Origin of the sequence: Nocardia lasii, assembly GCF_042658545.1 — a bacterium.
Lineage (GTDB): Bacteria > Actinomycetota > Actinomycetes > Mycobacteriales > Mycobacteriaceae > Nocardia > Nocardia lasii.
Genome location: NZ_JBHSQN010000006.1, coordinates 22,001 through 68,573 on the forward strand (window position 1 = coordinate 22,001; position 46,573 = coordinate 68,573).

General features: G+C 68.9%; 38 protein-coding genes and 3 tRNA genes. 24 read left to right on the top strand and 17 right to left on the bottom strand.

From position 1 onward, the window contains the following. Positions 1-125: 125 nt before the first annotated feature. The gene (locus ACFP3H_RS11495) at positions 126-1,025 is read left to right on the top strand and encodes a cutinase family protein (RefSeq protein ID WP_378603808.1); all 900 of its coding nucleotides are present in this window, start codon (positions 126-128) and stop codon (positions 1,023-1,025) included. A 76-nt stretch (positions 1,026-1,101) separates the two neighbouring features. On the opposite strand, the gene ACFP3H_RS11500 is transcribed toward ACFP3H_RS11495, so the two are convergent. The 3 genes from ACFP3H_RS11500 to gltB form a co-directional block, all read right to left on the bottom strand. Then, positions 1,102-1,377 carry an RpnC/YadD family protein gene (locus ACFP3H_RS11500; protein WP_378603810.1) on the bottom strand — a complete coding sequence of 92 codons (276 nt, stop codon included), beginning with the start codon at positions 1,375-1,377 and terminating at the stop codon, positions 1,102-1,104. Positions 1,378-1,605: 228 nt separating this feature from the next. Then, positions 1,606-3,078, bottom strand: a complete 1,473-nt coding sequence (locus tag ACFP3H_RS11505; protein ID WP_378603812.1) for a glutamate synthase subunit beta — start codon at positions 3,076-3,078, stop codon at positions 1,606-1,608. Further along, positions 3,071-7,738, bottom strand: a complete 4,668-nt coding sequence (gene gltB / locus ACFP3H_RS11510; RefSeq protein WP_378603815.1) for a glutamate synthase large subunit — start codon at positions 7,736-7,738, stop codon at positions 3,071-3,073. Before gltB ends, ACFP3H_RS11505 begins: the two co-directional genes overlap by 8 nt. Positions 7,739-8,649: 911 nt before the next feature. Between gltB and ACFP3H_RS11515 the strand changes: the two genes are divergently transcribed. The 6 genes from ACFP3H_RS11515 to ACFP3H_RS11540 all read left to right on the top strand — a co-directional run bounded on the left by ACFP3H_RS11515 (position 8,650) and on the right by ACFP3H_RS11540 (position 16,500). Beyond that, complete coding sequence (locus ACFP3H_RS11515; RefSeq protein WP_378603818.1) at positions 8,650-10,485, top strand: DUF4407 domain-containing protein; 1,836 nt, start codon at positions 8,650-8,652, stop codon at positions 10,483-10,485. Positions 10,486-10,664: 179 nt separating this feature from the next. Next, positions 10,665-12,272 (top strand): adenylate/guanylate cyclase domain-containing protein, encoded by a 1,608-nt coding sequence (locus ACFP3H_RS11520; protein ID WP_378603821.1) that lies wholly within the window; start codon positions 10,665-10,667, stop codon positions 12,270-12,272. Positions 12,273-12,418: 146 nt separating this feature from the next. Beyond that, complete coding sequence (locus tag ACFP3H_RS11525; protein WP_378603824.1) at positions 12,419-13,198, top strand: hypothetical protein; 780 nt, start codon at positions 12,419-12,421, stop codon at positions 13,196-13,198. After that, complete coding sequence (locus tag ACFP3H_RS11530; RefSeq protein ID WP_378603827.1) at positions 13,195-14,226, top strand: DUF4129 domain-containing protein; 1,032 nt, start codon at positions 13,195-13,197, stop codon at positions 14,224-14,226. The genes ACFP3H_RS11525 and ACFP3H_RS11530 overlap by 4 nt, the downstream gene beginning before the upstream one ends. Further along, positions 14,223-15,209, top strand: a complete 987-nt coding sequence (locus tag ACFP3H_RS11535) for an AAA family ATPase (protein WP_378603830.1) — start codon at positions 14,223-14,225, stop codon at positions 15,207-15,209. Before ACFP3H_RS11530 ends, ACFP3H_RS11535 begins: the two co-directional genes overlap by 4 nt. Positions 15,210-15,213: 4 nt before the next feature. Beyond that, complete coding sequence (locus tag ACFP3H_RS11540; protein WP_378603833.1) at positions 15,214-16,500, top strand: DUF58 domain-containing protein; 1,287 nt, start codon at positions 15,214-15,216, stop codon at positions 16,498-16,500. A gap of 583 nt (positions 16,501-17,083) precedes the next feature. Here ACFP3H_RS11540 and ACFP3H_RS11545 read toward each other — a convergent pair. Beyond that, complete coding sequence (locus tag ACFP3H_RS11545; RefSeq protein ID WP_378603836.1) at positions 17,084-17,854, bottom strand: RDD family protein; 771 nt, start codon at positions 17,852-17,854, stop codon at positions 17,084-17,086. 80 nt (positions 17,855-17,934) lie between these two features. Between ACFP3H_RS11545 and ACFP3H_RS11550 the strand changes: the two genes are divergently transcribed. Next, a complete protein-coding gene (locus ACFP3H_RS11550; protein WP_378603838.1) occupies positions 17,935-18,969 on the top strand; it encodes a stage II sporulation protein M in 1,035 nt (344 codons plus the stop codon). A gap of 708 nt (positions 18,970-19,677) precedes the next feature. Here ACFP3H_RS11550 and ACFP3H_RS11555 read toward each other — a convergent pair. Then, complete coding sequence (locus ACFP3H_RS11555; RefSeq protein WP_378603841.1) at positions 19,678-21,021, bottom strand: hypothetical protein; 1,344 nt, start codon at positions 21,019-21,021, stop codon at positions 19,678-19,680. 273 nt (positions 21,022-21,294) lie between these two features. Here ACFP3H_RS11555 and ACFP3H_RS11560 point away from each other — a divergent pair, with 273 nt between their 5' ends. The 5 genes from ACFP3H_RS11560 (at position 21,295) to ACFP3H_RS11580 (ending at position 26,145) form a co-directional block, all read left to right on the top strand. After that, positions 21,295-21,873, top strand: coding sequence for a hypothetical protein (locus ACFP3H_RS11560; RefSeq protein ID WP_378603843.1), 579 nt, complete (start codon positions 21,295-21,297; stop codon positions 21,871-21,873). Further along, positions 21,870-22,403, top strand: coding sequence for a hypothetical protein (locus ACFP3H_RS11565; RefSeq protein ID WP_378603845.1), 534 nt, complete (start codon positions 21,870-21,872; stop codon positions 22,401-22,403). Before ACFP3H_RS11560 ends, ACFP3H_RS11565 begins: the two co-directional genes overlap by 4 nt. A gap of 446 nt (positions 22,404-22,849) precedes the next feature. Continuing rightward, the gene (locus ACFP3H_RS11570; RefSeq protein WP_378603848.1) at positions 22,850-23,683 is read left to right on the top strand and encodes an FHA domain-containing protein; all 834 of its coding nucleotides are present in this window, start codon (positions 22,850-22,852) and stop codon (positions 23,681-23,683) included. Continuing rightward, entirely contained in the window at positions 23,683-25,449 is a 1,767-nt protein-coding gene (locus tag ACFP3H_RS11575; protein ID WP_378603851.1) for an FtsW/RodA/SpoVE family cell cycle protein, read from the top strand. The genes ACFP3H_RS11570 and ACFP3H_RS11575 overlap by 1 nt, the downstream gene beginning before the upstream one ends. Before the next feature lie 60 nt (positions 25,450-25,509). After that, entirely contained in the window at positions 25,510-26,145 is a 636-nt protein-coding gene (locus tag ACFP3H_RS11580) for a class I SAM-dependent methyltransferase (protein ID WP_378603854.1), read from the top strand. 58 nt (positions 26,146-26,203) lie between these two features. On the opposite strand, the gene ACFP3H_RS11585 is transcribed toward ACFP3H_RS11580, so the two are convergent. After that, a tRNA-Leu gene (locus ACFP3H_RS11585) sits at positions 26,204-26,286 on the bottom strand. 219 nt (positions 26,287-26,505) lie between these two features. Here ACFP3H_RS11585 and ACFP3H_RS11590 point away from each other — a divergent pair. From ACFP3H_RS11590 to pknB, 7 genes are all read left to right on the top strand, one after another. Continuing rightward, positions 26,506-27,903, top strand: a complete 1,398-nt coding sequence (locus ACFP3H_RS11590; RefSeq protein ID WP_378603857.1) for a DUF3662 and FHA domain-containing protein — start codon at positions 26,506-26,508, stop codon at positions 27,901-27,903. Between the two features lie 168 nt (positions 27,904-28,071). After that, positions 28,072-28,548 carry an FHA domain-containing protein FhaB/FipA gene (locus ACFP3H_RS11595; protein ID WP_378603860.1) on the top strand — a complete coding sequence of 159 codons (477 nt, stop codon included), beginning with the start codon at positions 28,072-28,074 and terminating at the stop codon, positions 28,546-28,548. Continuing rightward, a complete protein-coding gene (locus tag ACFP3H_RS11600) occupies positions 28,545-30,008 on the top strand; it encodes a PP2C family protein-serine/threonine phosphatase (protein WP_378603863.1) in 1,464 nt (487 codons plus the stop codon). Before ACFP3H_RS11595 ends, ACFP3H_RS11600 begins: the two co-directional genes overlap by 4 nt. Then, a complete protein-coding gene (locus tag ACFP3H_RS11605) occupies positions 30,008-31,480 on the top strand; it encodes an FtsW/RodA/SpoVE family cell cycle protein (RefSeq protein WP_378603866.1) in 1,473 nt (490 codons plus the stop codon). The genes ACFP3H_RS11600 and ACFP3H_RS11605 overlap by 1 nt, the downstream gene beginning before the upstream one ends. Further along, complete coding sequence (locus ACFP3H_RS11610; protein ID WP_378603869.1) at positions 31,477-32,949, top strand: peptidoglycan D,D-transpeptidase FtsI family protein; 1,473 nt, start codon at positions 31,477-31,479, stop codon at positions 32,947-32,949. Before ACFP3H_RS11605 ends, ACFP3H_RS11610 begins: the two co-directional genes overlap by 4 nt. Before the next feature lie 37 nt (positions 32,950-32,986). Next, complete coding sequence (locus ACFP3H_RS11615) at positions 32,987-34,513, top strand: protein kinase domain-containing protein (protein WP_378603872.1); 1,527 nt, start codon at positions 32,987-32,989, stop codon at positions 34,511-34,513. Then, positions 34,510-36,411: a Stk1 family PASTA domain-containing Ser/Thr kinase gene (gene pknB, locus ACFP3H_RS11620; RefSeq protein WP_378603875.1), complete on the top strand. Its 1,902-nt coding sequence runs from the start codon at positions 34,510-34,512 to the stop codon at positions 36,409-36,411. Before ACFP3H_RS11615 ends, pknB begins: the two co-directional genes overlap by 4 nt. Before the next feature lie 3 nt (positions 36,412-36,414). Here pknB and ACFP3H_RS11625 read toward each other — a convergent pair whose 3' ends face one another. The 3 genes from ACFP3H_RS11625 to ACFP3H_RS11635 all read right to left on the bottom strand — a co-directional run bounded on the left by ACFP3H_RS11625 (position 36,415) and on the right by ACFP3H_RS11635 (position 38,370). After that, positions 36,415-36,873 carry a deaminase gene (locus ACFP3H_RS11625; protein ID WP_378603878.1) on the bottom strand — a complete coding sequence of 153 codons (459 nt, stop codon included), beginning with the start codon at positions 36,871-36,873 and terminating at the stop codon, positions 36,415-36,417. A gap of 145 nt (positions 36,874-37,018) precedes the next feature. Continuing rightward, positions 37,019-37,711: a RibD family protein gene (locus ACFP3H_RS11630; RefSeq protein WP_378603880.1), complete on the bottom strand. Its 693-nt coding sequence runs from the start codon at positions 37,709-37,711 to the stop codon at positions 37,019-37,021. Next, the gene (locus ACFP3H_RS11635) at positions 37,708-38,370 is read right to left on the bottom strand and encodes an aminodeoxychorismate/anthranilate synthase component II (protein ID WP_378603883.1); all 663 of its coding nucleotides are present in this window, start codon (positions 38,368-38,370) and stop codon (positions 37,708-37,710) included. The genes ACFP3H_RS11630 and ACFP3H_RS11635 overlap by 4 nt, the downstream gene beginning before the upstream one ends. A gap of 631 nt (positions 38,371-39,001) precedes the next feature. On the opposite strand from ACFP3H_RS11635, the gene crgA reads away from it, so the two are divergent. After that, positions 39,002-39,265: a cell division protein CrgA gene (gene crgA, locus ACFP3H_RS11640; protein ID WP_378603886.1), complete on the top strand. Its 264-nt coding sequence runs from the start codon at positions 39,002-39,004 to the stop codon at positions 39,263-39,265. An 85-nt stretch (positions 39,266-39,350) separates the two neighbouring features. Next, positions 39,351-39,794 carry a PH domain-containing protein gene (locus ACFP3H_RS11645; RefSeq protein WP_378603889.1) on the top strand — a complete coding sequence of 148 codons (444 nt, stop codon included), beginning with the start codon at positions 39,351-39,353 and terminating at the stop codon, positions 39,792-39,794. Between the two features lie 282 nt (positions 39,795-40,076). Here the strand turns inward: ACFP3H_RS11645 and ACFP3H_RS11650 are convergent, their stop codons facing one another. After that, positions 40,077-40,604 carry a peptidylprolyl isomerase gene (locus ACFP3H_RS11650; RefSeq protein WP_378603892.1) on the bottom strand — a complete coding sequence of 176 codons (528 nt, stop codon included), beginning with the start codon at positions 40,602-40,604 and terminating at the stop codon, positions 40,077-40,079. A 53-nt stretch (positions 40,605-40,657) separates the two neighbouring features. On the opposite strand from ACFP3H_RS11650, the gene ACFP3H_RS11655 reads away from it, so the two are divergent. Then, on the top strand, positions 40,658-40,807 hold the full coding sequence (locus tag ACFP3H_RS11655) for a hypothetical protein (RefSeq protein ID WP_378603895.1): 150 nt from the start codon (positions 40,658-40,660) through the stop codon (positions 40,805-40,807). A gap of 10 nt (positions 40,808-40,817) precedes the next feature. Here the strand turns inward: ACFP3H_RS11655 and ACFP3H_RS11660 are convergent, their stop codons facing one another. Next, positions 40,818-41,612: an ABC transporter permease gene (locus ACFP3H_RS11660; RefSeq protein ID WP_378603914.1), complete on the bottom strand. Its 795-nt coding sequence runs from the start codon at positions 41,610-41,612 to the stop codon at positions 40,818-40,820. A 56-nt stretch (positions 41,613-41,668) separates the two neighbouring features. Next, positions 41,669-42,655: an ATP-binding cassette domain-containing protein gene (locus ACFP3H_RS11665; protein WP_378603898.1), complete on the bottom strand. Its 987-nt coding sequence runs from the start codon at positions 42,653-42,655 to the stop codon at positions 41,669-41,671. A gap of 610 nt (positions 42,656-43,265) precedes the next feature. Here ACFP3H_RS11665 and ACFP3H_RS11670 point away from each other — a divergent pair. Continuing rightward, the gene (locus ACFP3H_RS11670) at positions 43,266-44,828 is read left to right on the top strand and encodes a serine hydrolase (protein WP_378603900.1); all 1,563 of its coding nucleotides are present in this window, start codon (positions 43,266-43,268) and stop codon (positions 44,826-44,828) included. Here the strand turns inward: ACFP3H_RS11670 and ACFP3H_RS11675 are convergent. The 5 genes from ACFP3H_RS11675 to ACFP3H_RS11695 all read right to left on the bottom strand — a co-directional run. Further along, on the bottom strand, positions 44,789-45,712 hold the full coding sequence (locus tag ACFP3H_RS11675; protein WP_378603903.1) for an acyl-CoA dehydrogenase middle domain-containing protein: 924 nt from the start codon (positions 45,710-45,712) through the stop codon (positions 44,789-44,791). The two genes, ACFP3H_RS11670 and ACFP3H_RS11675, sit on opposite strands and share 40 nt — an antisense overlap. A 5-nt stretch (positions 45,713-45,717) precedes the next feature. Beyond that, a tRNA-Ala gene (locus ACFP3H_RS11680) sits at positions 45,718-45,790 on the bottom strand. A gap of 32 nt (positions 45,791-45,822) precedes the next feature. Beyond that, on the bottom strand, positions 45,823-45,930 hold the full coding sequence (locus ACFP3H_RS11685) for a DLW-39 family protein (RefSeq protein ID WP_378603905.1): 108 nt from the start codon (positions 45,928-45,930) through the stop codon (positions 45,823-45,825). Positions 45,931-45,958: 28 nt separating this feature from the next. Beyond that, positions 45,959-46,032: transfer RNA gene (locus ACFP3H_RS11690), tRNA-Ile, on the bottom strand. Positions 46,033-46,165: 133 nt separating this feature from the next. Further along, positions 46,166-46,573: DUF3566 domain-containing protein (locus tag ACFP3H_RS11695; RefSeq protein ID WP_378603908.1), on the bottom strand; the 408-nt coding region annotated here is incomplete at its 5' end.

Below are 46,573 nucleotides of genomic sequence, written 5' to 3' on the forward strand. Positions count from 1 at the left end.
ACATCCCGCCCCGGCATCGGTGCGTCCAGTCACAAGATCGACATGTCATGTGGCACCGAAGAGCCCTTGCGCCTATTGTGATTCGCGGCGAGGTCTGGGGAAAGCAAACGTTGAACTGGAGCGGTATGCAGGTGAAGAAGGTCGTCGCGGCTCTGGGAGCGACCGCGGCGATGATGACCGGAATTGTTGTCGGCAGCTCGAGCGCGCACGCGGCGCCCGCCTGCCCGGATCTGTATGTGGTTGCGATTCCCGGTACTTGGGAAACCGGCCAGAACAAGCCTCCCGGGCCCGGCATGCTGTCCGGGGTCACCAACGGTCTACCCGGCAACACCGACGTCGACTACGTCACCTACGCCGCCACCGCGTTCCCGTGGGAAGGCGATGTGTACGGCAACTCCAAGAAGCAGGCCGTCGCCGCCGCCCGCGGACTGATCAGCGCGAAGCTGGCCGCCTGCGGTAACACCAAGGCCGCGCTCGTCGGCTACAGCCAGGGTGCCGACGCGGCAGGCGATCTCGCCGCCGAGATCGGCACCGGCATCAGCGTCATCCCGCAGGACCGGATCGCGGTCGTCGGCCTGATCTCCGATCCGCGGCGCTCGCCCACCGACATCCAGGTCGGCCCGTACGCGGCAGGCGCGGGCGCCGGTGGCGCCCGACCCGGCGGTTTCGGTTGGTTGCAGGATCGCACCCGCACGATCTGCGCGGTCGACGATCTCTACTGCGCCACCGCCACCGACGATTTCGTCACCCGCTTCGCCGGGTTCCTGGCCCAGAGCTCCGACGCCAACCCCGCCAACCTGTGGCGCTACCAGCTCGAAGCCGCGGCGATCATGAACGACCTGATGGCCCACGGCGGCGTCCCCACCCTCCAGTCCCAACTCACCGACGCGGCCAACCAGAAGCGCGCCAAGGACCTGGAGAACTTCTACCGCTCCCAGGCCCACACCCTCTACGGCAGCTACTCCGTAGGCGGCGGCCACACCGCCATCACCTGGATGCACAACTGGATAGCCCAACACGCCTGATTTCCCCCGAAGAGCCCGGTACCACACCTCGGTACCGGGCTCTTCTCGGAAGGGACGACCGAATTGAAGGCGCGGGTCAGTCGAAGAGGTCGGCGGCGCAGGTGACGGTGAGTGCCTGGACCAGCCAGTTGTCGAGTTGGTCGAGGTCGGTGGTGGCGGTGAGTTCGGCTCGCTGGGACGCGGACAGTTCGATGCCCCGACCGGTGAGGACCACCAGGATCGAGTGGGCGGCCTGTTCCGCGCGGCCTTGCTCCAGGCCTAGTTCCAGCCCCTGCTCGACGCCTTGCGCGCGGCCCTGGGCCCGCAGCCGCTGGGCGGATTCGGATCGGAAGAACGACAGGTCGGTGGCCATTTTATCCCTCCAGAGCTTGGCGGCTTCGGTGTGTGAGATGCCCTGTTCGACGAGTTGGGAACGAGCTCTGTTCTACCGCAACAGTATCGGGGAACGGGACCTGGAGAATACGGACGGCGTGGGTGACGGCGACCGCGTCATGAGCTGACCATGCGCAGAAGCTATCAGTTCTGGACAGTAAAACGCCCGCGGACTCGAGAGTCCGCGGGCGCCTTGGTTGTTCAGCGGTCAGCGCTGGGCTACTGCTGTCGGGGGGATCGGCGCCGGGAGGGCGGTTTCGCCCTCGAGGTACTTGTCTACCGCGGAGGCGGCGGCTCGGCCTTCGGCGATGGCCCAGACGATGAGGGACTGGCCTCGGCCCATGTCGCCCGCGACGAAGACGCCGGGGATGTTGGTCGCCCAGTTCTTGTCGCGCTGGACGTTGCCGCGGCCGTCGTAGCCGACGCCGAGGTCGGTGAGCAGGCCGGGCTTCTGGGGGCCGACGAAGCCCATGGAGAGCAGGACCAGGTCGGCCTCGAGGGTGAAATCGGTGCCTTCGACCTTTTCGAAACGGCCGTTGGACATCTTGACCTCGTGGGCCTCGAGCCCGGTGACCTTGCCGTCCTTGCCGACGAAACGCTCGGTGTTCACCGAGAACAGCCGTTCGCCGCCCTCCTCGTGTGCCGAGGCGACCCGGTACATGAGCGGGTAGGTCGGCCACGGGGTCGAACCGGCGCGCTCCTCGGGGGGACGCGGCATGATCTCGAACTGGTGGACCGACTCGGCGCCGTGGCGGTGCGAGGTGCCCAGGCAGTCGGCGCCGGTGTCGCCGCCGCCGATGATGACGACCTTCTTGCCGCGCGCGTGGATCGGCGGCAGGCCGTCTTCGTCGGTGATGTCGTCACCGAGCTGGACCCGGTTGGACAGCGGCAGGAACTCCATCGCCTGGTGGATGCCGTCGAGCTCGCGCCCGGGGATCGGCAGGTCGCGGGCGATGGTGGCGCCGCCGGCGAGCACGATCGCGTCGAAACGCTCCCGCAGCTGCTCGGCGGTGATGTCGACACCGACGTTGACGCTGGTCTTGAAGATGGTGCCTTCGGCTTCCATCTGGGCCAGGCGCCGGTCGATGACCGACTTCTCCATCTTGAATTCCGGGATGCCGTAGCGCATCAGGCCGCCGATGCGGTCGTCACGCTCGAACACGGTCACGGTGTGACCGGCGCGAGTGAGCTGCTGGGCGGCGGCCAGACCGGCCGGACCCGAACCGACGACGGCGATCTTCTTGCCGGTCAGGCGGGTCGGGTACACGGGGGTGACCCAGCCTTCGTCGAAGGCGTTCTCGATGAGCTCGACCTCGACCTGCTTGATGGTCACCGGCTGCTGGTTGATGCCGAGCACGCACGACGCCTCACACGGGGCGGGGCACAACCGACCGGTGAACTCCGGGAAGTTGTTGGTGGCGTGCAGGCGGTCGATGCCCTCGCGCCAGGCGCCCTTGTAGACCAGGTCGTTCCATTCGGGGATCAGGTTCCCGAGCGGACAACCGTTGTGACAGAACGGAATACCGCAGTCCATGCAGCGGCTGGCCTGCTTCTGGAGGGTCTCCTTGGTGAAGGAGTCCTCCTCATAGACCTCTTTCCAGTCCATCAGTCGCAGGTCGACCGGGCGACGGGTCGGGGTTTCCCGAACGGTGTGCTTCAAAAATCCCTGTGGGTCAGCCACGAGCCGCCTCCATAATCGCCGCGTCGACATCCTTGCCGGCCTTTTCGGCTTCGGAGATGGCGAGCAAAACCTTCTTGTATTCGCGGGGCATGACCTTCACGAAATGGTTCACCTGCTGGGACCAATCGCTCAGGATGCGTTCGGCCACAGCCGAACCCGTCTCATCACGGTGGGTGGTGATGATGTCGCGCAGCCAGGTGAAGTCGTCACCGGAGAGCTGCTCGATGGCATCGGCCTGATCCGGGTTGACCCGCTCGGGCAGTGTGGCATCGGGGTCGTAGATGTAGGCCACACCGCCGGACATACCGGCGCCGAGGTTGCGCCCGGTGTCGCCGAGGATGACCACGCGACCACCGGTCATGTACTCGAGCGCGTGGTCGCCCACACCCTCCACGACCGCGGTGGCGCCGGAGTTGCGGACCGCGAAGCGCTCACCGACGACACCGTTGATCAGGATCCGACCGCTGGTGGCGCCGAACATGATCACGTTGCCCGCGATGATGTTGTCCTGGGCGACAAAGCTTTCCGGTGCGTCGAGCGACGGCCGGACCACGATGTGGCCACCGGACAGACCCTTGCCGACGTAGTCGTTGGCGTCACCGTGGACCCGCAGCGTGATGCCCGCCGGGACGAACGCGCCGAAGCTGTTGCCCGCCGAACCGGTGAAGGTGATGTCGATGGTGTTGTCGGGCAGGCCCGCGCCACCGTAGAGCTTGGTCACCTCGTGGCCGAGCATGGTGCCGACCGTGCGGTTGACGTTGGTGATCTTGGATTCGATCTTGATCGCCTGGCCACGCTCGAGCGCGGGGGCGCTCTGGGCGATCAGCTCGTTGTCGAGCGCCTTGTCCAGCCCGTGGTCCTGGGTGGTGGTGCACCGGGTGTTCTGGTTCATGAACGCCGTTTCCGGCATGTCCAGGATCGGCGACAGGTCCAGCTTGGCGGCCTTGTAGTGCGCCTTGGCCTTGGCGGTGTCGAGCAGATCGACCCGGCCGACGGCCTCGTCGAGCGTGCGGAAACCGAGCTCGGCGAGCAGTTCGCGGACCTCTTCGGCGATGAACATCATGAAGTTCTCGACGAATTCCGGCTTGCCGGTGAAACGCTCACGCAGCACGGGGTTCTGGGTGGCGATACCGACGGGGCAGGTGTCGAGGTGGCACACGCGCATCATGACGCAGCCCGAGACGACCAGGGGCGCGGTCGCGAAACCGAACTCCTCGGCGCCGAGCAGCGCGGCGATCATCACGTCGCGGCCGGTCTTCATCTGACCGTCGACCTGGACCACGATGCGGTCGCGCAGGCCGTTGAGCAGCAGCGTCTGCTGGGTCTCGGCCAGGCCGAGCTCCCAGGGTCCACCCGCGTGCTTCAACGACGTCAGCGGCGAGGCACCGGTGCCGCCGTCGTGGCCCGAGATGAGCACCACGTCGGCGTGCGCCTTGGACACACCGGTGGCGACCGTGCCGACACCCGGCTCGGCGACAAGTTTCACGTGAATCCGAGCCTGCGGGTTCGCGTTCTTCAGGTCGTGGATCAGCTGTGCCAGATCCTCGATCGAGTAGATGTCGTGGTGCGGCGGCGGGGAAATGAGACCCACGCCCGGCGTGGAGTGGCGCACCTCGGCGACCCACGGGTACACCTTGTGCGCGGGCAGCTGGCCGCCCTCGCCCGGCTTGGCGCCCTGGGCCATCTTGATCTGGATGTCGGTGGCGTTGGTCAGGTAGTGCGCGGTGACGCCGAAGCGACCCGACGCGACCTGCTTGATCGCCGACCGACGCCAGTCGCCGTTGTCCTCGACCTCGAAGCGAGCGGGGCTCTCGCCGCCCTCGCCGGAGTTCGAGCGGGCGCCGATGCGGTTCATCGCGATGGCGAGGGTCTCGTGCGCCTCGGCCGAGATGGAGCCGTAGCTCATCGCGCCGGTCGAGAAACGCTTCACGATCTCGCTGGCGGGCTCGACCTCGTCGATGGAGATCGACGCGCGCTGGCCGGTCTTGAACTTGAACAGACCACGCAGCGCGGCGAGGCGCTCGGACTGATCGTCGACCAGCTTGGTGTACTCCTTGAAGATCGAGTACTGGCCGGTGCGGGTGGCGTGCTGGAGCTTGAACACCGTGTCCGGGTTGAACAGGTGGTACTCGCCCTCGCGACGCCACTGGTACTCGCCGCCGACCTCGAGCTCGCGGTGCGCGCGCTCGTTGCGGTTCTCCAGGAACGCGACGCGGTGGCGGATGGCCACCTCCTCGGCGATCTCGTCGAGACCGATGCCGCCCAGCGGAGAACGCAGGCCGGTGAAGTACTCGTCGACCAGGTCCTGGGCCAGGCCGATGACCTGGTACAGCTGGGCGCCGTTGTAGGAGGCCAGCGTGGAGATGCCCATCTTCGACATCACCTTGAGCACGCCGTTGCTGGCCGCGGTGCAGTAGTTCGCGACGGCCTTGCGGTAGTCGGCGGGCAGGTCGCCGGTGCTGCCGGGGATCTGCAGCGAACCGCGCTCGAGCATGTCCTCGATGGTCTCGAAGGCCATGTACGGGTTGATCGCGGCGGCGCCGAAACCGATCAGCAGGGCCATGTGGTGCACCTCGCGGGCGTCACCGGCCTCCACGACCAGGCCGACCATGGTGCGGGTGCGCTCGCGCACCAGGTGGTGGTGCACCGAGGAGGTGAGCAGCAGCGACGGGATCGGCGCCAGCTTCTCGTTGGACTCGCGGTCCGAGAGCACGATGATGCGCGCGCCGCCGTCGATCGCGGCCGAGACCTGGGTGTTGATGGCCGCCAGCGCCTTGCGCAGACCCTCGCCGCCCTCGGCGACCGGGTACAGACCGCGCACGACCACCGAGCGCAGGCCCGGCTGGCTGCCGTCGTCGTTGATGTGGACGAGCTTGGCCAGCTCGTCGTTGTCGAGAATGGGCTGTTCGAGCGCGATCTGCCGACAGGAGTCCGGGCCCGGGTGCAGCAGGTCGGCCTCGGGGCCGAGGTTGCGCTTGAGGCTGGTGACGACCTTCTCGCGGATGGCGTCGAGCGGCGGGTTGGTGACCTGCGCGAACAACTGCGAGAAGTAGTCGAACAGCAGACGCGACCGGTTCGACAGCACCGCGATCGGGGTGTCGGTACCCATCGAGCCCAGTGCCTCGCCGCCGGTCTTGGCCATCGGCGTGATCAGCAGGTTCAGGTCCTCGGTGGTGTAACCGAAGATCTGCTGACGGATCAGCACGCGGTCGTGCGACATGTGCACGTGCGGGCGATCGGGCAGGTCGGCCAGGCGGCTGACGCCCTCGTCGAGCCACTGCTGGTACGGCTCGGCCGTGGCCAGCTCGGTCTTGACCTCGGAGTCGGTGAGGATGCGGCCCTGCTCGGTGTCGACCAGGAACATCTTGCCCGGCTGCAGGCGGATCTTCTGGACCACGGTGGCGGGGTCGATGTCGAGCACGCCGACCTCGGAGGCGAGCACGACCAGGCCGTCCTCGGTGACCCAGATGCGACCCGGGCGCAGACCGTTGCGGTCGAGCACGGCGCCGATCTTGGTGCCGTCGGAGAAGCACACCGCGGCCGGGCCGTCCCAGGGCTCCATCAGCATCGAGTGGTACTCGTAGAACGCGCGACGGGTGGGGTCGAGGTTCTCGTTACGCTCCCACGCCTCGGGGATCATCATCATGATGGCGTGGTGCAGTTCGCGACCGCCAAGGTGCAGCAGTTCGAGCACCTCGTCGAAACGCGCGGTGTCGGAGGCGCCGGGGGTGCAGACCGGGAAGATCTTCTGCAGGCGGTTCTTGCCCGCCTCGTCCTTGCCGAACACGTCGCTGCGCAGCAGGGCCTCGCGGGCGCGCATCCAGTTCTCGTTGCCGGTGACGGTGTTGATCTCACCGTTGTGGGCGACCCGACGGAACGGGTGCGCCAGCGGCCACGAGGGGAAGGTGTTGGTGGAGAAGCGCGAGTGCACGATGCCGATGGCCGACTCGACGCGCTCGTCCTGCAGGTCCAGGTAGAAGGCGCGCAGCTGGGGCGTGGTGAACATGCCCTTGTAGATGAAGGTCTGGCCGGACAGGCTCGGGAAGTACACCGATTCCTTGCCGACGGTGCCCTCACCGGGACCGGCCTGGCCGAGCTCGTGCTCGATCCGCTTGCGGATCACGTAGGCGCGACGCTCGAGGTCCATGCCGGAGAGCTGCTCGGCGGAGTTCTTCGGCGAGCCGATGAAGATCTGCCGGAAGGTCGGCATCGCGTCGCGGGCCAGTGCGCCCAGCGAGGACTCGTCGATCGGGACCTCACGCCAGCCGAGCACGGCGAGGCCTTCTTCGACGACGATCTTCTCGACGCCGTAGGCGGCGCGCGCGGCTTCGCGACGGGCCTGCGGCAGGAAGGCGATGCCGGTGGCGTAGGAGCCCGCCGGCGGCAACTCGAAGGGTGCGGCGCTCTCGGCGATGATCTCGCGGAAGAACCGGTCCGGGAGCTGGATCAGGATGCCCGCGCCGTCACCGGAGTTCGGCTCGGCGCCCGCGGCACCGCGGTGCTCCAGGTTCAGCAGGGCCGTGATGGCCTTGTCGACGATGTCTCGACTGCGTCGTCCGTGCATGTCGGCGACGAACGCGACGCCGCAGGCGTCGTGCTCGAATGCCGGATCGTAGAGCCCGGTGACTCCGGGTGACCTGTGGCCAGGAAGTTGCGTCATGCCTCTGCCTTCAAGAAAGTCGGCTGTCGATGTCGGCCACCCAGCAAGCTGAGCGTGGGCCCTTCGTCGTTTCGCCTCCGTCAAGACTGCGTCCGTACGTTCCGGGAATCAGCGGCGATGGTGATTCTCGGCGTCGACGTAGTTGGGGTGCTCAGAGGTAACGGGATGCTTACTTATCCCTTACCTCTGCGCGTGGTTTCACCCGTTACTCTTGGCCCGGTTTCACCGGCCCTCGAATGGGTGGTTGGCCGAACCTGGGTGCGTTCGGCGTAAGAGCAAACGATAAGTCAGACCGAACACCCAACCAACTAAGGTTGTGCTAAGTTGCCCGTCTAGCTGGGCTTTGTACCGGCTGCTTGCATCGTCGCGCGCGTCGTCCAGTGTAAAGCAGACAGAGCGCCGGATCGATCCCCGATAAGGCGCGCCCACCTGCGATAACCTCGCGAAGCGCCAGGCGTGAAACGACCGCCGACACTGGGCCGAAAGCCGAACTCACCTGCACCGCAGCAGGTTTCCCCGCCGATGACCTGGTCAAACCTCCGATCTCCGCTAACCGGGGGTGGGGTCGGTGAGATATTCCCGACACGGGCCCCGACGAGCACGCCAGCCAGCCGACCGTACGGTCTGTATTGCTTTTCGTGCCCTACAGCACACCGCTGGCTAACTTTCCGACAGTGTCGTTCGACACAAAACAGTCCTCTACGGTGCCCCGGGGCGGCTCGCCGTACGCGACACGCCGAGATCAGCGCGGAAATATATCTCGCGGAGAGTAAAAGGCCCCCGGCATTGTGAGGCTGCCCACAACCGGCCACCGGATGCTCGGTGTGTCGCCGCCGGGCCTGTCACGCTGGCACAACGAATTCATGTCAGTTTCGCCATGCCACGTGGAGCGCACGACCCGGGGAGAATCAATGACCGGCCTACTCACCTGGCTCGGCGGCGGCCTCGCCTCGCGGCGCCGAGACCCCGAAATCGGTTCCGACCTGGCCTTTCGCCAGGAGCAGGGCCGCTACTCGGTCACCGGCGCGGCGGTGCTGTCCTTCGCCGTGGTCGCGGGTCTCGTCGGGCTGTTCGCCCTGCTCGACGCCCAGGTCGCCGTGGTCGGGGTGGTGCTGTTCGCGCTGGTCGTCACGATCGGCGCGGGCGCGCTCGGTCGGGCGCTGGCCACCACCCCCTCGGGGGCCGACGCCGATCGGTTCGGGCTCGTGGCCCGGATCGGGGTCGGCGTGCTGGCCGGGATCTTCGTCGCCGAACTGGCCGCGACCGTGCTGCTCGGCGGCACCGTCGACCGGGAACTGGACGTGCGCGCCCAGGCGAGCGCCGAAAACGCGCCCGCCGTGGTCGCCGCCCGCACCGCGCTGGACGCCGCGACCGCCGACCGCGCCGCCCTCGACGTGAGCATCGCCGGCGCCCAGGCCGATATCGACCGGTCGCTGGTGATCGCGCGCTGCGAGTTCAACCCCACGCCCGACTGCCCCCAGACCCGGATCACCGGCGTGCCGGGACGCGGCCCGGAAGCCCAGACCGCCAACGACATGCTCGACGACGCCCGCAAGCAACTCGCCGCCGCCCAGGGCCGCACCGCCGGCCTTGACCAGCGGGTCAGCACCGAGACCGCCGCCCTGACCGCCGCGCGGACCACCGCCTTCGCCGAGGGCGACCGTGGGCTCGGCGCGCGCTGGCTGGCGATGAACAGCTACACCACCGCCCACGCCGGCGCCGGTGCGCTGCGCCTGCTGCTGCTGGTGGCGGGCATCGCGGCCGCCCTGTTCCCGCTGCTGCTGCGCTGGTGGCGCGGGGAGACCTCGCTGGATCGCCGGGCCGAGGCCGAGGAGGTCGCCGACCGCGCCCAGCGCGAGGCCGACGCCGCCATCGCGGTGAAACGGGCCGAGGTCCGCACCGAAACGGCCGTACTGCGCGCCGAGCACGAGCTCGCCGCCGCGCAGCTGGCGATCGAAGCCGATACCGTGATCGATCGAGAACGTCAGCGCACCAGGATCATCGCCGCGATCGGCGGTTTCGAGCTCGGGTTCACCGAGCCGCATCGAAAGGACGACTCCGTGGCTCTGGAGCCGAACATCCCCTCGCAGCTGCCCCCCGCCTACGCGCACCAGGCACTGCCCGCCGGTTCCACCGGGGCGCTCGTCCCCGCCCAGCAGGCCCCGATCCAGCAGGCGCCGGCGCCCGCGCAGGCACCCGCCGGTGGTGGCGGTCTGGAACTGCCGATCATCGGCACGGTGCCCTTCACCGACACCGCCGCCCGCTGGATCCGCCCGCTGGTCCCCGCGTTCGTGGCCAATGCCTTCGACTCGGCCACGCACCCGATGCGGACCGCGCGACAGGCGTTCGAGGAGGTCGAGGAGGTGACCTTCACGCTGCGCCGCACCCGCAAGGTCACCGTCGACACCCAGGATTCCGCCGCTGCGCAGCAGCAACAGGTCCCCGTCGGCTACCAGCTGCCCGGTCAGCCCGCGCAGGGTTTCCTGCCGCCCGGCGCCTACCCCCAGCAGCCGCAGTACCAGCAGCACTATCAGCCCTACGCCCAGCAGCTCGCGGCGAATGTGGTCGACGCGCCGTCGAGCCGGTTCCATCCCGACCCGCGCCAGTACCCGTCGGCGCCCGCCTACACCGCGCTGCCCGCCGGTCACGGCAACGGCCTGCCCGAGGCGGACGCCAACGACGAGCTCGCCGGCGGGACGACCAACCAGCTGCCCGGCGGTCGTCGCCAGCTGCCGCCCGCGCGCTGAGGTAGCCGCCGCGTCGAGTGGACGCTTGTACACCGCTTCGGCGGTGGCCGGCGGCGCCGCACCCGAGCCGGTGGCGGGTCACAAAAAGGCCCGCGACCAGTTTGTATAGCACTCCGAGTCGCTAAGTGACCTGCGTAACTCTGCGGTTGTGTGTCGTCGCGTCGGTTTACAGTTCGAGGGTGATCAACCGCGAGGGACCGGCGGGCGCGACGCGAGCCGCGCCGTGGGGCTCACCGCTGCTCGGACCCGCCGACGAGAAGTCGATGGCCCGCCGCGTTCGCGTGCAGCTGCTGCTCACCATTCCGCTGCTCATCGCGAACCTGATCGGCATCACGATGGTGGTGGTGCTGGCCGGGTTCGTGCTGCCGGGCCCGACCGTGTTCACCGAGGAACTGCTGCTGGTCAACGCCGTCTTCACGCCGCTGTGCGCGGTGCTGGCGCTGGCCACCGGCACCGTGTGGGGCACCGTGGCCGGGGTGCGCTCGATGCGCTGGGCCACCGACACCGAGCGTGTGCCCACCCCCGCCGAACAGCAGGTGACCGTGTCGGCGCCGCGCTGGATGGTGCTCCAGCAGGCCGTGCTGTGGACCGTGGCGATGGTCGTGCTCACGATCGTCTACGGGGTGCTCGAGCCCGCGCTGATCCCCAAGGTGGCCCTGGCGATCGGCGCCTCGGGCATCGTCGTGTGCGCCAACAGCTACCTGATCATCGAATTCGCGCTGCGCCCGGTGACCGCGCGCGTGCTGGCCGCCGACCCGCATCGCCGCCGTGGCATCGGGGTGTTCGGGCGGACCATGCTGTCGTGGTTCGTCGGGGTGGGCGTGCCGGTGGCGCTGACCATGACGGTCGCGGTGTGGGCGCTGGCCGATCCGGCGGTGAGCAAGGCCAGGCTCGCGGTGTGCATGCTCAGCTTCGGCGGATCGGCGCTGCTGTTCGGGCTGATCCTGATGGCCCAGGTGGTCGCGGCCACGGTGGCCCCGATCAAGGGCGTGCGCCAGGCGCTGCGCCGGGTCGAGAACGGTGACCTCGACGCCGAGGTCGCCCTCTACGACGGCACCGAACTGGGCGAATTGCAGAGCGGTTTCAACACGATGGTGCAGGGTCTGCGCGAACGCGCCATGATCGAGGACCTGTTCGGCAAGCACGTCGGCCACGATGTGGCGATGGCGGCCATCGCCTCGCAGCCGGTGCTCGGCGGCACCGAAACCGAGGCCGCCGCGCTGTTCATCGACATCATCGGCTCGACCACCATGGCCGCCACCCTGCCCGCGCCGGAGATCGTCGGCATCCTGAACCGATTCTTCGACATCGTGGTCGACGAGGTGGAACGGCACGGCGGCCTGCTCAACAAGTTCGAGGGCGACGCGGCGCTGGCCGTCTTCGGAACGCCCGCGCCGCTGGACGATCTGGCCGGATCGGCACTGTCGTGCGGTCGGGCCATCCAGCGCCGGTTGCGCGACGCCTCCGACCTCGACGCCGGGATCGGCGTGGCGGCGGGCCGGGTCGTGGCGGGCAACGTGGGCACCCACAACCGATACGAGTTCACGGTGATCGGCGACGCGGTGAACGAGGCGGCCCGGCTGTGCGAGCTCTCCAAGCAGCACGACGAGCGGCTGCTGACCTCGGCGACGACGGTGGCCGCGGCGGCGGACAGCGAGGCCGCGCAGTGGGTGCTGGGCGAGAAGGTGACCTTGCGGGGCCGCTTGCAGCCCACCCAGATCGCGCTGCCACGGTTGGCGGGGAGCACGGGCGGCGAGTCCGCTCGGGGCGCGGCACGGTCCCGATAGGCGAACCAGCGCGCGCCGCGAAAACCACTACACTCAGCGGCGTGCGTCCTGCCACTGTCGCGGTGGGCGCCGTCGGGGCGGGAAGCGATCCGACAACGGCGCCTGCGCCGGTGTCCTCTGTACCGCCCACGGTGCCTGTCCGCCCCTTGCGATTTCGCGAATTGCTCGATGAGCCGTTCGCGCTGATCCAGGCCCATCTGCGGGTCTTCGCGGTACTCGGTGGCGCGGCGTTGGTGTCGGGGGTGTTGATCGTGCTCGGGGTGACCGGGCTGATCTCGCATCTCACCGACGGGTCCGACGCGGGGACGGCGTGGGGCGCGATTCTCGCTACGGCGGCATGCATGTGGCTGATGCGGCTCGGGCTGCGCGGGGCGACCGTCGCGGTGGTACTCGCCGATTTCGGTGGGGTGCGGTACGGGGTGCGCGGTGCGCTACAGGCCGCCGCCCGGCACGCGACGCCGTTGGTCCTGGCGCAGATCATGTTCTCGCTCACCGGGATCGGCGTGCTGCTGGTGGGCAGCATCCTGATCATCACCTATCCCCTCGCGCTGATCTGGCTCGCGCACGTGCGGGCGCGCCGGTTCGTGACCGAGCCGGTGATCATCGCCGAGAACGCGAGTTGGCGCCTCGGTGCCGCCCGGTCGAAGGAACTGATGCACGGCGCCGTCGGATCGACGGCCGGGCTGTGGCTCACCCAGCGCTGCTTCTTCGCGGTACTCGCGGTGCCCGCCTTCGGGATTCCGTTCTTCCTCTCCGATTTCTCCGGCACCCACCGCTGGGCCTTCATCGCCCTGCTCGTCAGCGGGTTCCTGCTGGTGGTGACGGTGGCCGAGATCGTGGAGGCCGCCAGCCGCGCCCTGGCCTACACCAGCCGCCGATGCGTGCGCGAGGGCTTGGACATCCGCATCCCGGAGGCCCGCCGGTGACGACTCCCCCCGACGGCACGCCGCCCCGGCCCCGCCTCGGTCCCGCCGCCGAGCACCGCGCCGCCGCCGAGAACGCCGCCGCCCACCGCGATTACGACCGCGCCCTGCGCGAACGCTTCCGCGCGGTACTGCGCGGCCTCGAACAGGACGGCAGCCTTCCCGTGCGCCGCTCGCGCACGGCGCGCGAGACCGCCGACGACGCGACCACCGCACTTCCACTGGAACAGTCCACCGAATTGCACCCGGCGGCACAGAGTTTCGACGAGGTCGTCTACGGCGGCCGCGCGGCCACCGAGGACGAGTACCGCCGCCTCGAATACGCCGACCGCTACTCCCAGTCGGCCCCGCCGCCGGTGCTGGAGCCGACCGAGATCGAGGTCGTCGAACGCGAACCCAAGCCGCGCGGGCAACGTGCCGAACTGCCTGCGCTGCTGCGCAACCCGCGCTTCTGGGCCGCGATCGCCGCCGCCCTCGCCCTCGCCCTGCTGCTCTACGCGACCATGCAGTCCTGCGGCGCCCCGACCGCCCCGCCCGTCCCCACCCCACCCGACCTGCCGGACGCGCCCGACACCCCGCCGCCCAGCTCGGACTTCGACCCCGACTTCGGCGCGGGCAAGGACTCGATCTTCACCCGCCTGCCCGGCTGGCTGGCCTACGGCGGCCTGATGTGGCTGCTCGCTTTCGGCGCCGTGGTCTGGTGGCGGGCGCGCAGACGCGGCGCGCTGGTCGGCGAGCCGCGCCCGGTCGAGGTCCCCGCGAACGAACTGCTCGCGGGGCAGGCGGGGCTGTACCGGCGATCGGGCGATATCGCCTATGTCGCGCACATTCTGCGCGGGGCGACCCTGCGCCGGATCAGGTCGCGGGTGGGCGCCACCCTCACCGACAGCCAACTCGTCGCCACCGTGGCGAGCCGACTCGGCGTATCGGAACAGCAGATCGGCACCGTCCTGTTCGGCCCCGTGCCGGACGAGGAAACCCTCAATTATGTTGCCGCACACCTCGAATGGATCGAGACGGAGCTCGGATGACCGACAACCAAGTCCTGCAGAAGACGCCGACTTCGGCCGAAGCCGCCGCGGCGCTGGCCGCGCTGCGCGCCGAGATCGGCAAGGCGGTGGTCGGCAACGATCAGGCCGTGCTGTACCTGGTGCTCGCGCTGCTGTGCCGCGGCCACGTGCTGCTGGAAGGTGTTCCGGGCGTGGCGAAGACGCTGCTGGTGCGGGCGCTGGCCACCTCGCTGGCGCTGGACCACGCGCGCGTGCAGTTCACCCCCGACCTGATGCCCGGCGATGTCACCGGTTCGCAGATCTACGACCCGCACTCGGCCGAGTTCACCTTCCGCCACGGCCCGGTGTTCACCAACCTGCTGCTGGCCGACGAGATCAACCGCACCCCACCGAAAACCCAGTCCTCGCTGCTGGAATCGATGGAGGAGCGCCAGGTTTCGGTCGACGGGCAGCCGCGCGCGCTGCCCGATCCGTTCGTGGTGATCGCCACCCAGAACCCGATCGAGCAGGAGGGCACCTACCCGCTGCCCGAGGCCCAGCTCGACCGGTTCCTGTTCAAGGTCGACATCCGACTGCCCGACCGCGACGACGAGTTCCGCATCCTGCAGCGCCACGCCGCCGGCTTCGACCCGCGCGATCTGGGCGCGGCCGGGCTGCGACCGGTGGCCGGGCCCGAGCACATCGCGGCCGCGCGCGCCGCGGTCGCGCAGGTGACGGTGAGCCCGGAGGTGCTGGCCTACATCGTGGATCTGTGCCGCGCCACCCGCTCCTCCCCCGCCGTCGCGCACGGCGCGTCCACCCGTGGCGCGACCGCGCTGCTGGCCGCCGCGCGGGCCTACGCGTGGCTCAACGGTCGCGCCTACGTGACCCCCGACGACGTGAAAACCGTTGCGATGTCGGTACTTCGGCATCGTCTGCAGTTGCGCCCGGAGGCCGAGCTCGACGGGGTGAGCACCGAGGGCGTGCTCTCGTCGCTGCTGGTGTCGGTGCCGGTTCCGGTCTGACATCGTGGTGGTCACAGGGCGGTTCGCGCTGCTCGCCGCGCTCGCGGCGGCATTGGTGATGTTCGTGGTGCCCTCAGTGGCGGGCATGCTCGGCGCGTGCGCGGTGTTGGCGATGCTGCTGCTCATCGATGTGGGGTTGACCGCGCGGGCCGATGCGCTGTCGTTCACGCGCGAGGCGTTGACGGTGGTGCGGCTCGGGCGCGGCACCGAGGTGGAGTTGGCGGTGACCAATATCGGGACGGCCACCGTGCGCGGGACGCTGTGGGATTCGTGGCCCGACAGCGCGCGGGCCGAACTCGCGGCGCACTCGCTCGACCTGGCACCGCACACCCGAATTCGCTTCCGCACCAAGCTGACTCCCACCTATCGCGGTGATCGGGTCGCCGGTCCGGTGACGGTGCGCCTGTTCGGTCCGCTGGGGCTGGCCGGGCGGCAGAGCCGGGTGGAAGTGCCCGCGCGGGTGCGCGCGCTGCCCGCGTTCCGCAGTGAGCGGCTGCTGCGGTCCAAGGTGAAGCGGTTGCACCATCTCGAGGGCCGCAATGTCGCCAATACGCGCGGGCAGGGCACCGAGTTCGACTCGTTCCGCGAATACGTGGCCGGCGACGACGTGCGCAGCATCGACTGGCGCGCCACCGCGCGCGCCGCCGACGTGCTGGTGCGCACGTGGCGGCCCGAACGCAACCGGCACATGCTGATGGTGCTCGACACCGGGCGGGCCAGCGCGGGCCGCGTCGGCGAGGGAACCCGGCTCGACGGGTCGATCGAGGCGGCACTGCTGCTCGGCGGCCTGGCCGCGGCGGCCGGCGACACGGTGGACCTGTTGGCCTACGACCGGCAGGTGCGCGCGGAGGTGAGCGGCGTGGGCGGCAACCAGGTGCCGTTGAAACTTATGCACACCCTCGCCGGTGTCACACCGCACCTGGTGGACACCGACACCACCGGACTGGTGCGCACCGTGATCTCCCGGGTACGCAGGCGGGCGCTGATCGTGTGGTTCACAAGCCTGGACGGCCCGACGGTCACCGAACACCTACTCCCCGCCCTCCCGACCCTCACCCGCCGCCATCGCGTCCTGATCGTGTCGGTCACCGACCCCGAGATCGCCGCGGCCGCCGCCGACCGTTCCGCGGTCTACGAGGCCGCCGCGGCGGAAACCGTGCTGGCCGAACGGGCCCTGGTGCAGGAGTCCCTGCGCCGACGCGGTGTAGCAGTGGTAGCCGCCGCCCCCGATCAACTACCCGAAGCCCTCGCCGACGAGTACCTCGAACTCAAACAATCCGGCTCCCTCTAACCTGTGCACAACCCAAGTTGTCCACAGCCCCACCCCATTGTGGATAACCAGAGTTTCCACCACTTCTCAACAGCTCATCAACAGATTCATCCACAGGGCGAGTTATCCACAGACTGCCTCGCGCACAGCCGAATTCATCCACAGCAGTTTCATCCACAACCTGTGGATGAACCCCGCCCCCGGCCTTCAACACCCACTTCAAACACCTGTGCCAGCCACACGGGCCAGGTGCGCCTGGTTGTCCGAGGCAAGCGCCGCGAGAACAACCCGCCCAACCACGAACGTCACACCCAGTTCAAACACCTGGGCCGGGCACTCAGCCAGGTACACCTGGGTGTCCCCGGCAAGCACCAAAACACCCGCCCAACCACCAACGCCCCACCCAGTTCAAACACCTGGGTCCAGCACCCCTGGGAGTTCTCGGCGCGCCTCCGCCTCTGGACTGAGTGGAGGGTGCGACGAAGGAGTACCCGGAGCGAGGGAAGAGGCGGAGTTAAGCGCCGAGAACCGCGGCGCCAGCCGCCAAAAAACACAGCAAGTTAAGCGCCGAGAACCCCTGCGCCGGCTGCCAGAGAACACAGCGTCAAGCGCCGAGTACCGCGGCACCCGCCGCCAGAGAACCCTGCTGACGACGAGCCAGAATCGCACCAAGGATGTGATACGGCGGATAACCCGTCGGTGCCTTACACCGCAGTTCCGCGCACATCGCCTCAACCAACCGCACCCCCAAATAATGCTGCGTGGCCGCGGTGAGAGTCGGCAACCTGGTCAGATACCGCCGCGCCGCACCAGCGAGTTCATCAGAGATCCCACTCGGATCCAGCTGCGCCGACCACCCGAGCAACCACGGTGGCGCGACCGCCAGCGACGGACTCGGCATGGCCTGCCGGGTGTGGATAACTACCGTTCCGGCGAGCACGTCGCCCACCCGTCGGCCGTCGCGCGAACACAGCGAGGTGACCACCGCGACCGCGCCGAACCCGCCGAGCAACCAGAAATCCACAATCGCGCCGGACAGGCCGCGGGTGAGCGCGTGCCGGAAGTCGATCGGTCCGGCGTCGGCGCGCACGACCCGCAACCCGAAGGCCAGCTTGCCCAGTGAGCGTCCGCGCGAGAGCGTTTCGCATGTCACCGGGTAGCCGATGAGCACGGTGACGACGGTGACTGTCACGATCACCGACAGCCACGCGGAATCGGCGTCGGCGGCGAACATCGCGATGATCAGGATGTAGAGCATCGTGGCGGCCAGGGTGAACTGCATGACGAGGTCGAGCAGGAAGGCGCCCGCCCGGCTGGGGATGCGCGCGAGGGGGAGTTCGAGCGCCACCGCTTCGCCGGTCGTGAATTCAGCCATGTGATCAGCATTCCCGATCTCGGTCACGCTGCCTACCGCTGGGCGGGCCGAATGTCACCGCCGCTGGCTAGCATTCGGTGGTGGACACCGACGCGTACAGCTGGGCCAACCAACGTTGCTGGTATCGGCTCGATCAGCTGACCCGCCAACGGAAACTGTCCGGGGCCGAGGCCGACGAGCTGGTCCGGCGGTATCGGACCACCTCGCAGCAGTTGGCCAAACTCCAGGGCCACCACCCCGATCCCGAGCTGGTCGACCGGCTCAGCGCCCTGTTGGCGCGGGCGCGTGGGCGGGTGCTGGCGGCGAAGTCGCAGCCGTGGCACGACATCGGTCGATTCTTCACCCGGCAGTTCCCGGCCGCGGTGTATCGGGCGTGGCCGTGGTGGGTGAGCACGGCCGGGATCTTCCTCGCGGTGAGCGCGGTGATCGCGGTCCTCGTCGACACCTCCGCGGCCGCGCGCCGGGCGCTGGGGATCCCCGAGGGCGATCTGTCGCATGTGACCGAGCCGGGCGGTTCGTTCGAGACCTACTACTCCGAGCATCCCAACGAGGCGTTCGCAGCGAAGGTGTGGACGCACAATTCGCTGGTGTCGGCGATCGCGCTGTTCACCGGCGTGCTGATCCTGCCCGCCGTGTACGCGATGTTCATGAACGCGCTGAACCTGGGGATCACCGGTGGCCTGATGGCCGACGCGGGCCGCCTCGACTCGTTCTTCGGCTTCATCCTGCCGCACGGCACCCTCGAGCTCACCGCGCTGTTCGTCGCGGGCGGGGTGGGGTTGAAGCTGGGGTGGACGCTGGTGGATCCGGGGCGGCGCAGTCGGGCGGCCGCGATGGCCACGCAGGGGCGCGCGACGGCGACGGTGGCGCTCGGGCTGGTGGGGGTGCTGCTGGTGTGTGGGCTGCTGGAGGGGTTCATCACGCCGAGTTCGCTGCCCGCGCCGGTGCGGATCGCGTTCGGTTTCGCGGCCGAGGCGCTGTTCCTGGTCTACGTCTTCGGGATCGGCAGGCGCGTGGCGAACGAGCAGGACGCCGACGCGGCGGCGCCGATCGCGGCACCGGATCCGACGCGGCAGTGGCTGGCAGTGCCCGATCCGGTGCGGATGCGGGCGTGAACCCGCATCTGCACGTGCATCTGAACGGCCGACAACTTCGAGCACACCGGGTCGCGACAGCGCGGGACAACCGGTAGCTACGGAAGGTTAAGTGATGGTGAAGAACTCCCCCATTTGAGTTCCGCTGGCCGCAGCGAGTCGGGCTCGAACTGCGGCCAGCGTTACCGTCAACTGTACACAATCGTTATGCCCACGCAACCCCCAACGTGCTGGTTAGGGGTAGGAATTGCGAACCTGCAAAGGCCTGTGGACGCACTGATTTTCACACCTGCAGCAAACCTCTGGCGCACCCGCCGGCGCGCGATCGGCGGCACCGAGAATTCACCTCGGGCAAACCTTCGAAACCGAGTCACGCAACCTCGATAAGGTTCTCGCGCGAATCCTCGGCAAGGTTGCTCCGGATCACACCCCGCCGCTCGAACGGGCGGTCACCTGGGGATTCGGCGAGAGAATTACGGTTGCGGACCAGATGACACACGAAAAGAGACTTCAAGTTTGTTTACAAGCCTGCAAACAAGATCGCTATTCAGCAATTCAGGTTGATCACCGGATTCAAGGCCACTAACTGATCAATTGACCGGTTGCGCGCGATCCGCCGGACCGCTCGAAAACGGCCGAAGAATGGTCGAAAACCGAGCAGCCACACCCGATGTGACCTTCGCCTCATTGCGAGGATATGACGGACGGCGTGGGTAAGGAGGCGCGGGCTCAGCCGACCCGCACGATCCCGGTGATGGTGCCCTGCCATAGCCCGCCGTCCCGGGTGATCAGGCCCGCCATCTGCAACGGGTCCTGCGCGATCGTGCCTGGTAGCGGGGTCGCGGAGCGGACGGCGCCGGTGTCGGGGTCGACGACGATGTAGTCGAAACCGTCGACCGGGGTGGTCACCTCGGGACCGGATCGGCGCAGGGTGTGGATGCCGCCGTCGGCCAGCGACAGGCGCGGGACGGCGGCGCTGCGGATCGGACTGTCCCAGATCGGGACGCAACCGTCGGCGGTGACGTCGACCCGGCTCAACCCGCCGCCGAACGGCGCGTTCGCCGGGATCGCCGGGCCCGCGCCGTCGGGGACGGTCGGATACGGGTAGCCGTAGGTGCTCGCGACGAAGACCGACGAACCGACGCCGATCGGCGAGTTCTCGCTGCCGCCGACCGGGACCGCCACCGCGCAGACCCGCTCCCCCGTGCCCGCGCGGAGCACGAGCAGGTTCACCGCGTCGTCGGCGTTGTCGACGACGGCGAGGTACTCGTCGCCGCGAACCGGGCCGAAGTAGGTGGGGGTCGAACCGGTGCCCCAGCTGAGCTGGCCCGGCTTGCGCGCGCCGCCGCGATCGTAGGCCGCGCGCCAGAGTTCCACGGGCGCACCGTCTTTCACGCCGAACTCGTACAGCGCGTGCGTACTCGCCACGGCCACACCACCGTGGGGCGCCGAGGAGATGCTGTTGGCGACCGTCTCGCCCGGCGGCAGCGCCACCCTCGTGACCCGCCCGTCGAGCCCGACGAACCCGACCACCCCGTGCCCGGTCGCGAACCACACATTGCCGTCCCAGTCGGGCACGAGTCCGGTCACATTGTCGCCCACCGGAACGACCCCGCCCAGATCCGCCGCCACCGTCGCGGTCAACCGCCACGCGCCGTCCGCGCCACGCTCGTGCGCGACCCGCACCAACCGCTGCCCGCCGTCGACCACGACCAGGCGATCGGCGTTGTCGAGATAGGCGTAGACCCCGCCGAGCAGACTCCCCTTCGCCAACGGCAGCGAGGCCAGCGCCCCACCCACCGGCCCCACCGCGCCCGGATCGAACAGGAACACCGTGGGCACCTGCCCGGCGATGGCGGTGCACAGCCCGACCACCATCGCGTCGGACCCCTGCAGCAGGGTCGGGCACGCCGCGCCCAGCGGGTAGACCGACACTGGCGCGCCCGGGATGGGACCGGCCAGCGGGGTGGTGTCGGAGGAACCCGCGTCGCCGTGCATGGTCGCGGTGCCGAGGGGGCCGAGGTAGGGGTTGGCCGGGGTCGGCGCATCAGCTCGGCCGTATGCGATTCCCACTCGGTCCACCCCGGCGGATGCAGCCGCTCGCCCACCATCGCCACCAGCCGCCGGATCGGCGTCGACCGAGGGGGTGGCCGGCGGCGGCGCGGCCGGGGCGGGTGGGCAGGTGGTGGCGATGGCGGCTCCGAGGAGCAGGGTGAAGGCGCGGGTGGCGGATCGGCGGCGGGGCACGGATGTATCGAACCCGATGGTCGGGCCCGCGCACAGTATTGGGCTCATCAGGAACGGGCGTTCCTTCAATTTCGGGCGCGGGGTGGGGATTCTGCGAGGATGGGTCAGCACTGGGGATCGGGCGACGCGGGTTCGGCGCGGGAATACCGAATGGTCAGGCTGTGCGGGCGGATCGAGGTCGTCGATGTGCTCGAGGAGACGACACGGCGACTGTGGGACGCGGCAGTCGGGCGGTGGCATGGGCGGGGCGAGGAGATCGCGACGTTTCCGCCGATGCGGTTGTGGCGCAGTGCCGTTCAGGACGGCGCGCCCGCCGGGTTGATGACACCGACGCTGTTCGCGCGCCGGACCGCCGCCGGGGACGCGCCCTACTGCGCGGGTCCGGGCGCTCGGCTGGCCGCCGCGATCATGCTGCTCACGGGAGCGCCGACGGCCGCCGTCGACCGTGGCTGCGCGCTGTTCGAGGTGACGATCGCGACCATCCACGGCGACCACGGCGACACCGCCCTCGACATCGCCCGCGCGGTCTACACCAGCGCGGGCGCCGACCCGATCCTGCGCGACGACACCGTGTGCCGGTGGACCGGAACGGCCGTTCCTGTCCCCGCGCGCCCGCCCGCGCCATCCTCGAAAGGCCCGGCGATCGCCGGGCATTCGCGCCTCGAGGAGGTCCGATGAGGTCCAAGCAGAAGTTGATCCGCCACCGTGTCGCGGCACGTCAGAGTCTGGACACGCTGCACCTGATCGACGTGGAGAACCTGTGCCACGGCACCGTGCGCGCCCCGCGCTGCGCCAACCTGTGGGGCCACTACCGACGCCAGGTCCCGGTGGGCCCGCGCGACCACATCGTCGTCGCCGCGAGCACCCCCAACGCCGCCGCCGCGTTCTTCGTCTTCCCCACCAACACCCGCCGCATCGCCGTGCCCGCCCGCCCCGACGCCGCCGACCTCGCCCTCCTCGCGGCCGTCGAACCCGACACGATGATCCGCCGCTACCGCCGCGTGGTGATCGCCTCGGGCGACCACCTGTTCGCCGACCTGGCCGAATGCCTGCACGCCGTCGGCAAGGCACCGATCCAGGTGGTGTCCGACGGCACCGGCGTCTCAGCCGGGCTGTACCGCCACTGCGCCGAACTCGTCCGCCTCCCTTGGGAATCGGCGCGCGGGTCCGACGCACCTGCCCTCGCGGGGTCGCCCACCCCGCGCTGACTGGACGCCACCCTCGCGAGCTCCGCCACGAGCCGACGAGGGTGGCGCGGCGACGATCCGGTACCGGCACAGCCTGATTCGGGAGCCACGCACGGTGAGCGCCGACGATCCGGGACCGGCGCAGCCTGATTCGGGAGCCACGCACGGTGAGCGCCGACGATCCGGGACCGGCGCAGCCTGATTCGGGAGCTACGCACGGTGAGCGAACCGACGATCCGGGGTGGGCGACTACGCGACTACGCGAGTTCGGGGGCTTCGCACGGTGGGCGCGACGGACACTCGCCGATTCCCGGCACCGAGATGACGCGGTAGCCACCGACGATCCGGGCCGGCCCGGTCAGGTAGGTGGGGGTGCGCACGGTGTGGGGTGATCGGAACGGCTGTTCCTGGCTGATCGCGACGGTGCCGAGCAGGCTGGGAGCATCCGAAGAACCAGGGAGATACCGATGTCGATCATCTTGTCGGCCGCCACCCTTCTGCTCGTGCTCGGCGGGGCGTATTACCTTCGCGCGCAATGGCTCACGCATCGGCGCGGGGTTGCCGAGGCGCCGCGTCGGGCACTGGATCGGGTCGAGGCGATGCTGCCCGCGCCGAGTGTGGAGTCGTTGCAGCACCGGATCGTGGCCAGAGTGATCGACGCGTCGTTGCGGACGTTGACCGCGCGGGTCGTGCCCGATCACGTCGTGGTGACCTTCGCCGGGTCGCTCGAGCCGACCCTGCGGGCGCACTGGTCGCGGATCGCGGCCGAGCTCGCCGCCGAGACCACCGCGATCGCCCAGCGCGAGGAGTACGAAACCGTCGGCACCGCTTACGAATACCGGCTCGACGCGACCTACTCGCCGCGCCGGTTCACCCTCGAGGTGAGCTTCCCCGACGAACGCGCGCGGGCCCGCGAGTTCGACGACTACACCGCCTACGCACCCGAAACACCGCGCGACTCCGACGATTACACCGAGTCGGCCGCGAATTCCGCTGTTCCGCAGTGGTTTCTCGTCCTTCCCGACGGCAGGTCCTACGTCCTCGAGGCCGGTCACGACTTCACCGTCGGCGCCGCCTCCGACTGCGACGTCGTCTTCAACACCCGCCACGTGAGCCGAAACCACCTGCGGCTCACCGTCTCCGCCGACTCCCTGCGCATCGACGACCTCGCCTCCACCAACGGCACCTTCGTCGACGGCACCCGCATCACCTCCCACACCATCCGCTACGACGCCACCCTGCGCCTCGGCCCCGACGCCGACTGCGAACTCCTCTACCGCCTCGAACAGGGCCCCCACTGATGACCGACACCATCGCCCTCCTGGTCCTGCTCCTCGCCGCACTCGTCTGCTGGACCGGATCCGCCCCGAACACCCGCCACTATCTCGCCCGCACCGGATCCACCCGCGACAACTCCACCCGCACCGGATCGGCGTCGAACAGCCTCGACGACCCCACCCGGGCAGGGTTCGCGCCGAACTCCCGCGACAACCACGCCCGGACCGGATCTGCCCCGATCAGCCGCGACAACTCACTCCGGCCGGGATCCGCCCCGAACAGCCGCGACAACCAACTCCGGCCGGGATTCGCGCCGGACAGCCGCGACAACCAAGCCCGAAACGGTCCGGTGCCGGGTTTCCACACCGGGCTCGCCGGGCGGAGGTTCGCACCGAACTTCCGGCATTACGTTGCCGCCGGGGTGATCCCCGCGATGCTCGTGCTGTGCGCCCTGACCGGGCTCGGTGCCGAGGTGCGGGAAGCGGGGTGGGCCGTCGCCGCCGGGGTCGGTGGTGTCGGCGTGCTCGCCCTCACCCGGAGGCTGGCCGTGCACGCGCCCGTCGTGCCGATCGCGGTCGGCGCGTGGACGTTGACCTGTCTGGGAGCCGTCACGGCCGAGCGGCTGAATCCTGGTGTGGGACAGGCGCGCTGGGTGGTGCTGGCGCTGGCGGGATTCGTGGTGGCCGCGTGGGTCGCGCCGCATCTGGGCGGGATCGGGTCGCGCGGGGGCGGGTGGGTGGCCGGGGTCGGTTCGGTGTTGTTGCTCGCGCCGCTGCTGCCGGGGATCGGGGCGCGGGTGTCCGGGGCGCCGGGGTGGGTGAGCATCGGGCCGGTGACCGGGCAACCGGCCGAGCTGGGTCGGCCGCTGGTGATCATCGGGACGGCGGCGATGCTGGCCGCGGCGGGGTCGTCGTTGCGCGCGGGTCGACTGCGCGCCACGCTGCTCGCCTGCTGGCCGCTGCCGATCGCCGCGGTCGCCGCCATGGCCGCCGACGACCTCGGCCCGCTGCTGCTGCTCGGTCTCGCCGTCGTCGCCATGGTGCTGCTCAACAAACCACGCCCGCTGCACACGCTCGCCCTGCTCGGCGCGCTGCTCGGCGGCGGCGCGCTGGTCTTCGCGCTCGTGGGCAAGCTGCACAACCGCCTCGAGCAGATGCTGCACCCGATCACCGACGACGGCCGCCTGCACAACACCGGCGCCGCGCTGCGCCTGATGGTCGACGGCGGCTGGTTCGGCAGCGGGTTCGGCGCCGGGGCCACCGAACGGGTGGTCAATATCGACAACGACTTCGTCCTGGCCGCGCTCGGCGGCGAACGCGGCTTCCTCGGCCTGCTGCTCGTCCTCGCCATCGCGGCGGCGGTCACCGACGCGTGCTGGCGCACCGCGAGCTCGGCGGCCGACGGCGGGCTGCGGCTCGGCGGCTACGGGTTGTCGGCGCTGCTGTCGGCACAGCTGATCTACACGACGCTGGCCACGATGACCGCGCTCCCGGTGACCGGGGTGGTGGTGCCGTTCCTGTCACGCGGCGGCAGCGCGCTGATCGGGGTCTGGGTGGTGCTCGGGTTGATCGCGGGGATCGGTCGGCGCCGCGCACCGGCTCGAGTCGCCGGTGACGAGCAGGCGGCACGCAAGCGCGGACAGGTCGCCAGAGCACTGGTACTGCTCGCCTGGCTGACGACCATCGGCGTCACCGTGCGGGTCTGCCTCGCCCCACCGGTGCCGACAACAGCCACGCCGGCCCACCAGTCCGCATCGACCGAGACCTGTCGAAGTTGCCCGGACCGGTGAACCGACCGCGCCGACGAAATCACGATTTCCGCGCCTGGCGGCGGCGAATACCATCGGCGCATGGCCGCACTCAGAGATCGTCTGCTCACCACCGTCGCCACCCAGCTCGGTAATCCGCACGGAACGCTGGGCAAGGGCGTGGCCTTCGTGCTCAACCGGGGGAACCGGCGGGCCATCGCGGCAGCGGTCGAGATCGTCGCGACGCCCGGCGCCCGGGTGGTCGATATCGGGTTCGGCGGCGGCGTCGGGCTGGAGTTGCTGGCCGCGCGGGTGGGTCAGGCGGGTCTGGTCCACGGGATCGAACCGTCCGCGGACATGCTCGAACGGGCGCGCGGCCGCTTCGCCCGCCAACTCGCGGACGGCCGGCTGGCACTGGCCGAGGGCACCCTCGCCGCCCTGCCACTGGCCGAGGACAGCGTCGACGGCGCGATCACCCTCAACACGATCTACTTCCTCGACGATCTGCCCGCCGCCTGCGCCGAGCTGGCCAGGGTGCTGCGCCCCGGCGGGACGGCCGTGGTCGGCATCGGCGATCCCGAGGCGATGACCAAGATGCCGTTCACCGCCTACGGCTTCACCCTGCGCCCGGTGGCCGAGGTCGTCGCCGCGCTCACCGCCGCCGGCCTGCTCGTCGAACAGCGCACCCTGGCGAATCCGCCCATCCCCCACCACCTGCTGATCGCGCGCAAGCCCTGAACCCGGGCACGAAAATGACCGAAGGCCCGATCCCAGTGGAATCGAGCCTTCGGTCTTGTGGGCGAAGGGGGACTTGAACCCCCACGTCCTTACGGACACTGGCACCTGAAGCCAGCGCGTCTGCCATTCCGCCACTCGCCCGAGCGACTCGAAAAATCTAACATGCTCGGCGGCGGAAAATAAAATCGCGTCTCTGACCTGCGGTGATGGCGGGGAAATCGGCGCGGGAACCAGGCGACGCCGCCGGGAGTTACCCAGGTAGAGGATCGTGGATATCATGCAAGGAACGTGGTCGGGTCCTGACACGCCGTAACAGACGTGTCGACCTGGGCGGACACGCACACCGAAGGGAGGGCTGTGATGGGCATCGTATCGAGATTCGAACGTCGTTTGCAGGGCGCTGTCGGTGACGTGTTCGCGCGGGTGTTCGGCGGCAGCGTGGTCCCCCAGGAGGTGGAGGCCGCGCTGCAGCGCGAAGCCGCTGATCAGATCCAGGATCTGGAGGGCGGGCATCGACTGGCGCCGAACAGTTACGTGATCACGATCAACGAGACCGATCACGGCAAGCTCGACGCCGACCACGACCTGACAACCAAGGCGTTCGCCAAACATCTGCAGGATTACATCCGCGAGCAGGGCTGGCAGACCTACGGCGAAGTACACGTGGCGTTCGAGGCATCACCTACGCTGCACACCGGAATGTTCAGAGCGAGCGGCCGCGTCGATCCCGACGCCGGTCGCGGGACGGCCCCACCTCGCCCAGGACCGCCACAACGACCCGCACACCCGCAACCAGGAGCTGGCCCCATGACGCATAACTCAGGCTACGAGCCAAGCCGAGAGCCCGCGGAGTCCGATCCACGCAACCGCGGGTACGCACCGCCGCCCGCCGCCGCGCCGGGTGGGGCCTACCCCGCCGACGATTACGGCCGCGGTGGATACGGCGCGCCCGAGGCGCAGCCCGGATACGGCGAGCCCGCCTACGGGCAGGCCGGGGCCGACTACCAGAACGGCTACGACCCCGCCGCCCCCGCGCAGCCGGGCTACGGCCAGCAGGCGGGCTACGGCCAGCCGGGCTACGGCGAGGCCGGTTACGACCAGCAGGGCGGCTACGGCCAGCAGGCCTACAGCCAGCAGGGTGGATACGGGCAGCCCGGTTACGCCGAGCCCGCCTACGACCCCCAGGGCGGCTACGGCCAGCAGGGCTACGCCGAACCCCAGCAGGGCTACGGACAGCAGGGTGGGTACGGCCAGCAGGCCTACGCCGACCCGGCCTACGACCAGCAGGGCGGCTACGGGCAGCAGGCCTACGCCGAGCCCCAGCAGGGCTACGGCCAGCAGGGTTACGGTCAGCAGGGCTACGCCGAGCCCGCCTACGAGGAGCAGGGCGGCTACGGCCAGCCCGCGCAGCAGGGCTACGGCCAACAGGGTTACGGCCAGCAGGCCCCGGCCTACGGCGCGGCCCAGTCGAGCTACTCGGCCACCCTGCAGCTCGACGACGGCAGCGGCCGCACCTACGCGCTGCGCGAGGGTTCCAACATCATCGGCCGCGGCCAGGACGCCCACTTCCGGCTACCCGATACCGGTGTCTCGCGTCGCCACATCGAGGTGCGCTGGGACGGCCAGACCGCCATGCTCTCGGATCTGGGTTCCACCAACGGAACTCTCGTCAACGGGTCGCCGGTGCAGGATTGGCAGCTCGCCGACGGTGACGTCATCCGGGCCGGACATTCCGAGATCCTGATCAGGATCGTCTGATCCCGTAAGCTGCGCGGTGCACGTCACGAGTCGACGCTGTCGGCCCTATGATGCTGCCATTACACGCACGGCCCCGACCTCGGGGCCCGCAAGCCAGCACGCTGGTGGGGGTGGTTCGCCCCGCACCTGCCGTACCGACGTACCCGGGCGAACAGGAGGTGGAACGCCGTGCAGGGATTGATCCTGCAATTGACCCGCGCGGGGTTCCTGCTGCTGCTCTGGTTGTTCGTCTGGGCCGTTCTGCGGACCTTGCGCAGCGATATCTACGCGGCATCCGGCATACGGATTCAGCCGAGGGGCACTCGCGGTCACCGCGGGTCCATCGGACTGCCCTCCATGCGCCGAAGCCAGAAGGGCGCCAAGTATCTAGTGGTGACTCATGGTTCACTGGCCGGCACTCGAATCACGCTAGGCACGCAACCGGTTCTGATCGGGCGCGCCGACGATTCGACGCTGGTACTCACCGACGACTACGCCTCGACCAGGCACGCGCGACTCTCTCAGCGTGGTGACGACTGGTACGTGGAGGACCTCGGTTCCACCAATGGCACGTATCTCGACCGCGCGAAAGTCACCACCGCCGTCCGTGTTCCGCTCGGTACTCCTGTCCGGGTCGGCAAAACAGTGATCGAGCTGCGATCGTGACTCTTGTTCTGCGCTATACGGCGCGAAGCGACCGCGGACTCGTCCGGGGCAACAACGAAGATTCGGTCTACGCGGGCGCCCGCCTGTTGGCACTGGCCGACGGCATGGGTGGGCACGCGGCCGGAGAAGTGGCCTCGCAGTTGATGATCGCCGCGCTGGCGCATCTCGACGACGACGAGCCCGGCGACGACATCCTCGGAAAGCTCGACCACGCAACACATTCGGGCAACGCGGCGATCGCCGACCACGTCGAGGCCGAACCCGAACTCGACGGCATGGGCACCACGCTCACCGCCATCCTGTTCGCGGGTCGCAAGCTCGGCATGGTCCACATCGGCGACTCGCGCGCCTATCTGCTGCGCGACGGCGAACTCACCCAGATCACCCGCGACGACACGTTCGTGCAGTCGCTGGTCGACGAGGGTCGGATCACCGCCGAGCAGGCCCACACCCACCCGCAGCGTTCGCTGATCATGCGCGCCCTCACCGGCAACGAGATCGAGCCGACGCTGATCATGCGCGAGGCCCGCGCCGGTGACCGGTACCTGCTGTGTTCGGACGGGCTGTCCGACGTGGTCAGCGACGAGACCATCGGCAACACCATGCGCGAGGGCAATACCGACGAGTGCGCCGACCGGCTCATCGAATTGGCTTTGCGCAGTGGCGGTCCCGACAACGTGACCGTGGTCGTGGCCGACGTGATCGACCTCGACTACGGCCAGTCCCATCCGATCCTGGCCGGCGCCGCCTCCACCGAACAGGAGGAGGACGCCCCGCCGCCGAACACCGCCGCGGGCCGCGCCGCCGCGATGCGTCCGCCGCGCGCGCAACCGCGCCGGGCCGCCGCCGCGCCCCCGCCGCCGGAGACCAAGTCGCACAAGCTGCGCTGGCTGCTGCTGTCGGTGGCGTTGATCGCCGCCGTCGTGGTCGGACTCGTGGTGGGCTACAAGATGATTCGCAGCAACTACTACGTGGGCACCGACAACGATCAGGTCGTCGTGATGCGCGGGCTGCCCGGGTCGATCCTCGGGTACTCCATCCACGATGTGGAGCTCACGGGCTGTGTGCGCGGCAAGGACGAGATCGTCCTGCTCGACCGAGGCCAGTCCGCGCCCACCGGGTGCAAGACGCTGAAGGTCAGTGATCTGCCCCAGACCCTGCGCGAACAGGTACGCAAGACCCTGCCGCCGGGTTCGTTGGACCAGGCGCGCGAAAGCATGCTGGCGCTCAAGCGCGAACTGCTGCCGCCGTGCCCGAAGAAGGACGCGGGCGCCCAACCCGGCGTGCTGCCGACCGAGCTGCCCCCGGCCACCCCCGGCGGCGCTCCGACCCCCGGCACCGATCAACCCGCGACGCCGACCAGCACCCCGGAACCGGCCCCCGCGCCGCCCGCGCCGACCACCACCGTCCCCCCGACAACCCCGCAGATCTCAGGGGAGAACTGCCGGGTGACGGACTGATGTCCGCACCGCCACCGCCGTCGGCTGGGGCATTCCCCAGTCCCCCAGGTGGATTCGCGCCCGCGCCGCCCCCGGCCACGCGACGCAACCAGGAGTTGCTGCTGCTCGCGGGCGCGGCGGGCATCACGACGGTGTCGTTGTTCATCGTCGAGGCGAGCCAGGAACAGTCGATCACCTGGGACATCGCCAAGTACGGGGTGGCGTTCCTCGCGCTGTTCGGCGTGGCCCACCTCGCGGTGCGCCGGTTCGCGCCCTTCGCCGATCCGCTGCTGCTGCCGATCGTGGCGCTGCTCAACGGTTTGGGGTTGGTGCTCATCCACCGGCTCGATCTGGCCGAGGCGCAGAAGGCCGCGTACGACGCCACCCCGGTGCCCTCCCCCGACGCCAACCAGCAGATCATGTGGACCGGCCTGGGCATCGTGGTGTTCATCACCCTGCTCATCGTCTTGCGGGACTACCGCACGCTGGCGCGCTACACCTACACCCTAGGCCTGGTCGGGCTGATCGCGCTGGCGATTCCGGCACTGTTGCCGAGCCGATTCTCCGAAGTCAACGGCGCCAAGATCTGGATCCGGCTGCCCGGATTCAGCATGCAGCCCGGCGAATTCGCCAAGATCTTGCTGATCGTGTTCTTCGCGGGCGTGCTGGTGGCCAAGCGCGACCTGTTCACCGCGGCGGGCAAGCACTTCCTCGGCATGGAGTTCCCGCGCCCGCGCGATATGGGTCCGGTGCTGATCGTCTGGGTCGTCTGCATCGGCGTGCTCGTGCTCGAGAAGGACCTGGGCACCTCGCTGCTCATCTTCGGCACCGTGCTGGTGATGATCTACATCGCCACCGAACGGGTGGGCTGGCTGATCATCGGCGGCGGGCTGCTCGTGCTCGGCTTCGTGTTCGCCTACCAGCTGTTCGGGCACGTGCGCGTGCGCGTGGACACCTGGCTGCACCCGTTCGAGGACTACCACAACACCGGCTACCAGATCTCGCAGTCGATGTTCGGTTTCGCCACCGGCGGGCTGGCGGGCACGGGCCTGGGCAGCGGTCGACCGGATCAGGTGCCCTTCGCCAAGACCGACTTCATCGTCACCACCATCGGTGAGGAACTCGGCCTGATCGGGCTCACCGCGGTGCTGATGCTGTTCCTGATCTTCATCGTCCGCGGGCTGCGCACCGCGCTGGCCGTGCGCGACAGCTTCGGCAAGCTGCTCGCGGCCGGACTGGCCTTCACCATCGCGATCCAGGTCTTCGTGGTCGTCGGCGGTGTCACCAAACTGATCCCCCTCACCGGTCTGACCACGCCGTTCATCTCCTACGGCGGGTCATCGCTGCTGGCGAACTACGCGCTGCTCGGGCTGCTGATGAAGATCTCCGACGCGGCCCGCGCCCCGGCTCCGGCGCGCAAACGCGCACCCGCCCCGATCGCCGAGGCGGCGACCGAACTGGTCCGCAGGCCCGAAAGCAGGGTGAGCGAATGAACACACCACTGCGTCGCGTCGCCGTCGCCGTCATGGTGATGGTGGTGGCGTTGCTCGTGAACGCGACCTACCTGCAGGTGGTCAAGGCCGACGATCTGCGCGCCGATCCGCGCAACTCGCGGGTGCTGCTCGACGAGTACTCGCGCCAGCGCGGCCAGATCTCCGCGGGCGGCACCGTGCTCGCCGGATCGGTGGCCACCGACGACCGCTACAAGTACCTGCGCCAATACCCTTCGCTGCCGTCGGCATACGCGCCGGTCACCGGCTTCTACTCGATGCAGTACAACAAGACCGGCCTGGAACTGGCCGAGGACCCGCTGCTCTCGGGCAACGACTCGAGCCTGTTCGGTCGCCGCCTGGTGGACATGTTCTCCGGTCGCGATCCGCGCGGGGCCAACGTGCTCACCACGCTGAACCCGATCATGCAGCAGGTCGCCTACGAGCAGATGACCTCGAAGGGCTACACCGGCGCCGTCGTGGCGATCGAGCCGAGCACCGGCAAGATCTTGACCATGGTCTCCACGCCGAGCTACGACCCCAACGAACTGTCGGGCCACGACGGTGCGGCGGGTCGCGCGGCCTGGGAGCGGCTGAGCACCGACCCGGCCCAGCCGATGCTCAATCGCGCTGTCTCGCAGACCTATCCGCCCGGGTCCACGTTCAAGACCGTGGTCACCGCCGCGGCGCTGTCCAACGGGGTGGCCGGGCCCAACGACCAGTTCACGGCCGCGCCGAACATCACCCTGCCCGGCACCAACACCACGTTGGAGAACTACGGCGGCAGCACCTGCGGTGACCAACCGACGGCCAGCCTGTACGAGGCGTTCCGGCGCTCGTGCAACACCGCGTTCGTCGAACTGGGCATCAAGGTCGGCGCGGCCCGGCTCAAGGACGAGGCCGCGGCCTTCGGCATCGGCGTCGAGGACCCGCCCGGTGTGCCGATCCCGGTGGCCGAGTCGACCGTGGGCCCGATCCCCGATACCGCCGCGCTCGGCCAGTCGAGCATCGGTCAGCGCGACGTGTCGGTGACCCCGCTCAACGTGGCGGTGATCGCCGCGACCATCGCCAACGGCGGCACCAGAATGCAGCCGTACCTGGTGGATCGCATCCAGGCGCCCGACCTGTCCGAACTGAGCAAGACCAGTCCGGTCGGGATCGGACAGGCGGTGAGCCCGCAGGTAGCGTCAGCGCTGACGGACCTGATGGTGGCCTCGGAGGCGAACACGATGGGCGGCGGACGTTCGCCGTACCAGATCGCGTCCAAGACCGGAACGGCCGAACACGGCAGTAATCCCCGTAACACCCCGCCACACGCCTGGTATATGGCGTTTGCGCCCGCGCAGAACCCGACGATCGCCATCGCGGTGATCGTCGAGAACGGCGGAGACCGGGGCGCGAACGCGACCGGTGGCTCGGTCGCCGCGCCGATCGCCAGGGCGGTCATCGACGCGGGCATGGCAGGGGGCTGAACGAAATGAGTGTGCGAGTGACAACACGGGGGCCCCGATGCTGAACAACGGCGCCATGATCGCCGACCGCTACCGCCTACAACGGCTCATCGCCACCGGCGGCATGGGTCAGGTGTGGGAGGCGATGGACACCCGGCTCGATCGCCGGGTCGCGGTCAAGGTCCTCAAGACCGAGTTCTCCGCCGATCCGACCTTCCGGGCGCGCTTCCGGGTCGAAGCGCGCACGACCGCCCAGCTCAACGCGCCGGGCATCGCCGGCATCTACGACTACGGCGAGACCACCGATCCCTCCGGCGGCGAGACCGCCTACCTGGTCATGGAACTGGTGCAGGGCGAACCGCTCAACGCCGTGCTCAACCGGATGGGCAGGCTCTCGGTCGTCCAGGGCCTGGACATGCTCGAGCAGACCGGGCGCGCGCTCGAGGTGGCCCACGCGGCCGGTGTGGTGCACCGCGACGTGAAGCCGGGCAACATCCTGGTGACGCCGACCGGTCAGGTGAAGATCACCGACTTCGGCATCGCCAAGGCCGTCGACGCCTCGCCGGTCACCAAGACCGGCATGGTGATGGGCACCGCCCAGTACATCGCCCCCGAACAGGCCGTCGGCGAGGACGCCACCGCGGCCTCGGACGTGTACTCGCTCGGCATCGTCGGCTACGAGGCGCTGGCGGGCGTGCGCCCGTTCACCGGCGAGGGCGCGATCACCGTCGCGATGAAGCACGTGCGCGACGCCCCGCCGCCACTGCCCGACGATCTGCCCGCCAATGTGCACGAGCTGATCGCCATCACGATGGCCAAGGACCCGCTGCAGCGCTACAGCAGCGGTGGCGAGTTCGCCGACGCCGTCGCCGCGGTGCGCGCGGGCCACATGCCGCCGCCGCCCAAGAACCTGGCCGGTCCGTCGATGACCGGCGCGACCCGCGTGCTCCCGCCCGGCCCGACCGTGGCGATCCCGGCCGCCGACTACGACGGCGCGACCATGCGTTTCGGCCACCAGCCCGGCCCGCCGATCGGCACGCCGCCGGGCGGCTACAGCGGTCCGGCCACCCAGGCCGCCGCGGCCGCGCCCGCCCCCGCCAACAATGCCAAGAACAACCAGAAGTGGCTGATCGCCCTCGGTGTGGGCGCGCTGCTGCTCGGCGGCATCGTGCTGTGGGTGCTCTTCGGCGGCGAACCCAACCGGGGTTCGACGACCACGACCACCACCGTGCAGACCACCAAACCCGTGGCTCCGCCGGTGACCACCACCGTGCCGCTGCCGCCGCCGGTCGTCACCACCGAACCGCCGGTCACCACCACCGAGCCGCCGCGTCCGACGACGACAACGCCGCCGCCGGTCACCACGACCACCGAGCCGCCGGTCACCACGACGACGACGCCGGAATCGACCACCAAACCCAAACCGACGACGACCACGCCGAAGACGACAACGCCGGAATCGACCACCACCGAACCCGCCGCCGGTGGCACGACCACCGCCACCCGTCCTCGGCTGCCCTCCATCCAGCTGCCCGATCTGCCCGGTAGCGACACGGTGCTGGGCCCGACCATAGGACAACGATGACGACCCCGAAGAATCTCTCCTCGCGGTACGAGCTTGGCGAGATCATCGGGTTCGGCGGCATGTCGGAGGTGCACCGCGCCCGCGACGTGCGCCTCTCACGTGATGTCGCGATCAAGGTGCTGCGGGCCGACCTGGCCCGTGATCCCACGTTCTACCTGCGGTTCAAGCGCGAGGCGCAGAACGCGGCCGCGCTGAACCACCCGGCGATCGTGGCCGTGTACGACACCGGCGAGGCCACCGTCGACGGCGGCCCGCTGCCCTACATCGTGATGGAGTACGTCGAGGGCGACACCCTGCGCGACATCGTGCGCGGCAAGGGCCCGCTCGCGCCGCGCAAGGCCATGGAGGTCGTGGCCGACGTGTGCGCGGCGCTCGATTTCAGCCACAAGGCCGGGATCGTGCACCGCGACATGAAGCCGGCCAACATCATGATCAACCGCGCCGGTGCGGTGAAGGTGATGGACTTCGGCATCGCCCGCGCGATCGCCGACAGCGCCAACCCGATGACCCAGACCGCCGCGGTGATCGGCACCGCCCAGTACCTCTCGCCCGAGCAGGCGCGCGGCGAGACCGTCGACGCGCGCTCGGACGTGTACTCGGTGGGCTGTGTGCTGTTCGAGATCCTCACCGGGCAGCCGCCGTTCACCGGTGACTCGCCGGTCGCGGTCGCCTACCAGCACGTCAAGGAGGATCCGCCGCTGCCGTCGTCGGTCAATCCCGGCGTGCCGCGCGAACTCGACTCGGTGATCCTCAAGGCGATGGCCAAGAACCCGGCCAACCGGTACCAGACGGCCGCGGAGATGCGCGCCGACCTGATCCGGGTGCTCGGCGGGCAGCGGCCCAGCGCGCCGATGGTGATGAACGACGAAGACCGCACCACCATCATGGATTACGACGAACCGGCCCCGCGCAGCTTCCGCGACCGGGCCGACGACACCTCCGAGCAGGCCGCGCTGGCCCCGCCCGGGGAGCAGCGCAACCGCACCGGGCTCATCGCGCTCGGCGTGGCGGCGGCGGTGGCCGTGGCGTTCGGGCTGTTCTGGGTGCTGGTCGGACCGGGCAGCAAGCCCGACCAGGTGGCCGTACCGGATCTGTCGGGCAAGTCCGCGCAGCAGGCCCAAACCGACCTGCAGGCGGCCGGTTTCCACGTGGCCGTGCTGGAGAAGCCCGACGCCAAGATCGCGCCCGGCAATGTGATCGCCACCCAGCCGCTGGGCGGTTCGCACATCGACAAGGGCAGCACCGTGACGCTGCAGGTCTCGACCGGGCCGACGCAGGTGCAGTTGCCGCGGCTGATCGGGATGACCCAGGCCGACGCCGAACAGAAGCTGAACTCGCTGGGCCTGCAACTGGATCCGAATGTGGCGCGTCAGCCGTCGAGCACGGCCGAGACCGGCAAGGTGATCGCGCAGGAGCCCAGCGCGGGCGTGCGGGTCGACATCGACCGGCCGATCGTGGTCACCCTCGGGTCCGGGCCCGAGCAGGTTCGGGTGCCGACCGTGGTGGGCCAGGACATCTCGATCGCCCAGCCGAACCTGGTGGATTCGGCCGGTTTCAAGGTCGAGATCCAGGAGATCAAGTCCGCGGCGCCGAAGGGGCAGGTGCTGTCCACCAGCCCGTCCGGTGGCACCAACGCCGAGAAGGGGTCGACCATCACGGTGCAGATCTCGGCCGGCGACCGGATCGACATCCCGGACCTGACCGGACTCACGCCGGTGCAGGCGCAGGAGCGGCTGCGCGCGGCCGGTTGGTCGGGCCAGCTCAGCCAGACCACGGTGATCACCTTCGACGGCAACAGCTCGGGCAAGGTCGTCGGGCAGAACCCCGCGGCCGGGTCGTCGGTGACGATCAACGGCAGCGTGGTGCTGCAGGTGGGCGCGTCGCCGATTCCGCGCTGAGGCTCAGCTCAGATCGAGGTGGGAGTTCATCGACATGGCCTGTTCGGCCAGGTCGGTGAGCTCCACCACCCGCACGCCCTCGTCGCGGAGTTTGTCCACACCCTCACACGCGGCCACGAACAGGCTCGGTTCGCGCCAGGCGATCACGACCCTGGGGATACCGGCGGCCAGGATGCGGTCGGTGCACGGTCGACGGGTCGCGGTGGCGCGGGCGGAGCAGGGTTCGAGGGTGCTGTAGATGGTCGCCCTGCGCAGGCGGGGGTCGGCGGGGTCGAGTTTGTTCAGCGCCGCCTCTTCGGCGTGCACTTTCTCGTCGGTTTCGCGGGAGAAGCCGGTGGCGATCTCCTCGCCGTCGACCACGATGACCGCGCCCACCGAGTAGGCGGTGTCGCTGGGGGGACAGTTGCGCGCCAGGGCGATGGCCCTGTGCATGAACCGGTGGTCGGGGTCGTCGTGGCTCATGTTCTTCCCTGCTGCTCGGGCGAGTTATCCACAACCCGCCGGTGATGTGGAATCGATCATGTTCACGTGTGGATAAAAGTTGTTCGAGAACTGTGAACAGCCATATTTTCCCAGGTCAGCGCTGTGAATCTATTCTCGGTAACAGTTAGTTCTCGGCCTGTGGAGAACGGGTGACCAGGTAGTTCAGCACAGCGATATCCCCAAGTTGTTCCACACCCGACAGGTGCAATCTGCGAGCTGCGCCACCGGGAAACCGGGCGGGTCCCACCACGCGCGGGGCGGCCGGGTCGCCCACCAGGATCGGGGCGATCGCCAGCCGGATCTCGTCGACCAGGTCGGCGGCCAGGAAGCCGGTGTGCATCCCGGTGCCGCCCTCGACCATGAGCTTGTGGATATCTCGGGTCGCCAGATCGTTCACGAGGGCGGGCAGGGCCGGGTGCTCGCCGAGGCTGATGATCTCGGCGAGCCCGTCGAGTCGGTCGGCCAGCTTCGCGGCGCCGGCATCGGAGGTGTAGACGAGTTTGTCGCCGCCGGTGTGCCAGAAGCGCAGTCGCGGGTCCAGGTCGCCGGAATCGGTGACGGTCACCTTCACCGGATACTCCGGCCTGCCCGCCGCCACCCGCGCGGCCCGACGCTCGGCGCTGTTGACCAGCAGGCGCGGATTGTCGGTGCGCAGAGTCTGGGCGCCGACCAGGATGGCGTCGGACTCGGCGCGGATCTGATCGACCCGGTCGAAGTCCTCGGCGTTGGACAGCAGCAGGCGCTCGGCGCTCGCGTCGTCGATGTACCCGTCGAGACTCGCCGCCACCGACAGCAGCACCCGCACCGCGTCGCTCACTGGGTGACCAGCGCGGCGACCTCCGCCTCGAGCGCGCACACCAGCGCTTCGGCCGGACGCTCACCACACACCTCGAGCCAGTTGGCCAGCATCCGATGCCCGCCCTGGGTGAGCACCGACTCCGGGTGGAACTGCACCCCGTGAATAGGTAGCGTGCGATGCCGCATCGCCATCACGATCCCGCTCTCGGTATGCCCGACCACGACCAGTTCCTCCGGCATGGTCTCCGGCAGCACCGTGAGCGAGTGGTACCGGGTCGCCGTGAACGGATCCGGCAACCCCGCCAGCACCCCCGACCCGATATGGAACACATCGCTGGTCTTCCCGTGCAGCAATTCCGGCGCACGATCGACCGTGCCACCGAAAGCCTCGCCGATCGCCTGATGCCCGAGGCACACCCCGAGCAGCGGCATATTGTGCTTCGCCGCCGCGTGCACCAACGGAATACTGGCCCCCGCCCGATCAGGACTCCCGGGCCCAGGACTCACCAGCACACCATCGAACCGTCCCCCCTCGTCACCGACAGTGAGCAAGGCATCCAGGTCGTCGAGCCGAGGATCGTCATTACGCCACACCACAGGATCGGCACCCAGCTGACCGAGGTACTGCACCAGGTTGAAGACGAAACTGTCGTAATTGTCGACGACCAATACACGCATGCCGTCGAGAATACGTGGAAGCCCACCCGAGAGGCGCCCCCGAGCACCGAGAACCCAACCCGACCACTAACAACCAACAACCCAGCTCAAACACCTGGGCCAGCCACCCGGGCCAGGTGCACCTGGGTGTCCTCGGCAAGCACCGAGAACAACCCGCCCAACCACCAACGCCCCACCCAGTTCAAACACCTGAGCCAGCCACACTGGCCAGGCGCACCCGGCTGTCCCCGGCAAGCACCGAAAACACCCGCCCAACCACCAACGCCACACCCAGTTCAAACACCTGGGTCCAGCACCCCTGGGAGTTCTCGGCGCGCCTCCGCCTCTGGACTGAGTGGAGGGTGCGACGAAGGAGTACCCGGAGCGAGGGAAGAGGCGGAGTTAAGCGCCGAGAACCGCGGCGCCAGCCGCCAATAAACACAGCAAGCCAAACCCAGTTCAAGCACCTGGGCCAGGCACCCCTGGGTGTTCTCGGCGCGCCTCCGCCTCTGGACTGAGCGGAGGGTGCGACGAAGGAGTACCCGGAGCGAGGGAAGAGGCGGAGTTAAGCGCCGAGAACCGCGGCGCCAGCCGCCAAAAAACACAGTGCTATAGCCTAGAGGTTCCCAGTGCTGTCGAATTCGAGGACGTCATGCCCAAGTCCAAGGTCCGCAAGAAGGCCGATTACACGCCGAGTCCTGCCAGCCGTACCCCGGTGAAGGTGAAGGCGGGGCCGTCGCCGGTCTGGTACGTCGCGCTCATGCTCGGCTTCATGCTCGCCGGTCTGATCTGGTTGATCGTGTACTACCTTGCGGCCGAGCACATCGGTTTCATGAACGACCTCGGCGCGTGGAACTTCCTGATCGGCTTCGGCCTGATGGTGGTCGGCCTGATCATGACCATGCGGTGGCGCTGAGCCGACGCGGATTACACCGATGTTATTCATGCACACCTGTGGATAACCCTGTGTACAACTCGAGGATAAAGGGGCGCGAACCCGCGTGAACGACGCACAACCCGTCTCGTGGTCGACCCCTCCGGCCGGTTTGCTCGCGGTCGCCGGCGGCGGATTACTGCTGGTAGCGGCCGCGATCGCCGCCCAGGACGGACCTTCGCGCCTGCTCGTGAGCATCGGCGCCGTCGCGGTCCTCGCGATGGCGGGTCTGGGTCTGCGCCAGCGCCCGAGGTTGACGATGATTCCGGGCCGCGCCCCGCGCCTGGTGGTCGGCACCCTCACCGGCCCCAAGGAATACCCGCTCGACCACATCGACCGGATCCGCATGGTGTCCTACCGCCGCATCGGCCGCAAGAGCGCGATGCTCGAGGTCGACGTGCGCCACAACGACACCGAACGGCTCCTGATCTTCAGCCGCTGGGACCTGGGCACGAACCCCCACGACGTCTACGACGCCCTCGTGGTCAACGGCTTCGCCACTGTTACATAGCGGCTGGCGCCGCGGTTCTCGGCGCTTAACTCCGCCTCTTCCCTCGCTCCGGGTACTCCTTCGTCGCACCCTCCGCTCAGTCCAGAGGCGGAGGCGCGCCGAGAACACCCAGGGGTACCTGGCCCAGGTACTTGAACTGGGTGGCTCGGGGTTGGGCAGGGGTGGCTCGGGGTTGGGCAGGGGGTCGCCCGAGGTTGGGCAGGGGGTCGCCTGGGCGTTGTTTCACGTGAAGCAAAACTCCCCGCTGCGATGGTTCGCGGCGGGGAGTTTTTTGTGCCCTGATCAGTCGATGGTGACGGCGGAGATAATGACCGGGTCGGCGGGGCGGTCGTTGCGGTCGGTCTTTACCGAGGCGATCGCGTCGACGACCTTGCGCGAATCGGGGTCGACGACCTCGCCGAAGATGGAGTGCTTGCGGTTCAGGTGGGGTTGCGCGCCGACTGTGATGAAGAACTGCGAACCGTTGGTGCCGGGTCCGCCGTTGGCCATCGCGAGCAGGTAGCCCCGGTCGAAGCGCAGATCGGGATGGAATTCGTCGGCGAACTCGAAGCCCGGCCCACCACGGCCGGTGCCGGTCGGATCACCGCCCTGGATCATGAACCCCGGGATGACCCGATGGAAGACGGCGCCGTCGTAGAACGGGCCCGCTTCCGAGCCACCGGCGTTCACGGTGGTGTACGGCGCGGTCCCGTCGGCCAGGCCGACGAAATTGCGCACCGTCTTGGGTGCGTGGTTACCGAAAAGCGCGATCCTGATATCGCCGTGGTTGGTGTGCAGAGTAGCCACGGCCGTCTGATTGGGTGAGGTCACGCGAGTTATGGTGCCACGCGACGCCCCGAATCCGTTTGTGCCACAGTGGTCGAATGAAGCTTCGTAATCCGATTCTCGCCTCGCTCGCCCTCGCCGGTGCCGCGGGCGTGGCCTACCTGGCCCGCGCCAAGCGCCCCCAGCTGCCCGAACCGGCCGCCGAGCCGCCGCGGTTGGGGTACTCCCGCAACGGCTCGGCGCACTAGTTCGCGCCGATCAGCGGCTGACCGACTTCTTGTACTGAATCTGGGCCAGCGGCACGAACACGATCAGGATCACCACGATCCAGATCAGCGAGGTGGCCACCGGATGCTGCATCGACCAGGCGGTCGAGGTCGGCGCCAGCGCCGAGGTGTTGCCGAACAGCTGACGCACCGCCTCGGTGACCGCCGACATCGGATTCCACTCGGCGAAGATCCGCAGCGGGGTCGGCAGGTTGTTGATCGGGACGAACGCGTTGGACACGAACGTCAGCGGGAAGATCACCATGAAGCTGGCGTTGTTGAACACTTCCGGCGTGCGCACCAGCAGGCCGACCACGGCCATCATCCACGACAGCGCGTAGGCGAACAGCAGCATCAGCACGTACGCCAGGACCGCGTCGATGAACGAGCCGCGGATGCGCCAGCCGACGACGAGGCCGGTCAGCGACATGACGACCAGGCTCACGACATTGATCACCACATCGCTGACCGTGCGCCCGATCAGCACCGACGACGGCGCCATCGGCAGGGATCGGAAGCGGTCGATGATGCCCTTCTGCATGTCGTCGGCCAGGCCGGCGCCGGTGAACGAGGCACCGAACACGACGGTCTGGACGAAGATGCCCGCGATCAGGAATTCGCGGTAGCCGCCCTCGGTGCCGGGTACCTGGATCGCCGAGCCGAACACGTAGGCGAACAGCAGCACGAACATGATCGGCGACATGGTGGTGAAGATCAGCACGTCGGGGACGCGTTTGATCTTGATGACATTGCGTTTGGCGATGGTGAGGCTGTCGCTCACCAACATCGACAGGTGCTCGCCCAGGCCGGTCTGCTCGACCGGGGACTTGTCGAGTGCGGTGCTCATCGGTTCTGTCCTTCCTCGGCACTCACGGTCTGCGAGACGAGTTCCTCGGCCTCGTGCCCGGTGAGCGTCAGGAAGACGTCGTCGAGCGAGGGGCGGCGCAGGGCAACGTCGTTGATCTTGATCTTGTGCTCGGTGAGCCTGCCGATGGCGGTGACCAGGTCCTGTGACCCGTCGGCGACCGGCACGGTGATCCGGCGCAGGCCCGGTTCGAGGTGGATCTCGCCGTCGGCGAGGCCGCTGAGCACGTGCTTGGCGTCGGCGAGTTGGTCGTCGGCGCCGACGGTGAGTTCGATGCGGTCGCCGCCGACGAGGGCCTTGAGTTCGTCGGCGGTGCCGCGCGCGATCACCTTGCCGTGGTCGATGACCGCGATGGAGTCGGCGAGGCGGTCGGCCTCCTCCATGTACTGGGTGGTGAGCAGCAGCGTGGTGCCGCCCGCGACGAGTTCTTCGATGACGTCCCACAGGTCGAGCCGGGCGCGGGGATCAAGCCCCGTGGTCGGCTCGTCGAGGAACAGCACCGGCGGGTTGGCCACCAGGGCGCCGGCGAGGTCGAGGCGCCTGCGCATGCCGCCGGAGTAGCCCTTCACGGGCCGGTCGGCGGCGTCGCTGAGCCGGAAGCGGTCGAGCAGTTCGCGGGCCCGTTCCTTACTGCGCTGGGTGCCGAGATGGTAGAGCCTGCCGACCATCTCGAGGTTCTCGAAGCCGGTGAGGTATTCGTCGACGGCCGCGTACTGGCCGGAGGCGCCGATGCGCGAGCGCAGCGCCTGGGGATTGTTGAGGACGTCGATCCCCGCGACGGTGGCGGAGCCCTCGTCGGGGACCAGCAGGGTGGTGAGCACGCGGACTGTGGTGGTCTTTCCCGCGCCGTTGGGGCCGAGCAGTGCGGTGACGGTACCTTCCGGGACGGACAGGTCGAGCCCGTCCAGGGCGACGAGCTTCCCATACCGTTTGACCAGCCCCTCGGCGACGATTGCGTCGGGCATGATTCTCCTGAAGTCGGGGGTTGAGGATGCAGTGGCCCCAGTATTGCCCTACCCACCGACAAGTTGCACGTGAGATTTTCGCGGTCCCCCGGCGCGTCGTGTACAGGCGTGTTCGGCACGCCGAGACGCAGCGACACGCGGTCAATCGGATCGATTTTCTGGCCTGCGACATGAACAAGTCGACTTTTCGTCGGCGCCGACCACCCGCGCACCCCGCACGAATGTTTCCCGCCGTTCGCGGCTAAAACCTTGCGTACCAGCGCATTCCGATCGACCCGCGAAGAACGACCGACAACGCCGGTCCGCCCGCGGCGGTCCCGATGCTCGCTACCTTCGCCGACCCCGACAGCACAGACCGAAAAAACTCGCAAACTCGCACCAGGCGCGTACACGAATTCCGCGCACATCGCGTAGGATCGTTCACGTCGGCCCCTCCCCCCCGGGCCGACCCTACGCGGGCCTCGGCTAACTCCCCCCCTTCGCCGAGGCCCGCTCCCCATCTTCAGGCAAGGTTGCAGCTCCGGTCGATCGGCCGGAGCGCCCGGCCCTCCAGCATCACAGTCGGGCCACGTTCCCGCGATCACCCCGCTACCAGGATTATCGTCGGCCCATGGTGCCTGCTCGGGGTGCGGTTGTCGCGGTCGTCCTGTCCATGGCGGTCCTGGCTGGTTGTTCCGGATCCACCGACGAACACCCCGCCGCGCCCACCACCGTCGAGGTGGCGCCGAACCAGGTCGCCGGTGTCGCACTGCCCGAGGACGCGGTGGACAAGGCCGTCGGCCGACTCGACGAGCTGATCGGCTCGCTGATGGATTCCAGCCACATCCCCGGCATGGCCGTCGCGGTGGTGCACGGTGGAAAGACCGTGTACGCCAAGGGATTCGGTGTTCGCGAGGCGGGCGCGCCGGACAAGGTCGACGCCGACACGGTGTTCCAGCTGGCCTCGGTGTCGAAGTCGCTCGCCGCGACGGTGGTGGCCGATCAGGTCGGCGCGGGCACCGTCGACTGGTCGACGCCGGTGACCACGCACCTGCCCGCGTTCGCGCTGGCCGATCCGGCCGTCACCGCCCAGCTCACCGTCGGTGACCTGTTCGCCCACCGCAGCGGCCTGCCCGATCACGCGGGCGACCGGCTGGAGGACCTCGGCTACGACCGCGCCGCGATCCTAGAGAAATTGCGTCTGGAACCGCTGGATCCGTTCCGAATCACCTACCAGTACACCAACTTCGGGCTCACCGCCGGTGCGGAGTCGGTCGCCGTCGCGGCCGGGAAGGAGTGGGCGCGACTGTCGCAGGACAGCGTCTACGGCCCGCTCGGCATGACCAGCACCAGTTCGCGTTTCGACGACTTCCGCGCGCGACCCAATCACGCGGTGGGCCACGTGAACGTCGACGGCACCTGGAGCGCCCGCTACGAACGCGATCCCGACCCCCAGTCCCCCGCCGGCGGCGCGAGCTCCTCGGTCAACGACATGGCGCGATGGCTGACGATGCTGCTCGGCGAGGGCACGCCCGTGGCCCCGCCCGAGGCGCTGCTGCCCGCGCTCTCACCCCAGGTCGTCTCGACCCCGCCGCAGAACCTCGACGCCCGCGCGGGCAACTACGGCTACGGCTTCAATGTCTCGGTCTCCCCCGCCGGCCGCACCACGGTCAGCCATTCCGGCGCGTTCGCCCTCGGCGCGGCGACCAACTTCCTGGTGATCCCGTCGGCCGACGTGGCCATCGTCGCGCTCACCAACGCGGCCCCGCTCGGCATCCCGGAAACCCTCACCGCCGAGTTCGCCGATCTCGTGCAGTTCGGCGAGATCCGCGAGGACTGGCGCGGCCTGTACCGCGCGGCCTTCGCCGACATGGACGCTCCCGAAGGCGACCTGGCCGGGCAGCAGGCCCCGTCGAACCCGGCGCCCGCGCAGCCGCTGACGGCCTATGCGGGCACCTACGACAGCGCCTACTGGGGTCCGGCGACCATCGCGACCACCGACACCGGCCTCCAGCTCACCCTCGGCCCCGCGCAGCGCGCGTACCCGCTGCGACACTGGGACGGCGACACCTTCGCCTTCGAACCCAGCGGCGAGAACGCCCCGCCCGGCAGCGTCTCCTCGGTCCGCTTCGCCGACGGCGCGGTGACGATCGACTACTTCGACGAGAGCGGGCTCGGCACGTTCACGAGGTGACCCCACGCGGCCGCCAACCGGGCCGCCCGCACCTTGCCCGCGACGCCGAGCAGCGGCTGATCCCGTTCCCAGCGGGCGCGGGTGTCCGGGTCGACGGTGGTCCACAGGGGTTCGAGTTCGGTGCGGAGTCGCGTCAGGCGGTCGAACAGGCCGCCGAGCGCGATGTGGACACCCGGCGAGCGCGGATCCTCGGCGGCGACCCCACGCACCCCCGCAAACAGCGCCAGCAGCTGTTCTACGGCCCCTTCGGGCCATTGCGACAACCTTCCCACCCGAACGAGCTGACCGAGCACAGCGGCGACCACATGCAGGTCCTCGACGGTGCGGAAGGGCTTGAGATAGTCGGCGTAGCCGTCACCGGGCAGAACCTCGCCGGAGGCGCCGTCGAAGGTGACTGTCCCGTGCGGAATTTCGGGGGTGAACGGCAGCTCGGGCAAGGGGGTCACCGTGACAGCGGGCCCGGCAGGCACGAGCACGGCCCGCAGTACGGCCCTGCCGTCTACCTCACCGCTGCGCGCGATCACCAGGAACCGATCGGCGTACGGGCCGAGGGTGGCGAAGGATTTCGTGCCGGTCACCAGGCCGTCCGAGGAGACCGTGGTGGTCATGGCCGACGGCCGCGCACCGGTGGACTCGGTCGCGCACATCGAGGACAGTTCGCCCGGATCGAGCGTGGGAACCAGCGCGTGCAGGGCTTCCTGATATCCGCCGAGAAACGCGGGACCTGTTGTCGCGGCATCGAATCCGGCGATCGCGGCCCGGTCGACCGAAGCGGCGAAACCGGCGGATCGTGCGCGATGGTGTGCCCACTCCCCCGCGACATCGGCCGCGGTGTGGTCAGCGGGAGTGGCGGTGAGGAGGAAATCGAAAACCGAGGAATTCACAGATGTGGAGCCTAGGGGAATCGAACCCCTAACCCCTGCCTTGCAAAGGCAGTGCTCTGCCAATTGAGCTAAGGCCCCTTACCGGTCACGAACCGGTTGGCACCCCGAGATCAGCGGGTGGTGACCTCACGCCAGAGGTCCGCGTCGTCGCGCTTGCGGAATTTGTTGACACCGATGAGAACGGCGATCACAACACCGACCAGAAGGACAATCTTCATGGTTCCACCCTACTGTGCTGTTCGGGAGTGGGCCTAGGAGGACTTGAACCTCCGACCTCTTCGTTATCAGCGAAGCGCTCTAACCGCCTGAGCTATAGGCCCGAACTCGTTTCGATCCCCCGCTCAGAGCAGTGAACCGCAACGAGAAACGAGGTTACCTTACCTGCCCGCCGATAACCAAAACGGCCGGTCGAACCCAGTTTTTGGGTCGACCGGCCGTCAGGAGAACGGACTTCTAGTCGGGATCGGCCAGGGTTACCTGGATGCCGCCCACCAGATCACAGCACTGGTTGTAGATGAACACGCCGACCGTGGCCAACGCGGTGAACAGCACCACGTTGATCAGACCGATCACGCCCGCGTACCCGAAGATCGTGCCCGCGTCGATCAGGGTCGACGAGCTGCCCTCCTGGTTGAGCATCTCGCCCAGCGAGTTGTCCAGGTTGTCCCACACGCCCATGCCCGCCAGCACGATGTAGAGCAGGCCCACGGCCAGCATCCACACGAAGAACAGCGCGACACTGATCACCAGGGTGATCTTGAGGGTCGACCACGGATCGATCCGACGGATCTGCACCGTGGCCCGCCGCGGACAACCCGCCGCGGCGGCCGCGAGGGCGGCGGCGGTCGCCGGCGAGGCCAC

What these genes read in the sequence shown, in the direction of transcription:
- ACFP3H_RS11495 (WP_378603808.1), top strand. Translation starts at nt 126, where the DNA reads ATGCAGGTGAAGAAGGTCGTCGCGGCTCTGGGAGCGACCGCGGCGATG.
- ACFP3H_RS11500 (WP_378603810.1), bottom strand. Translation starts at nt 1,377, where the DNA reads ATGGCCACCGACCTGTCGTTCTTCCGATCCGAATCCGCCCAGCGGCTG.
- gltB (WP_378603815.1), bottom strand. Translation starts at nt 7,738, where the DNA reads ATGACGCAACTTCCTGGCCACAGGTCACCCGGAGTCACCGGGCTCTAC.
- ACFP3H_RS11515 (WP_378603818.1), top strand. Translation starts at nt 8,650, where the DNA reads ATGACCGGCCTACTCACCTGGCTCGGCGGCGGCCTCGCCTCGCGGCGC.
- ACFP3H_RS11535 (WP_378603830.1), top strand. Translation starts at nt 14,223, where the DNA reads ATGACCGACAACCAAGTCCTGCAGAAGACGCCGACTTCGGCCGAAGCC.
- ACFP3H_RS11545 (WP_378603836.1), bottom strand. Translation starts at nt 17,854, where the DNA reads ATGGCTGAATTCACGACCGGCGAAGCGGTGGCGCTCGAACTCCCCCTC.
- ACFP3H_RS11560 (WP_378603843.1), top strand. Translation starts at nt 21,295, where the DNA reads ATGGGTCAGCACTGGGGATCGGGCGACGCGGGTTCGGCGCGGGAATAC.
- ACFP3H_RS11565 (WP_378603845.1), top strand. Translation starts at nt 21,870, where the DNA reads ATGAGGTCCAAGCAGAAGTTGATCCGCCACCGTGTCGCGGCACGTCAG.
- ACFP3H_RS11570 (WP_378603848.1), top strand. Translation starts at nt 22,850, where the DNA reads ATGTCGATCATCTTGTCGGCCGCCACCCTTCTGCTCGTGCTCGGCGGG.
- ACFP3H_RS11575 (WP_378603851.1), top strand. Translation starts at nt 23,683, where the DNA reads ATGACCGACACCATCGCCCTCCTGGTCCTGCTCCTCGCCGCACTCGTC.
- ACFP3H_RS11580 (WP_378603854.1), top strand. Translation starts at nt 25,510, where the DNA reads ATGGCCGCACTCAGAGATCGTCTGCTCACCACCGTCGCCACCCAGCTC.
- ACFP3H_RS11590 (WP_378603857.1), top strand. Translation starts at nt 26,506, where the DNA reads ATGGGCATCGTATCGAGATTCGAACGTCGTTTGCAGGGCGCTGTCGGT.
- ACFP3H_RS11605 (WP_378603866.1), top strand. Translation starts at nt 30,008, where the DNA reads ATGTCCGCACCGCCACCGCCGTCGGCTGGGGCATTCCCCAGTCCCCCA.
- ACFP3H_RS11610 (WP_378603869.1), top strand. Translation starts at nt 31,477, where the DNA reads ATGAACACACCACTGCGTCGCGTCGCCGTCGCCGTCATGGTGATGGTG.
- ACFP3H_RS11615 (WP_378603872.1), top strand. Translation starts at nt 32,987, where the DNA reads ATGCTGAACAACGGCGCCATGATCGCCGACCGCTACCGCCTACAACGG.
- pknB (WP_378603875.1), top strand. Translation starts at nt 34,510, where the DNA reads ATGACGACCCCGAAGAATCTCTCCTCGCGGTACGAGCTTGGCGAGATC.
- ACFP3H_RS11625 (WP_378603878.1), bottom strand. Translation starts at nt 36,873, where the DNA reads ATGAGCCACGACGACCCCGACCACCGGTTCATGCACAGGGCCATCGCC.
- ACFP3H_RS11635 (WP_378603883.1), bottom strand. Translation starts at nt 38,370, where the DNA reads ATGCGTGTATTGGTCGTCGACAATTACGACAGTTTCGTCTTCAACCTG.
- crgA (WP_378603886.1), top strand. Translation starts at nt 39,002, where the DNA reads ATGCCCAAGTCCAAGGTCCGCAAGAAGGCCGATTACACGCCGAGTCCT.
- ACFP3H_RS11655 (WP_378603895.1), top strand. Translation starts at nt 40,658, where the DNA reads ATGAAGCTTCGTAATCCGATTCTCGCCTCGCTCGCCCTCGCCGGTGCC.
- ACFP3H_RS11660 (WP_378603914.1), bottom strand. Translation starts at nt 41,612, where the DNA reads ATGTTGGTGAGCGACAGCCTCACCATCGCCAAACGCAATGTCATCAAG.
- ACFP3H_RS11665 (WP_378603898.1), bottom strand. Translation starts at nt 42,655, where the DNA reads ATGCCCGACGCAATCGTCGCCGAGGGGCTGGTCAAACGGTATGGGAAG.
- ACFP3H_RS11670 (WP_378603900.1), top strand. Translation starts at nt 43,266, where the DNA reads ATGGTGCCTGCTCGGGGTGCGGTTGTCGCGGTCGTCCTGTCCATGGCG.
- ACFP3H_RS11685 (WP_378603905.1), bottom strand. Translation starts at nt 45,930, where the DNA reads ATGAAGATTGTCCTTCTGGTCGGTGTTGTGATCGCCGTTCTCATCGGT.